The sequence below is a fragment of the Mesorhizobium sp. B2-8-1 genome (assembly GCF_006440955.1).
GTDB lineage: Bacteria > Pseudomonadota > Alphaproteobacteria > Rhizobiales > Rhizobiaceae > Mesorhizobium.
This window is the reverse complement of record NZ_VFTX01000007.1, coordinates 230,687-288,357: the sequence shown is the minus strand read 5'-3', so window position 1 is coordinate 288,357 and position 57,671 is coordinate 230,687. Positions and strand designations below refer to the sequence as shown.

Below are 57,671 nucleotides of genomic sequence, written 5' to 3'. Positions count from 1 at the left end.
CAGCGCGGCCAAAATTTCGGTTTCCTCAAGCAATCAAAGTGAAAAAGTCGTGGTTGCAGTATTATAGTTGGCTTCGAAGTCCATGCGCTTACCAATAGGGGGTAGCTACGGAAGTAGCGGTCATCCAGAATCGTTACGACAAAGAGCTGAACAGGGGTGGCTATGTGAGCCGTTGGTCAGACCTTCGCTCAAAACGCGCACACTTTCTCGGCAAAGCGTAAAATTACATTCAGGAGCCGGCATATTCCATATGGCGGACCTGCGGCATGAGACGTCGCAGCCTGCTCCCTTTCCTCGTCGATTGACCGCTTTGGCGAAGGTGGAGGCGAGCTTATTCGAGGCTTTGCCGCAAGTGCTGGCCCAGTCTGATAGCGAGCGCGACAATGGTGAGGGTGGGCATGTCGTTGCCTCCGGTCGGGAAGACCGAGCTGCCGGCGACGAACAGATTTGCGAGGCCGTGCACCTGGCACGAACTATCGACCACGCCGGTTCGCGGGTCGTCGCTCATCCTCGTCGTGCCCATGTGGTGTCGAACCCAGTGATATGGAATGTCTCGCTCCCCCGCCGGGTTTTTGTCCTGGCCTGGATGAATGGCGCTTCTATGCCCCAGCCGCTTCATCTCTTCAGTGATGATCGCCTGGACACGCTCAAGCGTCCGTCGGACGAGAGGCCCCACGTTCCATTGCAGCTTCACACGGGGCAGACTGAACTCGTCGAGCCTTGTATCGAGCGTGACGCGGCTTGCCGGATCCGGTTCTTGTTCCAGTATCGTGTCAAAATGAAAATGCCTTGCACGCCGACGTGAGTGCCAGATCCGTTCGAAACCTGCCGATATTGCTCCCGCCGGATGCATCAGGATAGTTCGGCCGCATTTGATAAGGTCGCGATGCAGCCGGCCTCTCCGCAGCCAGAAGGCAAGATACTGCAAAGCTTCGGAACCATCCATGTGATTGACGCAAGGCCCAGGCTTGATCCATGTGCGGGAATCGAGGAGGCGCTCGCTTGCACGTATTTCGGGCCGCAGCGCCAGTCCGAATGCATCATTGGTGCCGCGGTTTTCAGGCGACAATCCGGTCGTGCGGGTCCAGGGCACGTGGAGGTCTATCATGTTGTCGGGCTTGCTGACTTGCAGGCTTCCCCATTTTACCCGGGGATGCTCCATGAAATAGCGGCCAACCAGGTCATACTGGTTTCCTATGCCATTCGGCGCCTGTCGGTTTGAAACAAGGAGCAGGCGCGCGTTTTCGATACCGCCGCAGGCCAGCACGAAAAATCGCGCAGCAATCTGGAATCGTTTGTTCGGCGTACTCGCTACCTCGATGAAGCGAACCCGCCTTCCGCAGTCGTCGGTGTCGAGCCGCAGCGCCGTGGCATGCAGCACGACCTGGACGTTTTTTGCGTCCTTAAGCTTCTTGCGAAGCGTTGCTCCGAGATCCGGAGTGGGACTGAGAAAGCAGCGTTCCGAAAAGAGCGGCCCGTTTTCAGGCATGACCGCGGAAGTCGGCCAATCGGTCAGCAGGTCGTCGATTCCGAGCAGGCGGGCTGCGGTCTCATAATGGGGTAGTAATGATTTATGGGCGACGGGCCAACCACTCAGGGGTATCCAGGGCCGATGCTCGAAATCGCCATGATCCAACATCTTGCACCATCCGCCCCAACCAGCCTTGCCTGTGCTCCCGCCGAACTGACGAAGGCGGCAAAGATCAAGAGCTTCGTAAGGTTGACCCACGGACAGCCCGCGCGACAGCCGTTGGCGCCAGTGCTCGTACGTCATGCCACCGCTTTCGATGACGCATATGCGATGCCGCGTGCCTTCTAGTTGTGATGCTATCGCCAGGCCGGCGGCACCCGCTCCCACGATGCACACATCCGCCTCCAGGCGCATGCCTTGCGGAAACGCGTTGCAATCTTCAATCATGGCGTCGATCGGGCATGGTGTCGATCGGGACCAGCAATTGCACGCCTGTGAGAGCGTGGCCATTTGCGCCTTGCCCCCAGCCCCATTTGACTGTTGGTCCCGCTGGCATCGGGCGGGCACGTCAAATTTGTGATCCGAAGAAAACAAATGTCACGATACGAGCAACGGCGCGAGGACTGCCGGAGCCTCGCCCTGTGCTCCATTCGGTTAGCCTCTGGAAGTTCGGCCACTGGCATTCCGTTGTCCAAGCCTGATCCTCTTGGCTGCCTCCGAGCGCAACGCAGTTAAATTTGGCGCCACAATCGGATAATCCGGCGGCAAGCCCCATTTCTGGCGATATTGCGCTGGCGTCATGCCGATGGATGTAAGATACCGCTTCAAGGATTTCATGCGGCGCCCGTCCTCCAGGTTGACGATGAAGTCAGGGGTCACCGACTTGCGGATCGGCACGGCTGGAACAGGTTTCGGTTCGGGCTGGTGATCGCCCACGGCAAGCTTTTGCAAGGCACGGCCGACATTCTGGATCAGGTCAACCAGATCGGAAGGCGACGTCCGGTTTTTCCTGACATAGGCCGAAACAATATCAGCGGTTAGCTCAATGTGGTCGGCGGGGTCAGAGTCCATGAGTCCGCTCATTGCCTGAAGAAGGCTATCTTCCGTGGCCGAGGCGCGGAGCACGTTCTGCATCGCTCATTGAAGGATTGCCCACCGTCACAGGAGAATGCTCCTGATGCCCCGCTCCTTGCATGGCCCAATGCCATCCCCAGGTGCCGTTTGTGTCAATTGTCCCTTGGCGGCAGCCGATCCATCCAAAAGTGGTACCGCTTGGCAATCCCGATCCCGTGATGGCAGCGGCGAAACCGGCAACACCGGCGGCACAGCTAAGCCGGCAAGACCGCACTGATCCGATGCCGGCGCGCACATGTCGCGTACCGGTATCGACCGTCAAATCGATATCCAGCGCCGCCTCGCTGCGACGGCTCGACTTGTTCGCGACGGCTCGACTTGTTCAAGGCTGTCGTGTCTGGAGCTTCATGGCGCGCTTAAAGTCGCGATTGTCCACGCGGACAGCGCAAGACATCTCCAAGCCCGTAAGCCTTGAACAATGCTTGCGCCTTGCACTGCGCATGTGCGCTTGGACCTGAGCGGCGCGGCTTGACGAACCGCTCTTTCTACCACTCCGAGCCGGTATAGCCCGCAGCTTCCTTCCACAATGCGAGTGCGATGCTTGGCGAGCGGCCTTTCACTTCAATGTCTTTGCCGCGGTACTTTCCAGCCGCAATCCACACTGTCTTTGAACGCTGATAGATGTTGATGTCGAGGGCGCTGGCTAGAGCTTCCCAGTCCCTGCGTCTCGAAAAATCCATCCGACCCCCATCTCTCCATAATGTGGAGCAGTAACGAACATGGCGGATGAGAGTTCCCAGATCGTGAGGACTTCACCATTGGTTTGCGCAAATGGGTCGCACAGCGGTGAAAACTGCCTCCGCTGGCTACGCCAGCGGAGTATTGAATTGGGCGATATCCCCAGGCTGGAGCTATTTGGCCGCCTTTGCCGTCCTCTCCGCACCCACCAGACTTGCCAGCGGTTTTCACCAGATCCGCAGGTGCCATCCGATCGGGCCGGCCTCGGACGACCCGACCTTTGTCCGGAATCGGCAAAACGACGAGATGAAGAAGCCACTGAAGCACTCAGTGAGACTGTCAAAAGAATGTGTTCGATCATGATAAGCCTCCAAAAGAGGGCATTGCTTGTCCCGTGGAGATGGATAGTTTTTTCGAGAAAAATCGCGGATATCTCGATTAATTCTTTGAGCCCTTTAAATGAGATAGGACTCTGTGTGCACGTACCTACTATACAGAGAGAACCCTTACACACTGATCTTCGCCTTGGCCCCGAACTGCAGACTGGCGAGCAATGGATCGGCATGCGGGCAAGGGAAACGTGACGGCTGAAGCATGCAAAGCTTACTTGATACAAATTGTTGTGAACGCCCGTCCTCGTAAAAAGGGTCTACATTCTTGGATGCGCGCGCATAAGTGAGGTCTTTGGCATGGGGCCGTTATCGCGAAGGACGTTTGCACAGGGAACGGTTCTGGGCCTGTTACACTGGCTTGGCTTTACCAACCCTGGCAATGCGGCCACTCAATCTTCAGCTGGCGTAACGCTTATCGCCGGCGGCAGACCTGCGGCAACGCTCGTTATTTCGGATCAGCCGAGTGGCTCTGTTCACTACGCCGCCACGGAACTCGGCTGGCACATAGAAAAAGCGACCGGCATCCAACCTACCATCACAACTGAAAACCATGTCTCGCCGGCTGGCTTGCGTAACGCCGCCCATATTTTTCTGGGCGACACCCGGTTCGCCCGGGCAGCCGGAATCACATTCGGCGCATTGGCGCGTGAAACCTGTATCATCCGAACCGTCGGCAACCATCTGTGCATCGCCGGCCTCGATCATCCCGGCAGTGCACTCGACCAAAACACGTCCGCGGGCACCCTCTTCGGCGTGTACGAGCTCCTTGATCGCTATTTCGGTGTCCGATGGCTATGGCCAGGTGAACTGGGAACGTTTGTCCCAAAGGCACAGTCCTTGGTGATCCCCGCGCTTGATTACGTCGTTACGCCCCGGTTCATGCAGCGTCGCGTGCGCGCTGGGGCTGGCTTCACGAGCGAAGAACATCCCGAAATGGGTTTCACCGCAGCAGCGGCGAAAGAATATATGAAAGCCCAGGCCACGTTCCTGCGTCGCCACCGAATGGGCCGCAGAGTACCCACGAACTACGGTCACGCTTTCGTCGACTGGTGGCAGCGGTATGGCACCGAGCATCCCGAATGGTTTCAATTGGTCAGAGGCAAACGGGGCCCGGTGAGGCTGGGCGCTCGCTTCTCGATGTGCATTTCCAATCCGGGCTTGCGAGAAGAGATCGTCTCGCAATGGCGTGAGCATCGGAGCGCCTCTGCGGGACAGCCAACTTTCGTCAATGCGGTCGAGAACGACATCCCGGGGCAGTGCGAGTGCGAAATATGCAAAGCGCTGGATGGCCCAGAGCCGCCTGACTATCGAAAGTTCATTCCGTCGAAGTCGAAGATCGCCAGCAAGCCTTTCGTATCGGACCGCTATGCGCGTTCATGGCAAGCCATTCAGCGGATAGCCGCGAAAGACGACCCTAACGCGGTCGTGGTGGGATACGCCTATATGAATTACTTCGCGGCACCGACATCGGGAATCAAGTTGAACCCGAATATCCTGATCGGGTTTTGCCCATCGGCCTGGTACTATCCACGCAGCGGCGAAGAGCAGGACTGGATAAAAGACCAGTGGCGCGGATGGGCGGCAACGACTGCCCAGGTGTTCATGCGCACCAACTATTTCCTGGATGGCTACTGCATGCCGCACATATTCGCCGGCCAGTTCGCCGACGAGTTTCAGAACGCGGCGCGAAACGGGATGGTCGGAACCGATTTTGACTCGCTGACAGGCCATTGGGCGACGCAAGGTCCAAATCTCTATTTGTTGATGCGCCTGCAGACACATCCTGAGACTGCCGTGGAGTCATTGTTGTCGGAATATTATTCAGCCTTCGGACCTGCGGCCGACGACGTCAAAAGCTATTTTGATTATTGGCAGGCGTATACTTCGAACGCTCGCGCCCAGCTGCGGGAGGGGTTCGAGGCTCTTGGAGCATCTCGTTGGCGAAGCTGGGCGAAGGCGGCGCACGCTGTCTATCCAGAGGAGAGTTTCGCGCCGGCGGAAGCCTTGCTTGACAGGGCGGCAGCCTCCGCAATCCAAGATCCGGAAGCCTCGATGCGGGTGAAGTTTCTTGAGCTGGGATTGCAGCATGCGAAGCTGTGCTCGCGAGCGGCCAGCAAGCTCACGCTCGGCGATCCGCAATCCGCCTATGAGCGCGGAAAGCCGGAACTGGAAGCGTTGCTGCAATTTCGGCGATCATATGAGCATATGTGGATATCCAACATGAATCACTGCGCGTGGGTGGAGAGCCAGAGTTGGATCCTGCCGGGCTTTGCGATTCAATCTCCGGACCTTGATCCGGAATGATCCATCTATTTTGAAAGAAGATTTGCGGGAAGCTAGCTGGCCAAGCCGCGCGATATCGCGCCCTGGCCAGCTAGGGAGAGGTGGTCGGCGTTGTGCCAGGCACTGCCGACTGTGCTCGGTGCAGTTGCGGGAGCGCTTCTGTCCATGAACGGGGGGACTGCGTCAAGACAGGCGACAGACACGACAATCACCTCGCAATTTTTCCTCAATCGCCGGAGAGGACACGTCGTGCTGCGCGGAAGTCGGTGCCTGGCTCTGGTTTCCCGATGTGAGGCCGAGACTTGCCGGACTGCATTTTTCCTGTCGGCTTTGAGCTGTGTTACGTTGCCCTTGAACCGGTGGATCGGACCGAGGGGACTAGGGTCCGAAACCCGATTTTCATCCTGTTTGGCTGACACCTCCCATTGTTTTGGGAGCTGTGAACCACCTGGGCATTTCGCGATTCGAAGGCGAACCTTCAACCGCGCCCTAGAGTATTGTTAGGCCCAGGTACTTCCCACCTCCCTTTATAGAACACGGGAAGTCTGTAACCTATGACTGCAAATTGTAAGCTGACAGTTTGGGGCTACTCCGTTCGGATACCGTGTGTTGCCGACGGCAAGGGCCGCGGCACCGATGGCAGCGGCAATGGCCATGCTCAACCGGCGCGTTCATCGGATCCCCGGTACCCAAGGTCAACGTCACAAGAGTCCGCAAAGTGTAGCCAGGAACATGGAACAACCGCTCTCAGCAGCAGTTGTCCGGTTCAGGAGGCAATATGAGCGCGACGATCGAGTTCTTTCGAACCTGGCTGCAGGAGAATGTCGGAAACCTGGCGACCGACACGCAAGTCAGCGTCGCGGTGTTGGCCCAGCAATTCGAGCAGGATGCGGACGCCGCAGGATACGGGCGCGAGGTTCGCGAAGAAGATATCGGCAACATAGAGGACGCCATCCAGCAGGCCCTCGACAAGGCGAACGCAGCCAACGGCCGGCAACCAGTTCCGGAGGAAGATGGCTCGCTTACGCCGATTATCGAAGGTCTTGAGGCTGCGGAGCCTGAACACTCAGCGTCTGCCGCCGGTGACGGCCGTAAGGAAGGAAGCTGACGAGCGCGTACAGCCGAATACCGGATCGTTAGTCCGGCGTATCGGGCTGGGTCGATCAGCGAGGGAAGTCGCGCGCAGGATGATCTTCTTCACGAGCGATACTCATTTCAACGATCCACGCATCCTGCGAATTGATCGGCGGCCGTTCGGCTCGCTGGCAACGCATGACGCGGCGCTGATGAGCCTCTGGAACGAGACCGTCGGCTCGGACGACGAGATCTGGCATCTGGGTGATTTTGCCCGCCCGAAGGCCGGCATCGAAAACATCCTGTCGCAGCTCAATGGGCGCAAGCACCTGATCATCGGCAACAATGACGGAAGCGATGCAACGCTCGCATCTGGCTGGGCCAGCATCCAGCACTATGCGGAACTGGTGGTGGACGGTACCCTCCTCGTCCTGTGCCATTATCCGTTTCGGACCTGGAATCAGATGGGCAAGGGATCGGTGAATTTGCACGGCCATTCGCATGGCAAGCTGAAGCCGCTTACTCGCCAGCGTGATGTCGGCGTTGACGTGTGGAATTTCCGGCCGGTTTCCCTGCCGATCCTGCTCAGCAAGCACAACCGTCGATCAGGCTGAGCGTGGCCCGTCGCCACTGACCGCAGTCGTCCTTTATACAGTTCTGGATGTGCTTCGCTCAGCATCAAAGCCGGACAAGAATGAAGATCGATCACGATTTTCCGTTACAGGAACAACAAGGACGGCGCTCCGTTGGGAAAGTGATCGCAACAAGCGATTTAACCAATGGAGGCACTTATGATGAAAACGATCTTGGTCGCATCCGCCCTGTCCTTAGCGCTCGCCACATCCGCCCTGGCCCAAACGAGCGGCTCGGGCAATGCCGGCGGTACCGCAGGCGGCGGCATGAACAACAGCGGCACGAGCGTCAACGGCTCCGGCAGCACCACGGGGACCGTCACAACTGATCCGAATGCGACGAACTCGACCACGACAACACCAAACGGCATGAATGACCGTTGCAAGGACACTGCGGGCAATGACGTCGACACCAATACCGCCAGCGGCACTGCCACCTCGCCGTCCCAAAATTGCAACAAATAGTTCCGCCAGCAGAATTCAGCTCAGGCCCGGCGATGACCGGGCCTGAGACATCATGTCGAATCGCAAGGCTGGGGCTATCGAAAGACGGAGTGCATGACCGCTATAGCGTCTTGGAGCACAAAGTCTTGAGCCTCTCAGTCGCACGCGATCGGCAGCGGTTTCGTCTTGCCGGTCAATCTGGCTCCCAGCGTCAGGCTGTTCGGGAAACCGCTGACGAACGTGTTCATCGCGGCAGCGGACATGGGATGGGAGGCAAGGCGCGCCAACAAGGCAGCCACGCGAATGCGGGTTGCAAATTGGCTGTTCCAGCCCTTCGAATAGCGGCGTCCAACAGCAATCCTTGCCGCTCGGTCCCAACGGGCGAACCTAGCCAGTTCATTGGCCAACAACCAGCCTGACTGCAAGGCCATCGAGATGCCTTCAGCGATGATGGGATGGGACTCACCGGCGAGGTTGCCCACCCGAAATATGTCGTTGGCAAAACATGGGCGTATGCCAGGCCGTATGGGACCTGCGGCGAGCCATTCGCCATCGAGCGTGGCATTCACGATCGTGGAGGCGACACGGGGACACGAAGCAAGGATATGCGCATGAACAGCTTGGGCTGCCGACGAGGCGTTGCCTTTTTTGCGTAGCCTGATCAAGGCGTCGCGGCGTATGCAGCACGACAGCGACATCCTGTTCCGGTCGGCCCAGACCATGCCGCCATAGCCGCCCGGAAATGCCAGCAGGGGCATGAGGTCGCGGTCGAGCTCAGCGCCGGTGAAATGAGCCTTGAATCCGAAAAGATCGTGCGGCGCGTTGGTTTTCGGCAGGTTCGTCGGAAGCCTTCCTTGTTCCCACGAGCCATGCGCGGCAATAACGACCGGCGCAACGAGAACTCCCTGATCGTGCTTGCTTTCGATCCGAACCATAGCGTTGTCACCATCGGTGGTGATCTCCGCCGCCCGCCAAGGCTGGAACACGTCGGCTCCGGCATCGCGAGCCGCATCCAAAAGCATGCCATCCAGAACGTCGCGCCCGAGCGCGCGTCCAAATGCATCTCCCGCGGCCCGCGGCATGCCCGCATCCGTGCCGGGACCCGATGCAAAAAGTGCAACCCGCTTGACCTCCGGACCGGCTTTGGCGCGAACCGCGGCGCCTCCGCCCAATCTATCCAATAGATCCAGATTGACCGCGGACATGAATTCCCCGCAAACTTTGCGGCGCGGGAATTCACTTCGCTCGACGATAGCAACGGCGCGCCCCTGGCCGCTCAAAGCCAGGGCCACCGAAGAACCACTTGGCCCGGCGCCTATGACGATGGCGTCGTACATCATGGCAAACCTTCCGAAGCGCGGTCGACGGCAAGGAAGGCATGGGTAAACGGTCCAATTCTGCGTTCTGCACACTGGCGCCTGAAATCCGGGGGCCATAGGCTGGAAAGCTCATGACCCGCAAAACCGGCGCGGACGCTTGCCGGCGCATCGTGCAAAGTCACCTCGTTCGCGCCAATGATATGCAGAAGCGAGCAGGCTCTTAAGGCAATGGCGTTTCGGCTCGGCTCGGTGGCGAGAAACACTGGCGCCAGAGGGCGAAGCGCCAAAAACAGGCGTTTCAGGGCTGCGTCCGGAAAATGGTGCAGAAACAAGTTGGCCGATACCACATCGAAGGCGCCGGCTCGGGGGCTTTGGATCCATTCGAAGACATCATCGATGATGGTTTCGACCCGCCAACCAAGTGCGTAGAAATCAGCGAACCGCCTGTCTGAAATGAGGTTGAACTGGTCAAGCATGACCAGGTCGACATCTGTCCAGCGCCGGGCGAGGCGCTTTGCGACGGAAAGCATGAATGCTCCATCGCCGGAACCAATTTCCAAAAATCTGGTCGGGCTTTTGCGCACGCTTGCCTTCAACAGGCTGGCCATGATCGCGCTCTGAAACATCAGTGCGTTTATCCAGGCGAGATCACGCCGCGAACCGACGGCCCTTGGATCGTCGGGAGGCAAATTGTCGAGCAGTTCCCGCTCGATCCGACGATGGTCGAGATCATTGGCCATTCAGGTATCGCCGGCTGTGTGGAACATCATCGTCTCGGTCGTCAGGCCAGGTCCGAATGCCATGGCACAACCCACACGGTCTTCCTTTGTGGCCTCGCGCAGCATTCGCTCGAGTACGAACATGACGGTAGCAGAGGACATGTTTCCGTTTTCACGAAGGACCTCGCGGGAGGTCGACAACGCGTCGGAACGGAGATTCAGCGCGCGCTCCACTGCGTCGAGAACGGAGCGGCCGCCCGGGTGGACGGCCCAAAGGTCGACGTCTGAAACGCTCCTGTTTCCCAGAATGCTGCCTATGTCTGTGCCGAGTGCATGGTGGATTGCGGCGGGAACCTCTCCCGACAACACCATGTCGAAACCGTCGTCATGTATGTTCCAGGTCATGAGGTCGCGGCTGCCGCCATCGACGAGCGCGTGAAAACTATCCAGTCCTATGCCAAAAGGACTGGCGCTTACCGACGCAGCCGAGCAGCCATCGCCCCACAGGCAGAACGAGAGCAGCTTTTCAAGGTCGGAGGTCTCCTTGAGGTGAAGCGTACAGAGTTCGATGCTGACCACCAGAACCCGGGCCTCGGGTTCCGACCGGATGATGTGTCGTGCCTGCTTGAGTGCGTTGATCGCTGCATAGCAACCCATGAAGCCGAGGATTGTGCGCTCGATGGAGGTCGGCAGGTTGCACCGGGCAATTATTTCCAGATCCAGGCCGGGGGCGGAAAACCCCGTGCAGGTGGTGACGATCAAATGTGTGATACGGCTCCTGTCCTGACCATGAAGGAGCTTCTCCACGGCCTGTTCAGCCAGAGCGGGCGCTGTGGCCGCGAACATCTCCATGCGCTTTGCCGTGCCTGGAAACGCGCCGCGTTTGAAAACACCCTCCAAATCGACACTTGGGCCTTCAGGATCATCGGCGGGCGCAAAGCACGAATAACGATGCTCTATTCCGCATCTGTCCGCCATGCGATCAAAGATCGCCCGGCGACGGGGATTTGCCGTCAACTGGGAACCGGCAAATTGAAGAAAGAAGCGGTGAACGCCATTCTCCGGAACGGCTGCCGCAATCCGGTTGATGAAAGCTTGAGCGGGCATCTTTTCCTCGGCCTACAGCTTTAGGCTGGTGTACCGCGGGCGGTGACTACGAACCCGACCGGGTCGGGACCAGCCCCTGAGAGGTGGTAAACACCCTCATAAACGTTCGGGACAGATGAAAGCTTCCCTCGTCCTCGACGATTTCCAAGGTGCCGGCCAATGGCGGCACCAAGCGCAATTGGAGGCATCCTCGGCGGCGCAGGCGGGCGAGCGTCGAATGTGGCACCGTACGCAACGGATGCCGCATTCGCATCAGGATGGATGGCACCGCGGCCGCCATATAGCCAGACGAGTCATCCATTCCTTGACCGGCCAAGGCCTTGGCCAGTCGACCGCGATCTCGGTCGGACCGGCGGGTTCCCCGGACCACCAGGGATCGTCAAGGCGGCTTAGCTATCATGGCAGCGGGGACAAACCGCTGTCGAATGGCCGTGCGCGGAGATACCCTATTTGGCGTTTTTGGCCCCGCCGATCTCCTTGTCCCACTTCTCGAACATGGCAACCAGCGGTTTGGCGTCGAGCGGCGGTTCGATCGGGTTGTCGGCGATCATCGCGGCATATTCGGGCCGGCCGAAACGCTTGATCGTGTCCTGGCTGTCCTGCGGCGCCATCTCTATCGGCACGTCCCTGATCGACGGGCCGGGGTACATGTAGCCGTGATCGTACATGAATGCCTGCTGCTCGGGCTCAAGGATGAAGGCGATCAGTTGCAGGAGAACGCCGAGCTTTTCGTCGGAAACGCCCTTTGGGATAGCCACATAGTTGGCGTCGCTGACCCAGTGGAAGCCCTTCAGGGTCGCAATCTTGTAGTCTTCGGGAACGATGCCGAGATAGCGCGGATTGATGTCCCATCCGGTGGTCGTGGCGATGATGTCGCGCGTGCCGTCACCCAGTTCCTTCATGGTGACGGTCGTGCCGGAGGGATAATAGTCGATGCAGTCGTTCAGTTCCTTGAGATAGGCCCAGGTCTTCTCCCAGCCGTCGATAGGATCCAGCGGATCCTTGTCGCCGAGCAGGTAGGGAAGGCCCATGACGAAGGTTCGGCCGGGGCCGGAATTCGCCGGGCGCGCATACATGAACTTTCCCGGATGCGCCTTGCACCAGGCAAGCAACTCTTCAGCGGTCCCAGGAAGGTCCTTGACCCGATCCGGCGCATATTCCAGGAGCGGGCCTGACGGATACCAGCTATCGACGAAGGCTTGGCCCTTCGCCATCTGCTGCATGGCATAGGCGCCCGGTAGGTAGCGCTCGTCGAGCTTGGGGAACATATCGGCGTAGTCGGGCAGGATCTGGGTCCACAATCCCTGGTCGATGCCCGCGGCAAGGGCGTCGTTACCGGTGAGCACGAAATCGATGTCCAACCGGCCTGCCGCCTGCTGGGCCTTGAGCTTGGCGGCAAGTTCGGGCGCGGGCGCCTGCGTGTAAACGAACTTCGAAATCAGTTCCGGATGGGTCTCGGCGAACTTTTCAAGCGCCCGCTGGCTGAGTTGCAGGTCGCCGGCAACGTCGACCACATTGATGACCAGCGGTTCCTTCGGCTTCGGGAACTCCTTGGCAAGCACGAAAACCGGCCTTGCCGCCGCGGCAACGCCAGCACCCAGGATCGTTAGAAGGGCATTGCGTCGGGTTGTCATTGGTGTCTCCTCCCTTTCTAGGTTGCGTGGACGGTTATTCGCCCACGGTGTCCGGCACTTCGCGAAGCAGAGCAGCCGATTGCGGATCGAGAAACAGGTGGCAGTCGGCATGCCTGCGCAAGATACCGGCCGGCACCATCGGCGAGATCGGCGCTTCGACCGTATCGCGCACCGCCTCGGCCTTGCGGCGGTCCGGCACCGCCAGCACGATCAGACCGCTTTTCATGATCTGGTTGACGGTCATGGAGATCGCCCTGTGCGGAACGTCTTCCAGCGTCGGAAACCAGCCTTCGCCGAACTGCTGGCGGCGGCAGCGGTCGTCCAGCGTTACCAGGTGGAACGGTGCGGTCGTCTCGAAGTCCGCGGGCGGATCGTTGAAGGCGAGGTGGCCGTTCTCGCCAATGCCCGCGAATGTCACATCGATGGGGTGACGCTCAATCAACGCATTGATGCGCGCCACCTCGGCACCTGGATCCGGCACGTCCCCGTCGATGAAATGAAAGGCCCCGAGCGACGGCAGCAACGCGGTGAAGCGCTCCTTGAGATAGCGCCGAAAACTGGCCGGATGCGTATCCGGCATGGCGACATATTCATCGAGGTGAAAGCCGGTGACGCGCGACCAGTCGATGTCATCCCGCTTCACCAGCGCGGCAAGTACCTCGAACTGGCTGGCTCCGGTGGCGACGACGATATTGGCCGCCCCGCGCGCCTCGATCGCGGCGCGGATCGACTGCGCCCCCAGTTCAGCGGCAGCGGCGCCCAGCAGCTTTTTGTCCGGTTTCACGTAAATTCGCATGATCACTCCGTGGTTGTAAGTCGATCGAGCCCCGCCGTTTCTCGCTGCGAGCACGGGGCCTGGGTTGTCGCCCTGATGACGAATTCGGTGACGAGATTGATGCGCTTGTGCGCGAGCGGCTTGCCTTGCAGCATAGCGACGAGAAGCTCGACCGCCTGCCTGCCGGCCTCCGCGCAATGGGTTGCGATGGACGTCAGGGGCGGGAAAAGGGTCGGCGCCAGTATGCCGTCGCAGCCGATCACGCTGTAGTCGCCCGGCACCGACAGGCCGCGCGCGGCAAGCCCGGCCATGATGCCTTGCGCCATGACATCGTCGAATGCGAGTACGGCGGTCGCGCCCGTCAGGACGAGTTCATCGACGCAGGCCTGGCCGGCCTCGAAGCTTGGCCGCGAGGTCGGAACCCGTACGATCTCAACCCCAAGCTCGGCGGCCCTCCTGGTCACGGTGCCGTAGCGCTGGCTGTTCGACCAGGAGAATGCCGGCCCGGCAACATAGGCGATCGATCTATGGCCCAGCGAAACCAGATGCTCCAGCGCCTGCCCATAGCTTGGCCCGCTATCGACCAGAAGCCGTACCATGCCGGGAATGTCGCGGTTGACGAGGACGCAAGGCCGCCTCCGCGCATGTTCAAGGATCTGTTTCGTGTGCAGGCGCGAAGAGGCGATGATGAAACCTTCTACCTGCGCTGACAGCTTGGTCAGGAGAATGTCTTCCACTTCCGGCGTCTCGTCAGAATCGCCGATAAACGTCGCATAGCCACATTCGCGGGCCGTCGCCTGCCCCCCACGCATCATCGCCGCGAAGAACGGGTTGGTGATATCGGGCACGATTAGCGCGATGTTGCCCATCCGGCCGGTGCTTAGTGCGCGCGCGGCATGATTGGGGACATAGCCGAGCCGCGCGGCGACCGAGTGAACCCGCGCGACCGTCTCGCGACTGAGAAGTTCCGGCCGGCTGAAAGCACGCGAAACGGTAGCCGAAGAGACGTTGGCGGCGTCCGCCACCTCGCTCAGCGTCGGTGTTGAAGATGAATTGTTCCGCCTTCGGTCAGGCATGCGCGTCCCCATGCAAGCGCTTGCATGAAAGCGCTTGCACGAAGTCGTGTCAAGGATTGATTGGCCTAGAACAGGTCGGATAGTCGGGCTGTCCCCCGAGGCACTCCTCCACAGGCGGAAACCGACCTAATGCCGATCGACGTCAGACATAGGTCAGGATCGGCGCAGGCGGACCGAAGCCGCGCCGATCACGGTAGGCATTGCCGCGCCGTCAACCCTTCGACTGGAGCGCGTGGATCACGCCGCGCAGTTCCGCCAGACCGCGCAGGCGACCTATCGCCGGATAGCCCGGATTCACCGTTTTTGTGAGATCATCCAGCATGCGGTGGCCGTGGTCGGAGCGGAAGACGATGGTGTCGTGCGGTTCCCGTTTGCCGTCTTCGGCCAACAATTCGCGCAGTACCGCAACCATGTCCACGTCGCCGTCCAGATGCGCCGCTTCATGGAAGGTGCGGCCATCGCCTTCGCGCTTGGTCGCCCGCAAATGTGCGAAGGGGATGCGCGACGCGAAGTGCTTCGCCATCGCCGGAAGATCGTTGTCGGCGCGCACGCCAAGGCTTCCGGTGCAAAAGCACATGCCGACGGCCGGCGACGGAACTGCCTCGAAGAGCGCGTTGTAGTCGGCGGCGGTCGAGGCCACCCGCGGCAGACCAAAGAGCGAGCGGGGCGGATCGTCCGGATGCAGCGCAAGCCGGACGCCGCTGCTCTCTGCGGCGGGCGCGATCGCCGCCAGGAATTCGGTGAGATGGTGGCGCAGCCGGGCGGCATCGATGCCCGCATAACGCTCCAGCCGGTCGCGAAATTGCGGGACCGTCAACGGCTCCGTGGTCGAGCCCGGCAGCGCACTGGCGATGTTGGCGACGAGGGTCGCGGCCTCCTCTTCGCTCATCGCCTCGAAAACAGCTTTCGCCCGCTCGCGGTCCTCGTTCGAATAATCGGCTTCGGCTCCCCTGCGCTGCAGGATGTGCAGGTCGAAGGCTGCGAACCGGTCCTGGTCGAAACGCATCGCGGTCGCGCCGCTTGGCAGTTCGTAATCGAGATCGGTGCGGGTCCAGTCCACCAGGGGCATGAAATTGAAACAGATGATATGGATGCCGTTGGCCGCAACCGCTTCCATGCTGGCGATCCAGGCCTCGATCTCGACTTTCGCCTCGCCCCCGTGACGCTTGACAGCGTCGGGGACCGGTATGCTTTCAACGACCGACCAGACAAGCGGCGAGCGGTCGGACGGCGTATCCTCGATCGTCGCCTTGCGCGTCGCCACCTCCGCCTTCGTCCAGGCACGCCCGATCGGGACTTCGTGCAACGCCGATACGATATCGGTGGCGCCGGCCTGACGCACCGCATCGAGCGGAACCCCCGCGTCCGGCCCAAACCATCTCCATGCCTCGCGCATTCGTCATTTCTCCAACTATTTCAGGGCTGGTCGGCTCAAATAAACCAGTCGGGGTAGGCGTCGCGCAGTTGCTCGACATCGGGAATGACAGCGCCCAGGTGGATTCGCATGGCCTCGCAGGCAGCCTTCACGTCATGCGCCCCTATAGCGTTGCGGATGACCGTATGCTCGCCAATCACATGGTCCATGCGGCCGAGCGCGGGCAGCGTCATGCGTCGCGCCCGGTCGATCTGCACCTTGACCGGCTTCAGATAGTTCCAGATGCCGGAATAGCTGGCTATTCGGGCAATCGCCTCGTGAAAGGCCTCGTCGGCCTCGTGAAAGCCGTTCATGTCCTGTCGTTCGGCAAGGAACCGCTGCCGCGCCAATATGTCGTCGAGCTTTCCCACATCGTTGCCGTTTGCGCATTGCGCGGCCTTTTCGACCGTGGCGCCTTCCAGCGCCTTACGGATGACGACGGCTTCGGGAATGAGCGAGATCGGTATCGGCGCGACGAAGGTTCCCGACTGAGGATAGATATTGACCAGCCCGTCTTCGACCAGACGAATCAACGCCTCGCGCACCGGCGTGCGGCTGACACCGAAACGCTCGGTCAGCACCTTTTCATTCAAGGCGTTGCCGGGCTTAAGCTGCATGGATACGATCGCCTCGTGCAGTTCGCGGTATACTGCGGACGCAGCCGTCGTACGCACGATGCCCGGCCGACGCATCTTCGTTCGAACGGGGGCGGCGTCGCGGTCGGAGCCCGCAATGCCCGCATGCGCCTTTGCTGATGTCATTTCTCGATCCCCGATCTTCAATCAGTTGCATATTAATATATTATTCCTTACTGTTCGCCAATATCGGAACGCCGCTTCATCCCAAATTATGATCGCGCGCATTCAATCGCCCCTCCCTTCCGAACGCCGCTTTCGCGGCTCGACCGCAAGGATTTTGCAATGCCGCTCCATCCCGACAGGCTTTTTTCGCCTGACCCTACCGTCCGTTCCATCGCCAGGCGCCTCTATGAAGGCGTGCGTGCCTTGCCGATCATCTCCCCGCATGGCCATACCGAGCCGGATTGGTATGCGTATGACCTGCCATTCCCGGATCCGGCCACGCTGTTCGTCAAGCCCGACCACTACATTTTGCGCATGTTCTATTCCCAGGGAATGCGCATGGAAGATTTCGGCGTCCCACGACTGGATGGGGGCCCGATCGAAACCGATCCCCGCAAGATCTGGCGCCGCTTCGCCGAGAACTACGCCCTTTTCCGCGGCACGCCGACACGGCTGTGGTTCGAGCATTCGCTGGCAACGGTCTTCGGAATCGAAGAGCGGCTCGGCGCGAAGAATGCCGACCTTCTTTATGACCGCATCGCCGAACAGCTCGAGCGGCCGGAGATGCGCCCGCGCGCGCTCTACAAGCGTTTCAACATCGAAGCCATCTCAACGACGGACGCCGCCACCGATGCGCTTGCCGCGCATGATGCGATCAAGGCTTCCGGATGGGACGCCCGGGTTGTGCCAGCCTACCGGCCAGACGCCGTCGTCGACCCTTCGCGCAAGGGTTTCCATGCCGAGGTGGAGCGGTTCCTGGCGTTGGCCGGAACGCCGGCCAGCTATCCCGGCTATCTTGAGGCGCACCGAATCCGCCGTGCATATTTCAAGCAGCGCGGCGCGACGTCCACCGACCACGGCCATCCGAATGCCCGCACCGCCGACCTGTCGAAGGCGGAAGCAACGGCTCTGTTCGACCGGGTGTTGAAGGCCGATGTCTCGCCCGAGGATGCGGACCTGTTCCGCGCACAAATGCTGACCGAAATGGCGCGCATGAGCGTCGAGGACGGCCTGGTCATGCAAATCCATCCCGGCTCTTTCCGCAACCACAACCCGCAGATTTTCGCCGAGTTCGGCTTCGACAAGGGCGCAGACATTCCCACCGGCACCGATTATGTCCACGACCTCAAGCCGCTCCTCGACGCGTTCGGCAACGACACGCGCCTGACATTGATCCTGTTCACACTGGACGAGACGGCCTATGGGCGCGAGCTTGGGCCGCTTGCCGGGCATTATCCGGCGCTGCGCCTCGGCCCGCCCTGGTGGTTTTTCGACAGCCCCGAAGGCATGTACCGGTTTCGCAAGCTTACCACGGAGACAGCCGGCTTCTATAACACGGTGGGCTTCAACGACGACACCCGTGCCTTCTGTTCGATCCCCGCGCGGCACGACATGGCGCGCCGCGTCGACTGCAATTTTCTCGCGGAATTGGTGGCTGACCACCGGCTCGACGAGGACGAGGCGCAGGAAGTGGCGCACGATCTCGCCTACCGCCTGGCCAAGAAAGCCTATAGGCTCTGACCATGGCGCAGCGGCTTTCCAATCGGACCTGGGTGACCTGCCGGCCGGGATCGGGCGCGCGGACCGCAAAGATCGGCTTGGCTGCCCAACTGGCCGCCGTCTTCCTGCGGCTGAAGCAGGTCCTCGGCACCGATCTCCCGGCCGAGCCCATTTCGCAAGCCTGGGAACCGTATTGACCGATCTTTTGAACGACGGCGCCGCAGCCACCGTGGCATGATTGGCGCAGCGGTTCATGCACGGAGCAGAAAGCGGTTGTTTTTGATGACTGGTAGATTAATATATCAAAATTGAAATCCTGCCGGACAAGACAGGACCAGCGGAGGAGATGAAGATGATCAAGATCACTCGGCGACAGGCGGTCGGCGGATTAGCCGGCATGGCGGCGCTTCCGGTTGCGCGCGCGTTTGCCCAGACCGCCAAGCTGCCGACCGCGCCCGTCACCATCAATATCGTCGATGTCGCCGGCAATCTGGCGCTAACCCAGAAGGCGATCGAGAATTACAAGACGGCCAAGCCGGAACTGATCTCGAACATCGTCTTCACCAAGGCGCCCGCCCCCGAGCTTCCCGGCAAGATCAAGGCGCAGCAGGCGGCGAACCGCGTCGATATCGACCTCGTGCTTACCGGAACGGATGCGCTGTCGGCAGGCCTCGAGATGGACCTGTGGGTCAAGCTGCTTCCTGACGATTCGGGCGCCTTGCCGAAGCTGGCCGATATCTATCAGGAGCCGGCAGCGCGGATGCAGACGCTGGCCAAGGACCACGGCGTCGTCGTCACCTACTACCCGTCCGGGCCGCTGCTCGAATACATGCCCGACAAGGTCAAGACGGTGCCGACCACGGCGGAGGAGCTTCTGGCGTGGGCCAAGGAGAACCCGAACCGGTTCCTCTATGCGCGCCCGGCCAATTCCGGCCCCGGCCGCACCTTCCTGATGGGTCTTCCCTATCTGCTCGGCGACAGCGATCCGAAGGATCCGGTCAAGGGCTGGGACAAGACCTGGGCCTATCTTAAGGAACTGCACAAATACATCGAATATTATCCGACCGGCACCGGTGCGCTGATGAAGGAACTCGGCGAAGGCACGCGCGACATGACGGTGTCGACGACTGGCTGGGACATCAACCCGCGCGTTCTCGGCGTCGTGCCGAAGGAAGCCAAGGTTGGGGCGCTGAAAGGCTTCCATTGGGTCGCCGACGCCCATTACATGTGCGTGCCGAAAGGGGTCAGCGACGAAAAACTCGCCGTGCTCAAGGATCTGATGGCATTCCTGCTGACGCCTAAACAGCAGGCCTATACCTATGACGAGGGCTATTTCTATCCGGGCCCGGCGGCCAAGGATGTCACCCTCGACATGGCGCCGCAGGAAAGCCAGAATGCGATCGCCGAATTCGGCCGCACCGAATATGCCGACCTGATCGCCAACAACCCGATCGAACTGCCGCTGGAGCCCGCTTCGATGGTAACGGCATTCCGAACCTGGGACGAACAGGTCGCCGCCGCCGCGAAATGACAAACTTTTGAGTTTCAGCGCATAATAGGAACCGGGCATGCCGCCCGGTTCGCCTACAACAATGGGGCTACGAACGGATGCTGCTCGCCTCGTCGAAATTCGACGAACTCCGCCTCGATCATATGAGTCGAAAATTCGGCAGTATGAGCGCGCTGAGTGACGTTTCGCTGACCGTGCGCAAGGGGGAATTCATCGCCCTGCTCGGACCTTCGGGCTGCGGCAAGTCGACCGCACTGAACTGCATCGCCGGACTGCTTTCCACCACGGGCGGCAGCATCTATCTCGACGACAAGCGCATCGACCAGCTTAAGCCGGAAGACCGCGGCTTCGGCATGGTCTTCCAGAACTATGCGCTGTTCCCGCATATGACCGTCAAAGCCAATATCGGCTTCGGCCTGAAAATGCGCGGCACGCCCAAGGCCGAGATCACGCAGCGCGTCGACGAGGCGCTGGGGCTGGTGCGGCTGGAAACGCAGGGCCACAAGCTGCCGGGTCAACTGTCAGGCGGTCAGCAGCAGCGGGTCGCCATCGCCCGCGCCATCGTCATCGAGCCGCCGCTGGTGCTGATGGACGAGCCGCTCTCCAACCTCGACGCGAAGTTGCGCATCGAGATGCGTGCGGAAATCCGGCGCATCCACAACCAGCTCGGGGCCACCACCCTTTATGTGACGCATGACCAGGATGAGGCCTTGTCGCTTGCCGACCGCATAGTCGTGCTGCGCGATGGCCGAATCCGGCAGGTCGGCGCTCCGCGGGACCTCTATGAGAGCCCGGACCATCTCGACGTCGCCGAATTCATGGGCTACCGCAACCGGCTAACCGGCAAGGTCACCCGGCGCGACGGCGACATTGCCACGGTCGAGGTCGGCGGCGTCAGCCTTTCGGGCAGAGTGCGCGACGATCTCGCGGTTGGCGCGCAAGCCGTGATCGCCGCCAGGCCGGACGATGTCACCGTGAGCGACAAGGGCATCGGGACGCTTGATGCGAAGGTCGAAACCATCGAGTATCGCGGCCGGGAATTCGTCGGCACGGCACGCACCGAGGGCGGCCTCGAGCTGATCTTCCATGCCAGCCAGGCCGCGTCGGTCGGGAACACGGTTTCGCTCTTGATCGATTCTGCCCACGCCCTGATCTACGCGGCCTGAGGACGGCGATGTCGACGCTCGATCATACGCCCTCTCCTTCCCTGCGCCAGCGGCTGGCCTTGCACGGGATCGACGGCGTCACCCTTCTGGTGCTTCCGGCCGCCTTGTTTACGCTGGCGATCTTCGTCTATCCCTTTGTCTACGGCCTGCTCCTGTCCTTCCAGCCGAAGGAAGGGGGGCTCCTCGCCAACTACCAGCGTTTCTTCTCCGACCCGTTCCTTTACAACACCATTGCCACAACGCTGTGGCTGGCGGTGCCGGTCACCGTTATCAGCCTGGCGCTGGCGCTGCCCATCGCCTTTCGCGTTCGCCTGATGACGCACCAGCGTATGCTGACCACCATCCTCGTGCTGCCGGTAACGCTCGGCACGGTGCTGGTGGCGGAAGGCCTGCTCAACTATCTGGGACCGCAGGGTTGGTTCAGCCGCACGCTGATGTTGTTCGGCGTCATCAGCAGTCCCGTGAAACTCACCAACAATTACTGGGGTGTTTTCGCGTCGCTGATCATCACCGGTTTCCCGTTCACGTTCCTTTTGACGCTTTCCTATGTGACAGGCATCGATCCGGCACTGGAACAGGCAGCGGCGACCCACGGCGCGCGCTCCTGGCAGCGGTTCCGCTATGTGTTCCTGCCGCTGCTGATCCCCGGCCTGGCCATCGCCTTCCTGCTTTCATTCGTACAGGCCTTCGCCGTCTTTCCGTCGGCGGTTCTGCTCGGTGCGCCGGCCGGGCCGACCCGGGTCATCTCGATTGCAGCCTACCAGGCCGCCTTCGAGCAATATGACTACTCGATGGCCTCGGCAATCGCGATGATCATGGCCGGTGTGCAGTTGGTCATCGTCGTCGCCATCCTGATGCTGCGCAACCTGTTCTATCGTGGCAGCACCGCAGGCGGAAAGGGCTGACATGATCCGCGACACAACCATCGCTGCCAAGCTCTGGATCACCGCCATCTGGGTGGTGGTGGGTTTCTTCGTACTCAACCTCGCGGCGATGATTGCCACGGTCATCCTGTCGTCCTTCGGCACGCGCTGGCTGGGCACATGGATTCCTGCCGGCTTCACCACCCGCTGGTATTTCGCCGCCTGGGCGGAATTCCAGCTGCACGATATCCTGATCGTAACCTTCCAGATCGCCTTCACCGTGGTCGCGCTTTCAGGCCTGCTCGGCGTGACGGCGGCCTATGCGCTGGCGCGGCGCGATTTTCCCGGCAAGAAGCTGATCATGCTTCTGTTCCTGCTGCCGCTTCTGGTGCCGCCGATCACCTTCGGCATCCCGCTGGCCACCGTGCTCTATCAGTCGGGGGTCGGCGGCACATTCTGGGGCGTGGTGCTGGCCAATCTCGTGCCGACGGTTCCTTTCGTCATCCTGGTGATGATCCCCTTCATCGAGCAGATCGATCCCAAGATCGAGGCGGCCGCGCGCGTCTTCGGCGCCAACACGTTCCAGCTCTTTCTCCATGTTCTGCTGCCGATGCTGATGCCGGGCATCTTGGCGGCTCTGCTGCTGGTGCTGGTGCGTACCATCGGCATGTTCGAACTGACCTTCCTGACGGCCGGGCCGACCAGCCAGACGCTCGTCGTGGCGCTGTACTATTCTGTCTTCGCCTCGGGCGTGCGCGCGGTGCAGTCGATCGACGCGATGGCCGTGGTGTATATGATAACGACGCTGGTCTGGCTGCTGATCGCACTGCGCTTCGTCAATCCGACGCAGATTGTAGCGCGGGCAAAGCAGCAGCCCGCCTCCGCCTGAAACAGGCTTTCTTTCCGCCGCATGATGGCGGCGGAAAGCCACTCTCCAGGAATCCTGGAGCGTTCGAGGTTCGAAGGAAGCGCTCTTATACGGGTTGGTTGCTGGCCGGATCCGCACGGATGAGGGCTGCGATCAGGCGCTGTGTCTGGAGCGCCTCCTCACCCGTCACGACTGGATCGCGGTCTTGCGAAATCGCATCGGCGAAATCGTCAATCAGCGCACGGTGCGCGTCATGGGGGAAGTCCATGATGGCTGCGCCGCTGCCTGTCTTCCCCTCCGCCTCGACGCGCTCTTCGCGCCCGTCGAGCCAGTCGACGCTCAGCGCCCCGCCGGTCAGCGTGGCCGTGCCGAGCGAGCCGACAAGCTCCATGGTTTCAGGCGAGCCCGGATAGGCCGCCGTAGTGGCGAGCAGCGAGGCCGGCGAGCCGTTGCCGAGCCGCATCAAGGCGGTGACGTAATCCTCAGCCTCCATCCGGTGCAGACCGGTCGTCCGCACCTGCGAAGCCACCACCTCGATCTCTCCCAGCAGAGAGCGGAAAAGGTCGATGGCGTGGATGGCCTGCGACAACAGCACGCCGCCCCCGTCCCGCGCGAAGCTGCCGCGGCCGCCGGTGTCGTAGTAGGCCTGCGGACGCCACCACGGAACCCGAAGGCTGGCCGCCTCGACGGTGCCGATGGCGCCGGAAGCCAGCACCTGGCGCAGCCGCAGGCTGGCCGGCCGGAAACGGTGCTGCAGGACGACGCCGAGGCGCAGGCCGGCCCCGCGGGCCAGCGTGACCAGCTTCTCGGCGCGGGCCAGCGTCGTTTCGAGTGGCTTTTCGACGAGCACGTGCTTGCCGGCGGCAAGGGCCAGCTCGGCCACCGCCAGATGCGCGTTGGCCGGCGTCAGCACCATTACCGCCTGAACCTCGGGATCGGCAATCGCGGCCGCAATATCGGTCGTCACGGGAAAGGAAAACTGGTCGGCAAAGGCTTCTGCCGTCGCCTGGCTGCGGCTGGCCGCCCATTTCACCTCGATCCTGCCAGCAAGATCGACGAGGCTCTTCGCATGCGGCAACGCCGCCGGACCCAAGCCGATCATGGCGACGCGTAGCCTGCTCATCGCGCGTTCCTTTCCTGCCCCGTCACGACGACCGCCGCCGCCTGCGCCTCGAGCGCCAGCCGGCAGACCGTGAAGACATGCTCCTGCGTCATCGCCGTTTCGGTACGCTCGCACATGTCGGCAAGCAGGCGCTCGAAATAGGATATCTTTTCGCCCGACGCATCGAAATGGCGCGTGCCCTGGCCATCGACGAGGAATACGTGGTCCGTGCCAGGTTTGCCGGCTATGTCGACATATTTCCTAAGTTCGATCGTGCCCTTGGTGCCGAGCAGGATGAGCCGTCCATCCCCCCAGGTCGGCAGCCCGTCGGCGGTGAACCAGTCGACGCGGATATAGCCGCTCGCTTTGTCTCCCCGCAGGAGGATGTCGCCGAAATCCTGGAATGCCGGAATGTCAGAAGCGCCAAAATGGCCGACCGCACTTGAAACGACATTCGCGTCGGCGCAGCCAGTATAGAACAGGAACTGATCAATTTGGTGCGAGGCGATATCGACCAGGATGCCGCCGTAATTCACGGGATCGAAAAACCACGCCGGGCGTAGCGCACGGTTGAGCCGGTGCGGCCCCAGGCCCGTCACATGGATGACTTCGCCGATGGCGCCCTCCATCGCCAGCTGCGTCGCCAGCGTCGAGGCTCGGGTCAGGAGGCGCTCCGAAAAGCAGATCGAAAAGATGCGTCCCGTCTCACGCACGGTCTGCCGCACGGCGGCAAGCTGCTCGAACGTGGTCAGGCCGGGCTTGTCCGCAAGCACGTCCTTGCCATGCCGCATGGCCTCGACGGCAATGGCGGCCCGGTCGGAGGGGACAGCCGCGGTAACGACGAGGTCGATGGCGGGATCCTCGATCAGGCGCCGTCGTTCGACCGGCGCGATCCGTGGAAAACGCTCGGCGATGCCGGCGGCAACCTTGGGATCGGTCGTCGCGGGATCGTAGCCGGCGCACTCGGCGCCGGCATCCAGAAGCCCACCGATCAGGTCATAGACGTGACGATGATCGATGCCGATCACGGCAAATCGCATTGGTCCGCTATTTCATCTTGTTGGCACCGACCTCGCGGTCCCATTTCTCGAAGGCGGCGACCAGTGCTTCCGGCTTTAACGGCGCTTCGACCGGGAACTTCCTGATCAGCTCTTCATATTGTGGGCGGCCGAACTCTGCGATGGCGTCCTGGCTTTCCTGCGGCGCGGCGCTGAGCGGTACGCCCTTGACCGCCGGGCCGGGATAGAAATAGCCCTTGTCGTAGGTGTAGGCCTGCTGCGCGGGTTCGAGCATGAAGGCCATGAGCTTGACCAGAACCGCGACCTTTTCCTCCGCGACGCCCTTGGGAATGCACATGGACTGCGTATCGGGCACCCAATGCGTGCCTTCGAGCGCAAACGTCTCGATCTCCTTCGGCACGATGCCCAACACACGCGGGTTGATGTCCCAGCCGAAGGTGGAAACGATCATGTCGCGGGTGCCCTCGGCCAGCTCCTTCATCGTCACCGTGGTGCCGGAGGGATAGTAATCGATGCCTTCATCCAGCGCCTTCAGATAGGCCCAGGTCTTCTCCCAGCCATTGATGGGATCGGAAGGATTCTTGTCGCCGAGGATGTAGGGCATGGCCATCAGGAAGGTCCAGCCCGGTCCCGAATTGACCGGCCGCGCATAGCAGAATTTGCCGGGATTGGCCTTCACCCACGCCAGCAGTTCGTCGGTGTTCCTGGGGATGGTCTTGACCCTGTCCGGCGCATATTCGAAGAGTGGGCCCGACGGCGAATAGACGACGGCGACGCCTTCGTTCTGGCCGAAGTTCTTCTGCATCATCAAGGCGCTGTCGAGATAGACGTCCTCAGCCTTGGGCAGCACAGTGGGATATTTCGTCCACACGTCGATCCACAGGCCCTGGGTGATGCCGTCCGACATGGCACCCGGACCCGTCAGCACCAGGTCGATGTCGACCCGGTTGGCCGCCTGCTGCGCGGCGAGCTTGGCCGGCAGTTCGGGGGACGGCGCGCGCGAGAACGTGATCTTGGAGACGAGCCCCGGATTTTCCTTGCCGAATTTCTCGATTGCCGCCTGGGTAAGCTGCAGATTGCCCGCGACGTCAATGATGTTGAGCGCCACCGGCGAAGTGGGCAGGGCAAGCTCGTCGGCGAATGACCTGCCAAAGGGCAGCGCTGCAAACCCCGCCAATGCGCCGAGCGCCTGGCGGCGTGAAATCGTGAACATCGTCGTCGTCCTCCTCATTTATCTCCTTGAAAGAGCGGCATCTCCACACTTTCATCCCGGCTCTCCCAGACGAATGATATATTAGTCTATTAGTATCGAATGCAACGCAAATGACGCCCCGCTGCGCTGAAGGTCCCGTCGCGGACAGGCCGCGTCAGGCCGCGCCTGGCATGCTGCACTATCCTAGCGCCAGCCCCTCGACGCGGCCGGCCTTTGGCGAAGCATCAGGATTTCTTTGCGCCGACCAATTCGTCCCACTTTCGGAAGGCGGCGATCATCTTTTCCGGCGGCAGCGGCAGTTCGATCGGGTTGTCGGCGATGAGGCTGGCATACTCGTCCCTGCCGAAACGTTTGACGATGTCCTGGCTGTGCTGCGGCGCCATGGAGACAGGCACGTTCTTCACCGCCGGGCCGGGGTAGAGATAGCCCTCATCGTAGGAATAAGCCTGCGCTTCGGGCGTAAGCAAAAATGCCATCAGATCAAGCACCACGGCGAGCTTGTCGTCGGAAATGCCTTTCGGAACGCACATGAAAAAGGCGTCCGAAACCCAATGGAAGCCCTTGAGCGTGCCGATCCTTGCCGATTCCGGCACGATGCCGAGGGCACGTGGATTGATATCCCATCCCGTGGTCGAAATGATGATGTCGCGGCTGCCTTCCCCGAATTCCTTCATGGTGACGCCGGTGCCCGCGGGATAATAGTCGATATACTGGCCGATCTCTGCCAGATAACCCCACGTCTTCTCCCAGCCGTCGACGGGATCCTGCGGATCCTTGTCGCCGAGCAGGTAGGGGAGACCCATCATGAATGTGCGGCCAGGGCCGGAATTGGTGGGCCGCGCATACATGAAGCGGCCCGGATTGGCCTTGGCCCAGGCTAGCAGCTCCTCGACCGAGCCGGGAACCTCCTTCACCCGCTCAGGGGCGTATTCGATCAGCGGGCCGGAAGGATAGTAGTTGACGACAACGCCATATCCCGCGCCCTGCTTCTTGTGCAGGGCCAGTGCGGCCGGTTCGTAATTGTCCTCGATTTTGGGAAACTTGTCGTTGAAATCAGGCAGAATCTTGATCCATGTGCCGTTGGCTAGGCCTGCCGCCAGACCGTCGGAGCCGGTCAGCACCATGTCGATATCGACGCGGTTGGCTTCTTGCTGCGCGCGCAGCTTTCCGGCAAGCTCGGTCACCGGCGCCTTGGTGAAGACGATCCGTTCGGTGCGCTCGGGATATTTCTTGGCGTAGTTTTCGAAGGCCGGCTGCGAAAGCGCCAGCGCGCCGCCCACGTCCATCACCGAAATGACGACCGGCGATGCCGGCAATTTGGGTGACTGCGCCCAGGCCCGCGTCGTGCCGGCGAGGAATGTACCGCCAATGCCGCCAAGGATGGTGCGGCGATTCACCTTGAGTTCACGAGCAGTCATGGTTGTCTTCCTTCCCATTTTGTCGTTTGCCGGTCGTATTCGCGTTCTTCTTCTCCGACGCGCGCATGGGTGATGGTCATGTCGGGCGCCCACTCGATCTCGCTGGCGGGCACGCGAAGGCCATGCGCGTCCAGCACCGGCTGCAGCAGCGCCATCACATTTGCCGAGGCCATATCGACAGCCTGTGCGAAACCGGCGATGCCCCAGCGCACCAGGTTGCGCACGGCGTCGTCCAGTCGCAGCGCCGACCCGGCGAGCCCGATGCCGCCAGGAACGCGGACCGAGCCATCGGCGCGGCTCTCGACCCGCATTCCGGCAAATTCGTAAGACCCGTGCGGCGCACCGGCCGCCGAAACGGCATCGGTAACCAGGACCGACCGGTCCAGCCCTTTTGCCCGGACCAGCGATTTCAACGCGCCTGGCGGAACGTGAATCCCGTCGGCGATGAATGTCGCGGCGAGACGGTCTTCGGCCAGTTGGGCAAACAGGGTATTGTCCAGTTTCGGCAAGGTTTGCGGCAGCCCGTTGCCGAGATGGGTGGAAAGGACAGCGCCAGCCGCCGCGGCCTGCGCCACGAGCTCAAAACCGCAAGCCGAGTGGCCGATCGAAACAAGAATGTTGTGCCGGTTCATGGCCCGTATGAAAGCAATGCCACCTTCCACTTCGGGAGCCAGCGTCGTCAAAAGGATCGGGCGCTTGAGCAGCGACTGCAGACGCTCAATGAGCGCAGGATCCGCAGCGGTCATCGCCGAGGCGGGATGGCATCCGGAATAACCCGGGGCGGGATTGAGGAACGGACCTTCCAGATGATAGCCGGGGCACATGAGGGGACCGAGGCGGCTTTCGGAGACAGCCTTGTCGAGAGCGCTGAACCGCGCCGACAATTCGTCCGGCCTTGCCGTGATGATCGTCGGCAGGCACGCTGTCACGCCGCACGCCAGGAGGGCCTCCAGCGCTTCGTCGAGTTCCGCCGCCGTCAGGGTCCCCGAGTTGAAATCGACGCCGGCGAAGCCATTGACCTGCATGTCGACCAGACCGGGAGTAATCATGTTGCGGCCGATCGCCAAGATTCCTTACGCGGAGAGTACACGGCTTGATACCGCTTGCAAGCCATTTTTGAATAATGTTATCCAAAAATGCGAAAGGAAAGGAATCCGGGCATGTTGACGCTCTACACCGCGGATTTCGAGGACGCCCGCCAACGCGACTGCGCACGCGTCATCGCCAGCCTGCACGAAGGCGGCGGCAAATCCCGCGCCGCACTTGCCGCCGAGTTGGACATGACCTCGATGGCGATCTCGCGCGCCATCGCCGACCTCGTCGGCAGGGGCATCATCGAGCAAAGCGTCGGCCAGGTGAGCGGCCGTGGCCGCCCACCGGCGCAAATCGTTTTGAACCCCGGTTGCGCGGGCGCGACCGTCCTTCTTGTTTCCAGCCAGGAACTGGTTGGCGTCCTTGTCGATTTCCGCGGAAGTGTCCTCGCCCGGCAAACCGCCCATGTTCCGTCCGACGCCGATTCGGCCCGCATGACCGCGACGATGCGTGACCTTGTCGCCGGTCTGCTCGGCAGCTGCCCGTCTGGCATGCGTCATGTCGGAACGTCCGTTGCCGTTTCCGGCATCGTGGACGTGAAGACCCGGACGTGGATATTGACCTCGCGATGGCCGAACGTTCGCGATTTCGACGTCGGCAAGGCGCTCGATGGCATCACGCCGCGCGTGTTCCTGTTTCGCCAACTGGATGTCGAATTGAGCGCCCGATACGCCGTGCCGGGCATGGAACGACTGGAAGGCGCCTTCATTCTTCATTGGGGTTGGGGCATCGGCCTGGCCTATCGCGGCAGCGACGATGCGCCGATGCGCCAGGGCGGCCCCTTCGGCGAAATCGGCCATTGGCGTTTCAACGTGCTCAAGGATCGCCCCTGCGGATGCGGCAACCGGGGCTGTCTCGAAACAGCAGCTTCGCTGTCAGCCCTGTTGCCGGTCATACGGGAGATATATCCGTGGGCTTCAGGGGAGGAGGAACTCCTCTCCAGCCAAATCGAGACGATGGAGCTGACGGATATTCCCGAAATCCGGGTCGCCGTCGATCTTATGGCGCGCGCGCTGGGGAACGCCTGCAGGCTGCTTTTCCCCGAGAAGGTGTTCATCACCGGCCCGTTTACCTGCAATGCCGGACTCTACGAACTTCTACGCTCCCGCTTCGAGGCGGAAGGATTGATCGGCACCTTGCGCCTGCCGACCCTGATCTCCGATCGCTCCAGCCTGGACTACGTCGTCCAAGGCGCCGCGCAACCGCTTCATGAAATCGCCGTTCGCGTGCTGCTCGGCACACCGCAGGGGAAACCGAATGGCGCAGGGCGGACCCGGCGGAATGGAAAGCGGCAAAGGCCGATGCCCTGACACGAAGCATCTGAATGATTCACGCTGCGGGTTCAGAGATCCGGGAGCAATCTCGATGCCCCACACCTCTCACGTCCTGTGGAGAATGCTGCGACGCCGCTCGGGCGAAGCTCACTGCCTCGCGGAGGTTTTCGAGCCGGTTCTCACTAGCGAGCCGCACAGCGAACAGCCGCATTTAGCATGTCGCCAGCGTTTTCTTCTTTAGGCCAGGAGCGCATTCCGCGCCGTTCCATCTCTGCCGGATCGAGGTCCTCCCTCCACGACAGGAGCACCCAGACGTGGCCGAAGGGATCGCGCACGGTGGCGGAACTGGCGCCATAGAACATATTCGTGGGTGGCTGAATCTCTTCCGCGCCAGCCTTGACCGCGCGCCGCAGCAAGGTCGCGTTATCATCAGTGAAGATGTGAAGGCCAGCTGTGCAGCGACCAAGTGTCTGCGGCTCGCCGTATAGTCTCTCGTCCGGATCCCCGATCATGATCACGGCTCCGCAGATCAAAATCTCGGCGTGCATGATTTTGCCGCCTGGGTGGGCAATTCGGAACAATTCCATCGCTCCGAATGCCCGCTCGTAGAACGCGATCCCATCCGACGCCCCGTCGACGTAGATATGAGGGACAATCGCATTTCGATATCTCTCCGGTCGTTCAGTCATCTCGGTGTCCTCGCGCCAAATATCAGAGCGCTCGTTTGCGGTGCACAAGCCGGCGAAACACTCTTTACAAGACCCGGCGGAAGGCTCGCCTCAGGTCGCCCACCGCACCGCCGGAGACCATCAACCGTGCGTCGACACGATCCGTTCCGGGTTCCACGCGATCATCTGCTCGATTGCCGCCGAAGCCGGCGCCGGCTCGACTTGAAATTCCTCGAAAATCGAACGGTGCCTCTCTTTTCCAACACGGCAGGTCGGCAAAAATCCAGGCCGACTCCAACCTGGAGACTGTCCTGATATTTCCGGCGATCAGCGGCTGGCGCCAGAAGGCGATACGGTCCTGCAAGCGATGGCCTGGATAGTCGCCGGCATGAAGCACGGATGGCCGAAGGCGGTCGGAAGTCGAACGCCGTCCGCGGCTGCTCGCCCCTAGACGCCGAGATGATGCTGCAGCAGCCCCGGCTGTGTCTTGAGCTCGGCGGCCGGGCCCTCGTGGGCGATATGGCCGTTATTGATGATATAAACGCGGCTCGCGAGCGCCAGCGTCGCGGCGATGTTCTGTTCCACCAGCACGATTGTCTGCCCTGCCTGGGCCAGTTCGCGGCAGGCGCGCACCAGATCGTGCACAATGACTGGAGCAAGTCCTTCGAAGGGCTCATCAAGCAGAAGGATCTTCGGGTTGCGCACCAATGCACGGGCTATGGCCAGCATCTGCTGTTCGCCACCCGAGAGATCCGTGCCACGGCTGGTGCGCCGTTCCTTCAGCCGTGGGAACATCGTGTAGATGCGTTCCAGCGGCCAGCGGCCGTCGGCGGTCAATCCGGCCAGAATGATGTTTTCCTCGACGCTCAGGCTGCCGAAGATGCGCCGATTTTCGTGCACGAGCTGCATGCCTTCCCGAGCGATGCTGTGCGCCTTCCTGCCAACCAGCTCAACCCCGTCGAGCTCAACCGAGCCGGCTCGTGGCGTCACCACGCCCATCAGGCTCTTCAGCGTCGTCGACTTGCCCGCGCCGTTGCGCCCGAGCAGCGCCACGACCTCGTTTTTCTCGACCCTCAATGAGACGTCGAACAGAATGTGACTGTCGCCATAATAGCTGTTCAACGCCCTGACTTCGAGCAGGCTCATGCCACCTCTCCATGTACCCCGCCGAGGTAGGCTTCCTGCACCTTTGCGTTGGTCTTGATCTCAGCGGGCATGCCTTCGACCAGTACCCTGCCCTCCTGCAGGACGGTCACTTTCTCGACCAGCTCGAAGAGCGAATCCATGTCGTGGTCGATGATGATCATCGTGCGTCCACGCGCGATTGACTTGAGCAGCGCCACGGTCTCGACGCGCTCGCGCGGGCTCATGCCGGCAAGCGGCTCGTCAAGCAGGAGCAGGCTCGGCGACGTCGCCAGCGCAAGGCCGATTTCCAGCCGCCGCTTCTCGCCATAGGCCAGTTCCGAAACGGGCCGATCGAGCCGCGCCGTAAGGTTCACCAGCGCCGCCGTTCGCTCGACCTGCTCATTGAGACCGGGAACGCTGTGGATACTCTTGAACAGGTCAAGCCGGAACTTTCCACGCGCCTCGCCCAGCGCGGCAATCATCAGGTTCCGCCGCACCGTCAGGCGGTCGAACAGCTGGTTGATCTGGTAGCTCTTGGTGAGCCCGAGCTGGCACACCTCGGACACGCCCATGCCCGTAATGTCGCGGCCGGCCAGCATGATGCGGCCGGAGGTCGGCGCGATCTCGCAGGTGAGCATCTTGAAGAACGTGGTCTTGCCCGCGCCGTTGGGTCCAATGATGCCCCGTATCTCCCCATGATCGACACTGAAGTCGATGTTGCTGTTGGCTGTGATGCCGCCATAGCGTTTGGTTAGGCCCTGCACCTGCAGGATCGGTCCGGATGCTGGCGCAGTGCCATGCCGGCGCGCCGGCATCGGTTCGACGACCGTCACGACGTGCGGCGCACTCTCGACCGCGGTATTGGCCCGTTCGATGCGCTTGCGGCCGCCGGTCAACCCATAGAGATCGACGATCGCACCGACGATGCCGCGCCGCAGGAAACAGACCAGCAGCACGAAAACGATGCCGAGCACCAACTTCCATGTGGCGCCGAGATGCAATGTGTTCTGGAAAAAGTCGCTCAGATACAGCCACACCGTCGCGCCCACCAGCGGCCCGAACAGTGTGCCGGCACCGCCGATCGCCGTCTGCATCACGACCTGGCCGGACGTGTCGAACATGAAAGCGTCCGGCGGCATGAAGCCCTGCATGACGCCCAACAGGCCGCCGGCAAAGCCGGCATAGATCGCCGCAACCACGAAGGCCGTGAGCTTGTAGCCGTGTATGTCGTGGCCGAGCGCCGCGGCGCGGAGGGGATTGTCGCGGATCGCCGAAAGGATCGCGCCAACGGGCGAGCGTACGATGCGAAGTGCGACGACAATGCCGACGAAATACCAGAACGCCAGGAAGGTATACATCGTCCAGTCGGTGTTGAATTCGAGCACCGTGAAGCCGAGGTTGACGACCGGGGTTGGCACGCCAGGCAAGCCGTTCTCGCCGCCTGTGAATGCCGAGAGCGGATTGAACTCGACAAAGAAGAAGACTTCGGCGATGGCCACCGTGATCATGGCGAAATAGATGCCGGTGCGTCTCAGGGCGATCAGGCCGATCACATAGCCGACGACACCCGACACGACGGCGCCCATGACGATGGCAGCCATGACATAGGAGAAGCCGGTTTCAGTCAGGAGATAGGCGGCGAACATCCCGCCAGTACCGTAGAAGGCCGACTGGCCGAACGACAGCAATCCCGTGTAGCCGAACAGGATGTCGAAGCCGATCCCGAACAGGCCCCATATAAGGATACGATTGATCGTGCTGGGCGAAAAGCCGAGATGGGGCAGCACGAACGGCGCCAGGACGAGCGCCAGCGCCGTCAGAAGCTCGACAAGGAAGGGATGTTTGATGTTCATGGCGACCGCGTCTACTCGCGCCCTGCCGTGCCGAGCAGCCCGTGCGGGCGAAGCACCAGCACCAGAGTCATCGCCACGAACAGCATGACATAGGAATAACCGGGATTGAACATCGAGGTGATGCTGATGATTTCGCCGGCGATGAGGCCGCCGAGGATCGCGCCCGGAAAGGAACCGACGCCGCCGATCACCACGACCACGAAGGTCTGGACCAGTATGGCTTCCCCGACATCGGGCGCGATCGACACCACGGGTGCGTTGACAATGCCGGCGAAGCCGGCCGCCATGGCTCCGATGCCGAAGACGAGCATGAAGATCTTGTAGACGTCGATTCCAAGCGAATCGACCATCACCGAATCCTCGATGCCTGCTCGCACGATCATCCCGATGCGGGTGCGATAGAGCACGACATAGAGCATCAGCAGCGCCAGGGCGACGATGCCGAGCAGCGCCAATCGGTAGGTGGGATAGACCATGAAGCCCAGATGGGTGATGCCGACCAGCGAGGTGGGCGGCGGCACCGTGCGCGAGAGGCTGCCGAAGAAGAAGCGGACCGTCTCGACGAAGACGATGCCGAGCCCGAACGTGACGAGAAGCTGGTCCTCGAGCGGCCGCGCGTAAAAATGGCGAATGATCAGCCGCTCGATCAACACCCCGACGATCATCACGAACAGCGATCCGGCCGCGACCGCGGCGAGGAATGAACCTGTGTAGGTATAGGCGAGCCAGCCGGCATAGCCTCCGAGCATGAACATCGCGCCGTGGGCAAGGTTCAGGACGCCGAGCGTCCCGTAGATGATGGTCAGCCCGGAGGAGATCAGCGCCAGAAGCGCGCCGAGCACGAGCCCATTGAAGCACTGCGAGATGAAATTTGCCCAGTTGATCACTCTGCGCCCACCTTAATCATGAAAAATATGCCCTGCCCTCGCGCCAGCAAGGTTTGGCAGACAAGTCGCGAACAATCGACATCCCACCGCCGACCGCCGGGAGACGAACCGTCTGCGTCCAGCCAGAGCCAGTCCCGGCGCGAGCGCCTTCTCCACCCGTGGCGGGCGGAGAAGGCGCTGCGGGATATCAGGTGTAGCTGCCCAGGTTGCAGCCGAACTCGTCAGGCTTCTGCATCAGCGGCGCGCCATCGACCACCTCGACCACGTTCCAGTAGTCGTCGTCGCTCTTCATGTCCTTGGGGTCCTTACCCTGGACGAGTACGACCGGTCGCACGCACTGATGGTCTTCCGGCCGATAGTGAACGTCGCCGACGAGTGAAGGGATGGTCTCACCCTTCTCGTATTGCTTGATGACGTCCGGCGGATAGAAGCTACCGGCCTGCGACACCATGCGCGCCCAATGAGCGAAGCTGACATAGGCATTTTCGGCGCCCCATTCCGGCCGATAGCCGAACTTTTGCTGGAACGCGTCCACAAACTGCTTGGCGAGCGGATACTTGTCCTGCAGGGTCCACCAGAAATCGGTAGCGGCAAAAACCCCGGCTGTCAGTTCGGGGCCCACTTCCTTGGCAAGGAAGGGTATCTGGTAGGGGATGACCATCTTCATGCTCGGAGTCAGGCCGAACTGCTTGGCCTGCTGGATCGACAGCACTGCGTCGCGGCCCCAGTTGACGTTGACAATGAATTCGGCGCCTGAATTGGCGATGTTGGTGAGATACTGGCTGAAATCCTGGGTGCCCAACGGCGAGACCTGGTCCGTCACCATCTCCCATCCGCCCTGAGAGGTCAGGTAGTCGTTCACCGACTTGGTGACGGTGTGACCGTAAGTGTAGTCCGGCGTCATGAATGCCGCCTTCTTTCCCTTTCCGTAGGTCTTCAGAAGGATCGGGCCGATCGCGTTGGCTGCGGTCTGGCCGTAGAAGTTCTGGCGGAAGCCGTAGCGGACACAGTCCTTGCCTGTTGTGTCGTTTGAGCCGGAGATGCCCGCGACGTAGAGGATCTTCTCGCGCTGCGCGAATTTGTTGAGCGCAACCGCGACCGCTGATGAAGTCGAGCCGGTCATCAGGATGATGTTGTTTTGGTGGATGAAATTCTGCTCGAGCTCGACGGCCTGATTCGGCTTGGCCGCGCTGTCGGCGGACAACAGCTCGACCTTCTTGCCGAGCAACCCCTTGTCGACTTTCGGCGCCAACGCCTTCATCAACTCATGGCCGTTGTTGATGTGGTCGACCGCCAGCTGCCAGCCCTTAAGTTCATCAGCACCCTGCACGGCATAGGCACCGGTAAGGGGCACCGCGGCTCCGATGTAGACGGTGTCGCCCGCCGACCCGGCCGGCCAGGTGCCTATCGCGGGCTTGTCGTCGGCTGCAAAAGCCGCAAAGCTGGATAAGGGCAGAACGGCACTACTGAGAAGACCTGCGCCCGCGTGCAGCATGGTGCGGCGGGATATATTGGAAGTATTTTGATCGTCGAGCGGCATCAGCTGTTCCTCCTTAGCGTGGAGCCGTCGGACGGCTCTCATTTGTTGTTCCCGGAAACCGGTTTTTCCAGCGAAACGCTGAAAATGGCCTATTTGCATGGGCATTCGCAGTGGCGTAGGCCTACCAGTCAATACAACTTTCGTTTGATAATTCTGTTCATTGATCTGGATTAATAAGCATAGGAAAGTTTCGTTGAAGGTCATGAACATTTGGAGCATGGCATGCCGCTGACCGGCCACCCGATTGTGACCCGACTGACACGTGCAATGAAGCTGGATTCGCTAGACATCAAACGTCTTGAGGCAATCTTCGAGCACGATCTTACCATTCGGAAACGGGAGGAACTCGTCGTTCACGGCTCCGAGTTCCGAAACCTGTGCTTTGTTAAAGACGGCTACGCGATCCGCTACAGGTTGCTGCGCAGCGGCAGGCGGCAAATCCTGAAGCTCATCCTGCCCGGTGATGTCATTGGATTCCCGGTCAGCTTTTTCGATCGATCCACTTGTTCGGTCGTCGCCGTGAGCGAACTGACCTACGCCGTCTGCTCATTCGACGCGTACATTCGTCTCTGCTACGAGCAGCCCCAATTCGGTCTGGTGTTAAGTTGGCTCGCCGCCCAAGAGGCAGCGACTTATGCGGAACACATCGTCAATCTAGGTCGGCGCACTCCGATTGAAAGGTTGGCGCACCTTTTGCTGGAGATTCACGCGCGTCTCCTGGAAGTCGAACGCGCCGACGAAGCAAGTTTCGATCTGCCGTTTTCACAGGAAATCATGGCGGACGCGCTCGGGTTGAGCGTGCCCCATCTCAATCGCATCATTCAGCAATTGCGCGCCGAACAGCTTATCACCAGCAACGCGCGCTTCATCGACTTGACTGATCTTGCGGGCCTTCGAAGACTGGCTCAGTACCAGCCGATGTCCCTCGTTCCGATCCCGGTGCTGAAGCAGCGGGAATGAAAAGCGTCCCGTCGATCATATTAGCACCCTGCGTGAATTCCTTCACATACAAATCTCACCCGCGGCGTACAAGAGATGACAGAGCAGGCAATTTAGTCTCTCTTTCGGACAGATCATAAAGAAAATAGCAAAGATCAAGCCCGAAGAGGAAGTTGGTTTTTAAACTAAGCCAATTTCGTTCTCATCACGAATTTTGTGATGCCATCAACCAAAGGGAGAGAAACATGTATAAGATCATTACAGCTGCGTCTGCATTCTTCATCCTCACGGTGCCTTCGTTCGCGATCGACTCGACCTTCGTCCACAGTCTGCGAGCCGACAATGGTGACTTCGAAGCCCCAGGTGACTTGAAGGGTCAACATTCATTGGCTTCAGAAGAAGCGGTGTATGGCTTCCCGACCGGGTCGATCGGATTGCCTGGTGGCGCTTCGAACTCCAAGTGCATGGGGGTCAGCCCACACCAGTACGATCCTGTCAGCCCGGACTGCCGGAATTGATCCAGATAAGAGCGGTGGCTAGCGCCACCGCTCTGCCTCCTTGAGCGGGTACCGACTGACCGACGGACTATTAAGAAAAGCCCGACCATAGATCGCGCGACAGCGGTGGCAGGTCCAATCGCCTGGGACGGCGTCAGGATGCTGAACGGAGGTTCCCAGTTCGTCACCACGACAGGTGGAGGACTATCCCTTCATGCCGATCCGGTCTTCGTTGCGCAATCTGATTCGCGGCTCTGATGCGCGCGCCGATTGCGAATGGCGACATCAGTCATCGTCCTGTGACTCGGCAATGTGACGAAGCGCACCGGCATTCGTTATGCGCAGGCCACCACGCTTGATTGCGATAATCGAACGGTTGCGCCAATCGTTAAGCGTCTTGTTGACGGACTCGCGCGTGGCGCCCAGGAACTCCCCCAGTTCGGACTGGGAGATCGGTATCCAACCTGAGCCATCCGCCATAACGCCGGCCAAAAAGGCCAGTCGCTTTGCCAGCCTGGCCTCAATGCCGAAGAAAGCCTGATCGCCAAGTTCGCCGCTGACCCAACGCAGCCGTGCGCACAAAAGCTCAATCATGGCGCGTGCCAGAGGTGGAGTTTTTTCGATCCGATCGAAGAGCTGCTTCCGACCGAGCGAGGCCAGATCGCAAACGGTCAGGCAAGTAGCGGTTGCGGTGCGCGGGCGCCCGTCGAGCGCGCCGATCTCTCCGACCAAGCTGTGCGAAAGCTCGATATTGGCCACCAGCTTCCGGCCTCCCGGCGAATACATCGAGATCTCCACCGTCCCGCTCATAACCCCGTAAATACGATCGGATGGATCTTCCTGGACGAAGAGAATCTGGCCCGCCGCGTGGCGTTCAACCTTGCAGCCGCCGAAAAGAAGATCGAACAGGCGCGGATCGATCCGTGCAAGGCGCGGCAGATCATTTCTTTCGTTCGCGCCGCCAAAAGCCATGTCGCCCCCAAGTTGCCGATCGGATAACTCCAACGCAGGAGAGTATCTTAGGTCTTGTCTTGCCGGCGCCTCAGCTCGGCCGCAATGATCGACTGATCCCTGCGTAACGAGAGGCGCCGTGCAGCCGCGAGTGCTTGCCGCCAAGTAGAGACGGCGCGGTCACCGCGCCCGTCCAGCCAATGGGCCACGCCGACCCACAGCCCATACTGAGCGGTGCCGACAGGAAACGCGCGGCGGTAACGCTTGAGCTCATGCAGCGCTTGGCGCTCCCAATGGCGCCACTGGTCGTACTCGCGCGAGAGGCCTGCCTCCCTGCCGCGCAGAAGCACTTCGCACACGCCGGCAATGCCGGGCAGTGTGCTGTGCACAGTCGGGCGACGCATCTCGCGCAGCAGGCGTAGCGTCTCGACCACAGCCCGAAGGCTCTCAGCATGGAGCCCGACCCGTGCAAGCGCGAGCGCAAGCGACCCTTTGGCGGAGACCAAGTCGGCGAGATCGGCGGATCCGACCATAGCGGACGTGGTCAGCCGAAGGATGTCGACCGCTTCACGGGGGCTATCCGTGTGGAGCACACACAACGACTTGCATCGGAGCGCCCAAATCTCTTGCTGGAGGTTTCCGCTGTTCTGCGCGCGGGAGAGCAGCGCCTGGGCGGTGTACTCCAGCGCACCCGATTCACCGCGGTAGTACATTGACCAGAAGCGCATGGCCTGGGCGTTGCACCAACTTAGTTGATCGCCCGCCTTTAGACACAGCTCTTGAGACTGATCCAGACGACGATCTACCATCAGCCAGTCGCAGCGGCCGATGCGCCAGAGCGCATCGAGATTACACAGGTGGGCATGGACCGCTGGATCGGCGAGCGCAGTCACCACCCGTTCTGCCCTTGCCATGAAGTAGTTGCAAGCGCGCCGGCGCCCCAGAATTCCCAGCCCGCATGCCAGTTGGGCGGACGCGATCACCATCTCCATGGTGAGCCCCGTGCGCTCCGCATGGGCGACAGCCGCGACGGTGTGGGAAAACGCTCGCGAAAAGCGAAGCTCGAAATAGTCCACGACCGCCGCCTGGTTAAGGCAGCGAGCTAGTTCTCGCTCCCAGGAGTCCAGCACACCACCCTGAGTTGACCATAGCGAAGGAGGGAACACTTGTTGGAACGCGAGCCGCATTCCACCCCCAAGCAGCCGCATCAAAAGGGCTGCCGAGGAACGTGGAACCGGCGTGCCCGCCAAGGTGAGGGCGCGCCTCACCGAAATGCCCTGAGCATGGAGGTCGCCACGACTGTAATGGGCCTCGCCGAGCTGCCTGCGCCAACGCACCGACTGAAGTCTTTGCTCAGCACTCCAAGGCTGCTTCGACTCGTATCTCAAGCAGATTTCCAGAAACGCCTCGACCTCTCGAAACGCACCGACCTGCAGCGCCTTGATTGCTGCCAAATTGGCATATCCAACTGCCTTGAAATTGTTTCCGGCGGCCTCAAAATGCTGAACGAGGGCCGCGACATCCGCGCCCATGGCGGCCGACTGGCTCGACTCGATCCAAGCGGCCAGAGCTGCATGAAGTCGCTGTCGCACTTCACTGGGAATTGAGCCATAAACGACGTCTCGGATTTGATCATGACGGAACTCGTAGTTCCCTGATCCAGTGCCCTGACGCACGAGATGCGCCGCCACGAGCGACTCGACAGCTGCACCCACACCGTCGTGATCCAACTCGCCCTCGAGCAACGTCGCCAGGGCCTCGCCGGTAAATGAACGCCCGATCACGGCCGCAGCCCTGAGAACGTGCTGGACTGAGGTCTCCAATCGATCAACGCGCTCCCGAATGACCCGATCGACACCTTCGAAATATCGAAGGCTCTCGAGCGGGCGGATCGGACACCACAAACCATCGCGTATGGCGATGAGCCCCTGGCTCTTTAATGTCAGCGCTATCTCCTCGGCGAAAAACGGATTGCCACCGGCTAAGGCCGAGACCCGGCGCGCCAGTTCGCCATGTGGGGGCACATCCCCGAGCGTGCGGGCGACCAGTTCGCAAATCGACGCCTCGCTGAGTTCCTCAAGATCCAGGATACGACACAGGCGCGCGGGATCGTCAGGTTCCGTTCCGGATGTATTCCTTCTTGTGGCCTCGGCTCGCCTTCGTAGGTTTTTTAACTCCTCCGGAACTTCGTCCGAGCGTACGCACAGGACCAGAAGCAACGAGGACAGAGATGAGAGAACCCACTCGACGAGGCGCCACGATGCCGAATCCAGCCACTGACTGTCCTCCAGGACCAATGCCAACGGGCGCGGTGCCAAGTTATCCATGAGATCACCCAAAAGACGCATGGTGGCATCAGCGCGATGAGGTCCCTCCAGATGTCGCGTCCCGTCGTTTTGGGGAATTTCGATGCTCAGAACATCACCTAGCAAGGGCAGTCGCCCAACGAGCGACGAGTTGCCTTGAACCCGTTGTGTGACGACATCAAGCACCGCAAATCCATCGCTGTCGGACGGTAGGCCGAGAAGGGACACAAGCACCCGCCGCCATGGCAGGAGCGATGTCCGGCGATCGTCACGTTCGGCGCGCGCGGTCAAAACCTCGATTGCGGTTGAGCGCAGTTCGTCCGTGAAAGCTCTGATCAAAGCGGTTTTTCCAATGCCCGACTCACCCAAGACAACGAGCAAACGCCTGCCTCCACGGCGGGTCTCCTCGAACGTACGTTTCAGGAACTCCAGCTCGCTCTGCCGACCAATCAGCGGACTAAGAGGTTGGACCGGGGCGCGCGGATCCATGGGACAAAATACCGTTGCCATGTCCCCAAGTCCGTCCAGTTGCAACGTGCCGTGTTCTTCGAACCAAAACGCCGTCCGGCTGGCTCGCTCTGTTGGTGCATCGCAGAGAACGTTTGCCGATGCCGCCGTCATAAGCCGCGCCGCCCGATTCACGGGCGCGCCGATCACCATCAGCTGGCGCCGGCGTGCGCTTCCGACAACACTAAAAAGCGCATCGCCGGTAGCCACGCCCATCGACGCGGAGAGGCCCAAGCGTTGGGCCGTCAGACGGATCGCGCGAGCAGCATCGACGGCACGGCAAGGATCGTCGCGGTGGAAACTGCCTCGCGCTCCGAACGTCGCAAAGAAAATCAGACCTTTGTCGTCGAAGAGCAACTCGCCGGCCGGCCCACCGCGCGAACGCAGATCCTCCTGGAGGGTCGCGCATAGCAATTGATAGCGCGCAAGCGCCTGAGGTTGACGATGGTCAAGTCCGGCAATTCGCGCGAAAAGGGCGGTGATCGGCCTAATCTCCGCCAGGGCGTCTAAGCGGGCGGTCGTTGGACGATCTTCTTCGGAACGGATGGCAACGGCGCTGTCCGCGGCAACTGAGCGCAAGTCGGCTTCGGACAGCAGGTCCCTGAGCTGCAAAGGCAAAAACCTTGCCAGCCAGCCCGGAGGCGGAGAAGCCAGCGTAGGCCGACTGCGCCGCGATTGAGACGGCTGCGCAAGGGCCAAGTTGGCTTTGTCGGAAAGTACATATTCCCATCGGCGCGCAGCCGCTTGGGACTGAGCGGCCTGCATGATGGCATCTCCGCCTGCAAAGAGAGTCCAGACCGGCTGACCGCCTAAAGCCGCCGCCCAGAGGGCCCCCGCCCCTACTCCAACATGCAGCGCGGGTGCGATTTCAGCTGTTCCGTCCTCCAAACGCTCGTTCTGGCCGCCGCAGATTGCCTTGGCACAGGCTGTCGCCGCTCGCACCGCGCTTTCAAGTCCGCGGACATCCGCCGACCAGTAGGCTAGCAGTTCGTCGCCGGCGAGGTACAAAATCTCGCCTCCACGATTGTATACTTGCTCTACGCATCGCGCGTAGGAGTGACTAAGCAGGCTCGGGATTCTTTCAAGTCCTTCTTGCCCCCGTCGTGCTAGTTGCTCGACCAAGGCCGTGTATCTGGACACATCGACAAACACCACTGCAGCCTGGAATTCGACGGCTACTGGGCCATCCGCTCGAAGTGCGTGAATTCTACCGAGTAATTCCAGCGGCAGAAAACTCTCAAGTAGCTCGCAAGTACCCTCCATGGGTTCCTTCCCGCAGCCGTGCCCATGGTTTCAGGGCAGAGAAAGGCACCGCCGACCGCGCACTTCCTAAAGGGAATGAATATCGCCCCGATAGATTGCGTGACTTCCTGACGTTACACCAAATTTCGTATATGATTGATATCTAAATTAGGGAGGACGCATTGCCTGTACACATCAAGGCAGCGCCGGAGCCGCCACGTGCGACGGCTTGGCTCTCGCACCGACTCGAGACATTGGTCCACGATTTTCCGCAGATCGCCGATACGGAAAGGGCAACTGTCAAGGGCGGATATGACTTTGATGTTGTCATCGTTGGCAGCGGCTATGGCGGCTCGGTGGCTGCCGCCGAATTGAGCGCCTGCAAGGATGTGCAAGGCCAATCTTTAAAAATCTGCGTACTGGAACGCGGCAAGGAGTACCTGGCCGGAATGTTCCCTTCGCGATTGGCCGATCTGGGCGGCCACGTCCGCTTTGCCACCCCCTTTGCGAAACGCCAACGCGGCGTGTTCGATGGTCTTTACGACTTGCGCTGCAGCGACGACGCGGTAGCTCTCGTCGCGTGTGGCTTGGGTGGAGGCTCATTAATCAACGCCGGCGTGATGGAGATGCCGCTGCTGGAGATTTTCCGGGAAGCACGCTGGCCCACCAAAATCCGCAGAGATACGACGCTCACAGAGACGGCTAAACGGCTGGGCGATTGGCTGGGAGCCAAGCCGATACGTGTCACCAAGCCTTTCCTGGCCAAGTCCGAAGCAATTAGAAATTTGGCTGGTGGCAAAGCACGACCCGCTCACATAACCGTCGCTTCCGATTGCCACACCAACCACGCCGGGGTCGCGATGAGCGAATGTCGCCGTTGCGGCGACTGCGCCACTGGTTGCAACTACAATGCCAAAGAATCCCTCGACCTGAATTTGTTGCGGCTGGCTCGACAAAGCGGAGTACGAATCGTCACTGGCGCCACCGTCTTGCGCGTTTTGCGCGCGGGCGAAGGATGGCAGTTGGACGTCAATCACACCGATGGCCATCTACGCGACAACCAGCGGAACCCGTTCGCGCTGCTGGCGAGGCGCGTGATCCTTGCAGCAGGCACATTCGGCTCGACGGAAATTTTGATGCGCTCGCAAATCCGCGGGATAAAGTTCTCCGATCAGCTGGGAGGCAAGTTCTCCGCCAATGGTGACATGCTCGTCGTTGCCCATGATTTGGCGGCACGGGTGAATGGCGTCGCTGATGAAACCGAGGATCCGGCCCCAAACACCAAAAGCGAGGATTGCGGTCGCGCGGTCGGCCCGACAATAACCGCAATGGTCGATCTGCGCGACGGCAACGCGGCTACTGACCTCGTGATCCAGGATCTTGCCGTACCGGGACCGCTGCGCCGCTTATTTGAGGAAAGCGCCACCACATTCGATGTGCTCAATCGCGTCGCCGATGGCGACTGGGCGAAGCATGAGCCGGATCCTTCACGGGCAGACGATGCAGCCGTCAATCCAGCCGCCATCACCAACTCCCTTGTGTTGGCTATGATCGGCCGCGACGACGCGGAGGGAGCACTGGCGCTAGGGCCCTCGATGCAAAACAGCGCCGATGAGAAGCAAGACGATCCTGAAAAAATGCTCGCCGACGGGATGCTCACGGTGCGCTGGCCGGAGTTGCGACTGGACCCCCGGCTGGAGAACCATCATGCGCGCCTTGGCAAGTTGCTTCGAGAGTCTGGATTGGGCGGACGGCTGGTGAACAACCTGTTGTGGCGACCTTTGTCCGACAGGCTCGAAGCCGTGTTCGGTCGCCAACGCGGGCCGCTGCTGACGGTGCATCCCCTTGGGGGCTGCGCCATGGGTGACGACGTTCGCCAAGGCGTGACCGATCATTGCGGCCGCGTGTTCGATGCCGCCGCGGTCGGCCTCAGACGCACTCACGAAGGGTTGATCGTGCTCGATGGCTCGGTCGTGCCCACGTCGCTGGGCATCAATCCCGCCTTGACCATAGCCGTTCTGGCATTGCGAGCGATCACCGAGCTCAAGGAGGAATGGCAACTCAGTGGCGGCCGTTTGATCAATGCACCCTTGCCTGGGAACTCTCGTGGCGAAACGCGGCCGATATATTCCACGCCGCGGACGAACCCTGCGCCTACGCCTACCAGCATCGAACTGACCGAACAGGTGCGCGGCAAGGTCCCTCTGGCTATGCGCGGCAACGGTGTGAAACCACACATGGTCGAACTGACGCTAACCACCAAGCCGGTGGTGCTCACCGATCTCTACGCGCTGCAAACGCCCCGTGGACGGTGTTTGCCGATTGCCCATGGTCGGCTGCGCATTCTGCGTGCAGGAAAGGAGTTCGACCCCATTGCAGATCAGGCCTATGAAAGCCATGTTGCGCTCGAGGCGGAGATCTCGGGATCGCTCCACCTGTTCGATCTGGAAAAATCGCGCCCCGTGCCCCGAATGCTGCGCGCTATCCTTGCGTGGGCGCTCAACCGCGGGATGCGCGACTTTGCTTACCGCTTGGTCCGCCAGGGCCAGGAATGGTTGCGTTTCACGCCGCCTAGCGGAGGGGCATCCCATCTCAGACTGCTCGACATTCTGCACCTGTGCTCGCGTGCGGGCGGGGTCCGCCTGATCGAATACGATTTGCACATCGACAAGGTTGTCGAGCCGGAAGATCTCGGCACGGGCGCGAGGTTCGACAGCTCTCTGTTCACGCAGAAGAAAATCAGAGCGGTGAAGCGGCTCACCTATGCGCGCGGCGCCAGCCCTTGGCAGCAATTGATGGAGATGTCGGTCGAAGTTTTCCCGCAGATGAGCAAGACCGTCATTGGCAAGAAGCTACCGTCGCTAGAGCTAAACAAACGATACCTGGCGCGGCAATCGGTGCCTCTGCTGCGGATAGTGGGGCAGCAAGACCGTGTCGCGGCACTGGCAGATCTGGCCTCTTTCATACTCTACGGTTTTCGCGTCGTGCTTCAGATACATGCACTGAGTTTTCGCCGCCCCGACCCGCCATCTGCGCGTGAACCACAACGGTTGCCCGGGGCGGTGCCGGGCTTACCTGCGCCCCAAATCGACTGGTTGACCTTGAAAGGTCAGCTCAGCCCGCCGATCCGCATTCGCCTGGCCCGCTATGACGGCAGTTCCGCAAAGGTGATCGAGAAGGGCGTCCCGAAACGTCCCGTCTTACTCATCCATGGTTACAGTGCGAGCGGCACCACATTTGCTCATGCTGCCGTACCCGGCAACCTCGCTCAATCGCTGTGTGATGCTGGGCGCGATGTCTGGGTGCTCGATATGCGATCGAGTTCAGGCCTGACTACCGCCACAGGCGGTTGGTCTTTTGAGGAGATGGCGGAGAATGACATTCCGATCGCCGTCCAACACGTGCTGGCTGCGACAGGGCAGGAAAGGCTCGATGTCGTCTGCCATTGCATGGGCGCGGCAATGTTCAGCATGGCAGTGCTTGGCGAGCATGATCGAAGGAATTTGCACAATAAGATCGGGCGCGTGGTGTTTTCGCAAGTCGGCCCGGCAATGCTGTTGAGTTCGGCAAATGTGCTCGCCGCATATGTGATGCGATATGTACGTTATTTTCTTCAACTTGAAGACTATGTGTTTAGTCCGCATGGCGATATCTCGCTCGCCGGTCAATTGCTCGACAGAGCGCTCTCGGCAATGTGGCTGCCGTCCGACGAGTATCGGCGCGAGAATCCCCTCTGGCCCCCAGGCAAAGCGACGCCTTGGGTCGGCACAAGACATCGGATGGACGCGCTCTATGCACGCACCTTCTCGCTCAACAATCTCTCTGACCTCGTACTCGACCACATCGACGATTTCTTCGGCCCGCTCAGCGTCGAGACAGTCTCGCAGGTCATACATTTTGCTGGCTTCAACACCGTGACCGATCGCGCCGGCATAAATCGCTATGTGCTGCCGGACCGGGTGAGGGATCGACTGAGATTCCCGATGATGTCGATCCATGGAGCGGAAAACGGTTTGGTCGCCCCCTCAACGCTAAGACTGATGCGAAATATGCTCAAAGGGGCCGGCGTGCCGCATTTGAACTCATCTCTGCATGCGGTCGAGGCGGTGCAATCGGAGGAAGAAATCAGGGATCTTATTGACAAAAGCGGCCAGTTCCTGGCGCTCGGCCAACCGTCCTACCTGACCTGGTGCATTGCCGGCCACGGTCATCAGGATTGCCTGATCGGCAAAGACGCCTCGTCGATCTGCGGCGTTATAGCGAAATACCTAGGAATGCCGGATATCTCCGATATGCCGGGGCCCTTGGAGGAAAAGCCATGACGCATTCTCTCCCCTCTGAAGCCAGGGCGCCCGCCTTCGGGGTGCGCGTAGAGGTCGAGGCGGGCAAGATCCTGGTGCAAGCGGCCGATAGCGGAGGGCGGGGCTTGCCTCATGCAGCTTTCATTGTTCCCGTCTACGCAAAGGGCGACCGCCTGCACATGATCGGTCCGCAGGTTACGAGCCGCGGCGACGAGAAAGGACAGAGCGACGATAGCCTCTATAATAGTCTTCCGCATTACTATATTAAGCAACCCGCATCTCCTTACGTATTTGAAGTTCCGCTCCATGAGTGGCCTGAAGCGCAGCAGGTACTGGTCTTGCTGCTGTACGTTCAGGCGCAGGGTATTGGCGGCTTGGCTCGGTTACCGAAACTGCCCGACGCGGCGGGATCACCACCTGAAATCCTCGACACAGGTTCGCATGCCAAGAACGCGGTGAAGAGGGCCGCCGAGGCTATTCGGTATGCGCTCGAGACTGACACATTGGATGATTTGCGAGGTGGCCTGATCGTCGGCAGGCCTGGAAGGTCGCACAGAAGCCATCGGCACAAGAGCGATGCCCGCGCGGTATCGAACCTTTCATTCGCTCTCGCAAGTTGCCAATACCCCAGTGATTTCCTCGACCACATGCCCGACGGTCAGCATGCGACACGAGGGCCCGCGGATGCATCTCTGCTCGCGCTCGGCGATCTACTGGGCAAACCCGGCGCCCCAACGTTGCTGCTGCTGGCCGGCGATCAGGTATATATCGACGCTACGGCAGGGCTTTTCGACCCTAAGGTAGTCAACGACCGATTCCGAATACCCTACGAACGCCGGGGCCAGAGCCGCGGTGTGAAGGCGGTGATGCAGCGCTTTGACATGGCGGTTGAAATGATGCTGGACGATCATGAGATTCGCGACAATTGGGCAAAAGACCCCGACCCGGCGATGCGCAAGAATGATATCGTCATAAAGCCTGGGAAGCTGGCTTACTTCAGGTACGAACGTGGCAAGACCGAGGTGCTGGAAAAGCGCCTGCCGGCACACATCTGGCGAGACGATTTAACCCACAACGGTATGCCATTCTTCCTTTGCGACACGCGCACCGAACGTCAAGGACGGACGGTTTCGAACTGGTGCGAAGCGCGGATCATGGGTTCAACGCAATTCGCCAAACTTTGTGAATGGCTTACCAAGCCTGAACACACCGAAATGCCCAAATTTGTTCTCACATCCTCGGCAGTGCTGCCGCGGCGGCGGGAGGTGGCCGAGGCCCCCACTTGTGCCTTGCGTTCGGACGCGTGGGATGGATACCCGTTTTCCTTACATAAACTGCTCAGGTTCGTGTGCAACAAGGAAATAAAGGGACTGGTATTCCTGTCGGGTGACGAGCACGTGAGCAGCCTGGTCACCGCTCGTGTAACAAACAGCAAAACCGGCAAGCAGAGCATCCTGCATTGTATCCACAGTTCGGCGCTGTACGCGCCATATCCGTTTGCGAACGGAACTGCCGACAATTTCCAGGCCAATGAGACTTTTTGCTTTCCCGATCCCGATCCTGAGCAGGGGCCGTATTGTTGCGAGGTGCAGACAAGTTTCGCCCCTGGCGACGGTTTCGCGCTTGTAACGACATGCCGCCGCCGTTCGCATTGGCGTCTGGATGTCAAGTTCCACGACAGCGGGGGGCTCAAGGAGAACGGAACCTTCACGCGCGACCTAGAGTAATAGCTGCGCGTGAAATAAGGCTTCACTCAGTTTTTCTCACTATACCAAGCGGCCCGCGCTCGATCAGGCGCGGCGGCAGCTATTTATCCCGAGATAATCGTCTCTGAGGCCGCATGTCCAAACGATCGCCTGCCCTTTGCATGAGCCTGTGTAGCCGCTCCCCATAAGGAAACGTCGCCATGAAGCGAAAACGCTTGGCCGGCAATCGGTCTCCTCAATCGACAATGGTGGCGGACAGGGTCCGCCACCATTGTGATAACAGGCCACGATAGAGGCCTGCCCGGATTATTTCCCGGCGGCAGCCGCATTCTTTACCCAGCCATCGAACTCCGACTGATTTGCGGCAATCCAGTCGTTGGCGATCTTCTTGATCTCGGCGTCGGTCTTGTTGCCGGCCCCCAGATCGCCTTCCCACTGGCTCCAGATGTCCAGCGACCATTTCGCTTGTTCGATGAATTTCTTGGCCGCCGGATTGTCAGCCAGGAACTTCTTGTTGGCGAGCGTGCGCCAGTTCCATGGGCCAACCGCCATGCGGCATGGGTTCTGCCCCCCCGCACAGCCAACCACGTCCTTGACCTCGTGCGTCTTCGGTTTCGATACGCCCTCGGGAAGAGCGTCATACGGGATCGGCAGCCACACCACGTCCTTGCCGGGCTTCAGCCGATAGACGATCCAGGATGGGCTCCAGGTGTAAAGAAGGATCGGCTCTCCTCGGTCGGCCCGTGCAAAGACCTCGCCGATCAGCGGCTCGTATTTGGCGCGGATGGAGCGCACCGTATCGCTCAAGCCGAACTCCTTGACCTGGAAATCGACGACGTCACCGCACTTCCAAGCGGGATCGCAATTCACCAGATTGGCTTTTCCGTCACCGTCGGTGTCGAACAAGGCGGCGATCTTCGGGTCCTTCAGTTGCGAGACATTGGTGATGTTGTTGGCTTCGGCTGTCTTCTTGTCGATCATGTAGCCGTTGATGCCGCCGCCCGCGATCGTGCCTTCATTGATCAGTTCGACCGTATCCGAGATCTGTGCGATGGCGGGCTCGGCCTGCGGCCAGTTGATGTCGCCGGTCATGTCGAGGTCGTCCTGCGAAATGGCCTGCAGGATCGCCGACATGTTCATGGTCGACAACTTTACGTCGTAACCGAGTTTCTCGAGGCCCGCTATCAGGACCTGGTCCTGAATATAGTTGGCGCCCAGGCTGTCGGAGGACGTGAAACGAATGGTCTTGCCTTCGCCAGGCTTATCCTGCGCAAAACTCTGCCCACCCATCATGGTTGCTGCAACAGCCATGGCGCAGGCCAGTCTCAGCCCTTTGCGGTATCGATAATTCGCCGACATGTATTCTCCCCTTGTTGTGATATTTGTTGCGTCGTTCCGCCTGATCGAGACGGTGTTCAAACCTGCTGGTGGTTCGTTTCGAAACTCCCCGCTTCCTCATTTCTGGGACGCAGCAACTGAGCCAGGGCGGCCCGGATGCCCCGGGTTGGTCCGGCCTTGTCCTGGTTGGCCAGGCCCTGCGTGATGCGATCGAGGATCATGGCTAGCAGGACGATGGCGATGCCGCCGACGGCAGCCATGCCGACATCGAGACGTCCCAGCCCCTGCAGGACCACAAGTCCGAGCCCTTCGGCCCCGATCATGGATACGATCACCGACATGACCATAGCCATCAGCACCGTCTGATTGAGGCCGCCCAGAATGGTTGGCAAGGCCAATGGAAGTTGGACTTCCCAGAGAAGTTGGCGATCGGTGGCACCGAAGGCCCGCCCCGCCTCGACCATCTCCTTGTCGACAAGACGAATCCCGAGATTGGTGAAGCGGATCAGCGGCGATATCGCCGCCACGATGACCGCGACTGCCCCAGGCACCGTTCCGACGCCGAACAGCATGACCACCGGGACCAGGTAGACGAAGCTGGGCGTCGTCTGCATGACATCGAGCACCGGCCGCACGATGGTCCAGGCGCGATCGTGGCGCGCGCACAGGATTCCGATTGGAATGCCAAGAATGACGCACACCACGATTGCCGTGGCGATGAGCGACAGGGTGGTAATCGCTTCCGCCCACAGGCCCATGAAGGCAATCAGGGTCAGCGAAAGCAGCGTGAATATGGCCACGCCACGCGATGCGGAGCGCCATGCGATGAGGGCAAAGATCCCGATCAGGATCGGAAACGGAATGGCATGGAGTCCATGGTCGATCGCGGTCAGAAGGGTCTCGACGGGCCACTTGATGGTCTGGAACAGCGGCCGGAAATGCATTGCCAGCCAGCGGACGCCGACCTGGATCCACTGGTCCAGCGGGATGACATAGAGATTATCGACATCCAGCATGATCAGGCCTCCGCTCCCCGGGATTGCGAGGAAGCCGCCGCCGGAGCGCCAATGCGGGATAAGATTTGGAGTGGATCGACACGCCCCAAATATCGGCCGCCCTCGTCAACAACGGCTATCGGCCGGTCTCGATGGCACAGGCTGGCCACCACCGACAGCTTTTCCGTGCCGCATACCGTCTCATAGTCCTTGCTCATCAATGATTGGATCGCCGAACCATCAGCGAGGCGTGGCAACTGGCGTGGTCCGACGACACCCACGACCTGCATCGAATCGTCGACGATGAACACCGGTTCGCCCTCGGCATCGCGGCCGCCAAACGCACGTCCGTCTAGCCGGAGCGGACTGCTTTCCACCATCACGGAACTCGCATCGAACAGATGGGCCCGGTTGACGTCGCGGGTGAAGGCGGCGACGTAGTCATTCCCGGGCTTGGTCACGATGTCCTGCGGAACGCCTTCGCGCATCACCATTCCATCCGCCATGATGGCGACCCGGCTTCCGAGCTTCAGCGCCTCCTGGAAATCATGCGTGATGAACAGGATGGTCTTGTGGAAAGTCCTGTGCAGGCGCAGCAGTTCGTCCTGCATTTCGCTGCGGATGAGTGGGTCCAGCGCGCTGAAAGCCTCGTCCATGATCAGGACATCGGCATCCGTGGCGAGTGCGCGGGCCAATCCGACGCGCTGACGCATGCCGCCACTCAGCGTACCGGGAAGATGATTTGCCCACGAAGCCAGCCCGACGACCTCCAGCACCTCCATCACCTTCTTCCTGCGCGCGGCGGCTGGCACACCGCGCAGTTTCAGGCCGAACTCGGCATTCTCCAACACCGTTCTGTTCGGCAACAGGCCGAAGTGCTGGAACACCATGGAGATACGCGTCCGACGGATTTCGCGCAGCCGCGCTTCGCTGGCGCCGGTGATCTCCTCGCCATCGATAAGGATGCGCCCTGCATTCGGCTCGATGAGGCGATTGATGCATCGCGCAAGCGTCGACTTACCGGAGCCGGACAAGCCCATGATCATGTAAATCGAACCGACGGGAACGGACAGCGACACGTCGCTCAAGCCGACGACTTGCCCGGTCTTCTGGAGCACAGCTTCCTTTGTCTCGCCAGACTTCAGCATGGCCAAAGCCGATTCCGGCGATTTGCCGAAAATCTTGTACACGCCCTCGACCGTTATGCGATCCGTCACACCTGTCCTCCACTCCTGGCCTGGCGGACGATAGTCAGCACATTCCAGAGCCACGATCCCGATTAATGAAGATAGAACTGCACCCGCCGTCTTCCCCCGTTCGGCAGGATACCCGCCTAGCCCAATGCTACGAAGGAAAGCATACGGCTCGCGGGTTCGATGATATAGGCTCTCCGCTACCCGGATAGGTATAATCCGGGACGCCTGTATGGAGGAACGGCGTGCTGGCTTCGCTTAAAAACCCTGCCCTCATGGTCGTGGACATGCAGAACGATTTCGTGCGCAGGCATGCGCCGATGGAGGTTGCATCCGCGCGCGAAACCATACCTTCGATCAGCAGACTCATTGCGGCGTTTCGCGGCAACGGCAAGGCGGTGGTATTCACGCGATACGTTGCCGACCCCCTGTATCAGGCCTTGGCCGGCAAGCTGACCTGGATCAAGCTGACCGATGCGCCGACCCATGCGTGCGTGCCGGGCTTCATGCGATCCTACGGCGATGTCGAGGGCCTGCGGGATGCCGCGGAGGTGATCGACGAGCTTGCGCCACAGGACGACGACATCGTGCTGGACAAGGTCTATTTCAGCGCCTTTCATGCCACGGATCTTGCCAAGACGCTCAAGCTGCTTGCGGTAGACGGTCTGGTATTCGTCGGCACGGTAGCGGAGATGTGCGTCGAAGATAGCTGCCGTCACGCCGTGCATTTCGGTTATCCCACGATTGTGGTGGAGGATGCTGTTTCTTCCAACCATCCGCCCAGCCGGCAGGCCATGCTCGATGCTTTCGCACGCAACTACGGCTGGGTGATGACCACGGACCGGCTCCTGGATTCTTTCGCGGTCGGGCAAGCGGGATGCGAGGTCTTGAACCTACCGCAGCGGTGAAAAATCGGTCGGGATCAGGATTCGGTTTTCCATCGTTTCGATATTCTCGGTGAGCTTGACCGTAAACGCCCGCCACGCGGGATCTTCGGCCAGCCGCTGACGCCGCTCGGCGCGGTCGTTCAGGTCGCTATAGCCCCATAGATGCACGACATGGTTGAGAGGTCCGATCTCGGTGCGGAAATAGCCGATCAGGTTGCCCAAGATCGGCTGCTGGATGGCAAGGCCTTCCTCGCTGATAAGTTGCATGTATCTGGCGAGACGGCCGGCCCTTATCTTGTAGATGCGTTCCTCGACAATCATGGCGCGACAGCTCCCATCAGGCGATCACCCGCGACTTTTCCCTGCCCGCTTCCTTCTCGCGCATCGCAAATACGGGCATCACTTCCTTGATGAACAACGCCAGCGATTTCTTCTGCACTTCAAACGGCAGGTCGAAGGCGAGGCCGAGGCAGAACTGGTCTACGCCCGCCGCTTCATAGACCATCAGCTTTTCGACCACCTCGTCCGGCGTGCCGAACAGGAGATTGTCGCGGATCGACCGCGGATCGTAGTCGCCGCTGTTGCCAACGGTGTCGTAAGAAACCGCTTCAGGAAAGCCGTTCTTCACCGTGCCGATGTTCTGGAACAGGTTCTCGAAGCTGCGCCCATATTGATAGCTGTAGCGAACCGGCAGTTCCCAGTCCTCGGGACGTTCATACACGCAAGTGCGGCGCAGCATCATGAACCGCGGCCTCGGCACTTCGGGATGATCCTGGACCGCCCTCTTGAACTTGTCGCCGAGAATGCCGATTTCCGCGACCGGCCGCGACAACGGCGTGGAGAGGATGTTGTGGCCATTGCGCACCGCCCAATCGAATGTGCCGGGGTCACGCGCCGCCACCCAGATGGGCGGGTTGGGTTGCTGCAAGGGCTTCGGCACCGAGGTTGCCAGCGGGAAGTGGTAATACTTACCCTCGTGGGCGTAGTCGCCTGCCCATAATTTCTGGACTGCCGGCAGCAGTTCCTGCATGTAGGCGCCGCCTTCCTGTTGCGGGATGCCTCCCGCCATACGGTCAAATTCATACTGATAGGCGCCGCGGGCGATGCCGAATTCCAGCCGCCCTCCCGTCAGGTGATCGCAAAGTGCGGCCTCTCCCGCGAGACGGATCGGGGTCCAGTACGGCGCGACGATGGTGGCGGTGCCAAGCCGGATCTGTTCGGTATGAGCTCCCCACCAGACCAGCAACTGGAACGGGCCGGGCGCGATCGTGAATTCAATCGTGTGATGCTCGGGCGACCAGGCGGTCTCGAAGCCGCCGGCATCGGCCATACGGACCAGTTCCAGCGTCTCAGCCGCCACCTGGCGCATATCCTTGTCGGGACTGAACCTCTCCATGTTCAGGGAAACGGAAAATTTCATGGCAATGACCTTTTCGAATATTAGGGAACCGTCGGATGAGCGTCAGCGCAAACGGATTACGAACGGGTCCTGCGTGGCGCCGGAGTAGTCGATGACGACATTCTTCAGGCGGGAGAACTCGCGCATGACCTCGAAGCCCCCGCGCTTGCCGTAACCGCTCTCCTTGAACCCGCCGGAGGGTGACATGTAAGCAGCCGAGCGATACGTATTGACCCAGACCGTGCCGGCATCGACGTTGCGCGCAAAGCGAAGCGCCCGGTCGATGTCGCGGGTCCAGACACCCGCCGCCAGCCCATAATGGGTGTCGTTGGCAAGCCCAATCAATTCGCTTTCATTGTCGAACGGCACGACGCCCACGACCGGGCCGAAAATTTCGTCGCGCATGAAGCGCATGTCGTTGCGCGCATCCGCCAGAACCGTGGGCTCGTAATACCAGCCGCCGGAGAGGTCGTCCCGCCGCGGCCGGTGGCCTCCGGCAACCAGCCGCGCGCCATCGGCGACGCCGTAGTCCACATACTGCTCGACCTTGTCGAGTTGGGCAGCCAGCGCCAGCGGACCGATTTCCGTGTCCTCATCGGTCGGATGGCCGATACGCACGCGCCTGGTACGATCCGCCAGCTTTTCGACGAATGCGGCATAGATGGATTTTTCGACGAAACAGCGCGAGCCTGCGATACAGGTCTGCCCGGCAGCGGCGAACACGCCGGCAACCACGCCGTTCACCGCGCGCTCGATGTCGGTATCGGCGAATACGACATGAGGCGACTTGCCGCCCAGTTCCATCTGACACGAAACAAGTCGGCTGGCAGCGTTGGCGGCGATGCGGCGGCCGGTTGCCGTACTGCCCGTGAAGGCGATCTTGGCGACATCGGGATGCAAGGTCAGCGCTTCGCCCGCCGTAGCGCCCTTGCCGGTAACGACATTGAAAACGCCAGCCGGGAAGCCCGCTTTTGCAATCAGTTCGGCGAGGGCAAGGGTGGACGCGGAAGTATGCTCTGATGGCTTGACCACGACCGTATTGCCAATTGCCAGGCAGGGTGCGAGCGTGCCGGTCAGCAGCATCAGCGGTGAATTCCACGGCGAGATCATGCCCACCACGCCGATCGGCTCGCGCAGCGTGAAGTTCAGCATATCGAGCTTATTGACCGGTATGGTCTCGCCATGCAGCTTGTCGGCCATTCCGGCGAAATAGAGGTAGCTGTCCGGCGCCGCGCGCAGTTGCACACGCATCTCTTTCAGAAGCTTGCCGTTGTCACGCGTCTCGATGGCCGCGAGTTCATCGGCGTGTTCCGCGATGAGATCGGCCAACCGGCGCAGCAGCTTGCCGCGATCCGTCTGCGTCAGCCTGCGCCAGGCCGGATCGTGAAACGCTCTTTTGGCTGCCTGCACGGCGGCGTCGACATCATCCGCCCCGGCGTCGGCAACCTCATACCAAGGCGCCGCGTTCGTCGGATCGTAGCTCGGCATGTAGCGGCCGGACCGCGGCGCGAGGCGCTCCCCGGCAATGAAAAGATCCTGGCGCGATCCTTCGATCACCTTCAGCGTCAGGTCCATCATCTCATCCCTTCGCGGTTTCTCGGTCGCCGGCCAAGCCGTTAAGCGACCGCCACGGACGCGGGGCGCCGTCTATCATCGCCACCCGGCCGCCATCGCTGGAATCGACGTAGATCCCGAAGCGAGAGTCCGCGCGCTCATGCAGGTAACGGCGCAGCGTTGCGCGTATCTGCCTGATCGGAATGCTGTCCCAAGGCAGCTCTTCATGGGCAAAGAACCTCAGCGACGGCGACAAGTCCGGAATTTCGCCAGGCGGGCCCGCGAGCGCGCCACGGTAAACGACATAACCGGGCTGCTGGTCGGCCACATCGAAGACCGAATAGAGAAACGCATCGCTGGTGAGCGGCGCAACCACGCCGCCGCCTTCGAAGCTGAGCATGTCGCCCGGCTTACGGTGCGTTGCCGTCGGCAGTTCCCAGCCTCCGGCGCCATCGTCGCGCAGCAGGATGCGGCCGTCATGCTCGACCAGGTAGCCGATGATCATGCGATGGGAAGGCGTCCAGCCAGGCGGCATCGGGTCTTCCACGCAGACATAGCGCCCCCGGCAAAACCCTAGCGGAGCGGCAGGGCTGGTGCCGAAAGCACGCACCCGGCCGATCAGGATCACATGGTCTCCCGCCTCGATACGGTCATGCACCGTGCAGTCGAACCAGGTAAGGCTGTCGGTGAGCACCGGCGAGCCCGTATGCACGGTAGTATGGGCTATCGTCTCGAACTTGGAGAGTGACTTCGAGGCGAAGAGGCTCGCCACCTCCTTCTGGCGCTCGTGCAGTACGTTGACGGCGAAGCCTTCGGCCGTGTTGAACGCCGGAAAGCTGCTGGCGCTCTTTCCTATGCAGACGAGCAGCAGCGGCGGCTCAAGGGAGACTGAGGTGAAGGAATTCGCAGTCATGCCGCGCGGCGAACCATCTTCGTCCCGCGTCGTCACCACCGTGATGCCCGTGACGAAGGTGCCGAACGTTCGCCGCAGTTCCACTGGATCGATCGTGCTCAGCTCTTTTTCCCTCTTGTCCGTCATGCGTCCTGCCTCTCCAGGAGGGTGGAAGGATAAAGGGACGTGAGAGAGGGTCTTCCTGCTCTACGCAGGAGAGGCGGCAGTCAGACTCCTAGGACACGAAGCAGAGACCGCATCAGACAGGTTGCTCCCGGGCAATGGTCTCGTTGAGGCGTATTGCCAGTTCAAGCGCGAACCGACGTTCGGGTGAATCGATCTCGATGCCAAACAGTTCCTGGATACGGTTCAGGCGGTAGCGAAGCGTTGTAACATGCAATTCCATCGCGTCCGCGCAGGCCTGGCTGCGGCAACCGTGCTCCAGAAAGACGGTCAGGGTCCTGATATAGTCCGTTGCATGCGCCTCGTCGTGACGCACGACCGCGCCAATGGCGATATCCACGAACGACCTCACTTCCTTGCTGTCGGCCGCCGAAAGCAGCAGCGGAAAAGGACCGAAGTCCTGGGGCGCAAGCAACCCGGTACGGTTGAAGCGGACGGCAAGACGGATCATGCGCTCGCATTCAAGCCATGCCTGGGGATAGTCGTGAATGCTCGAACAGGTCTTACCCGCCACGATGATCGGCTTGGTGCCGATCAGCCACTGCGTTTCCTCGATCAGCTTGCGCACAAACGTCTTGACCACCGTGTCCGCGTCGCGGGGCGCGTCGGGAATGCGGCACAGAATGATCTCGCCCAATGCGGCGGCGGTCGCCTGCGGCGCCAATTGGCCGGCGAGCCGCATGATGGAGCGGTGCAGTTCGGGTATGGTCTTGCCCTTTTCCGGCACAGTT

At 60.9% G+C, this 57,671-nt stretch carries 48 protein-coding genes (1 of these 48 cut by a window edge); 16 read left to right on the top strand and 32 right to left on the bottom strand.

Annotated features, from left to right (window positions below; all coding sequences use genetic code 11):
- Positions 1–331 precede the first annotated feature (331 nt).
- From FJ428_RS19990 to FJ428_RS19980, 3 genes are all read right to left on the bottom strand, one after another.
- Positions 332–1,918, bottom strand: a complete 1,587-nt coding sequence (locus FJ428_RS19990) for a GMC family oxidoreductase (RefSeq protein WP_181167350.1) — start codon at positions 1,916–1,918, stop codon at positions 332–334.
- Between the two features lie 207 nt (positions 1,919–2,125).
- Complete coding sequence (locus FJ428_RS19985; protein ID WP_318012505.1) at positions 2,126–2,605, bottom strand: MucR family transcriptional regulator; 480 nt, start codon at positions 2,603–2,605, stop codon at positions 2,126–2,128.
- 485 nt (positions 2,606–3,090) lie between these two features.
- Complete coding sequence (locus FJ428_RS19980) at positions 3,091–3,285, bottom strand: hypothetical protein (protein ID WP_140498455.1); 195 nt, start codon at positions 3,283–3,285, stop codon at positions 3,091–3,093.
- Between the two features lie 687 nt (positions 3,286–3,972).
- Here FJ428_RS19980 and FJ428_RS19975 point away from each other — a divergent pair.
- From FJ428_RS19975 to FJ428_RS19960, 4 genes are all read left to right on the top strand, one after another.
- Positions 3,973–5,979 carry a DUF4838 domain-containing protein gene (locus FJ428_RS19975; protein WP_140498456.1) on the top strand — a complete coding sequence of 669 codons (2,007 nt, stop codon included), beginning with the start codon at positions 3,973–3,975 and terminating at the stop codon, positions 5,977–5,979.
- Between the two features lie 757 nt (positions 5,980–6,736).
- Positions 6,737–7,066, top strand: a complete 330-nt coding sequence (locus FJ428_RS19970) for a DUF768 domain-containing protein (RefSeq protein ID WP_140498457.1) — start codon at positions 6,737–6,739, stop codon at positions 7,064–7,066.
- A gap of 79 nt (positions 7,067–7,145) precedes the next feature.
- A complete protein-coding gene (locus FJ428_RS19965; RefSeq protein WP_140498549.1) occupies positions 7,146–7,646 on the top strand; it encodes a metallophosphoesterase family protein in 501 nt (166 codons plus the stop codon).
- A 177-nt stretch (positions 7,647–7,823) separates the two neighbouring features.
- Complete coding sequence (locus tag FJ428_RS19960) at positions 7,824–8,129, top strand: hypothetical protein (RefSeq protein ID WP_140498458.1); 306 nt, start codon at positions 7,824–7,826, stop codon at positions 8,127–8,129.
- A gap of 134 nt (positions 8,130–8,263) precedes the next feature.
- Here the strand turns inward: FJ428_RS19960 and FJ428_RS19955 are convergent, their stop codons facing one another.
- The 8 genes from FJ428_RS19955 to FJ428_RS19920 all read right to left on the bottom strand — a co-directional run bounded on the left by FJ428_RS19955 (position 8,264) and on the right by FJ428_RS19920 (position 16,844).
- Positions 8,264–9,448, bottom strand: coding sequence for an FAD-dependent monooxygenase (locus FJ428_RS19955; RefSeq protein ID WP_140561295.1), 1,185 nt, complete (start codon positions 9,446–9,448; stop codon positions 8,264–8,266).
- Complete coding sequence (locus tag FJ428_RS19950) at positions 9,445–10,167, bottom strand: class I SAM-dependent methyltransferase (RefSeq protein WP_140525311.1); 723 nt, start codon at positions 10,165–10,167, stop codon at positions 9,445–9,447. Before FJ428_RS19950 ends, FJ428_RS19955 begins: the two co-directional genes overlap by 4 nt.
- Positions 10,168–11,253, bottom strand: a complete 1,086-nt coding sequence (locus FJ428_RS19945) for a type III polyketide synthase (protein WP_140513489.1) — start codon at positions 11,251–11,253, stop codon at positions 10,168–10,170.
- 446 nt (positions 11,254–11,699) lie between these two features.
- Positions 11,700–12,887 (bottom strand): extracellular solute-binding protein, encoded by a 1,188-nt coding sequence (locus FJ428_RS19940; protein WP_140525310.1) that lies wholly within the window; start codon positions 12,885–12,887, stop codon positions 11,700–11,702.
- A gap of 34 nt (positions 12,888–12,921) precedes the next feature.
- Positions 12,922–13,683 (bottom strand): glucosamine-6-phosphate deaminase, encoded by a 762-nt coding sequence (locus FJ428_RS19935; protein WP_140525309.1) that lies wholly within the window; start codon positions 13,681–13,683, stop codon positions 12,922–12,924.
- Positions 13,684–13,685: 2 nt separating this feature from the next.
- A complete protein-coding gene (locus FJ428_RS19930; RefSeq protein WP_224519138.1) occupies positions 13,686–14,738 on the bottom strand; it encodes a LacI family DNA-binding transcriptional regulator in 1,053 nt (350 codons plus the stop codon).
- A gap of 211 nt (positions 14,739–14,949) precedes the next feature.
- Positions 14,950–16,134: a mannonate dehydratase gene (gene uxuA, locus FJ428_RS19925; protein WP_140525307.1), complete on the bottom strand. Its 1,185-nt coding sequence runs from the start codon at positions 16,132–16,134 to the stop codon at positions 14,950–14,952.
- A 35-nt stretch (positions 16,135–16,169) separates the two neighbouring features.
- Entirely contained in the window at positions 16,170–16,844 is a 675-nt protein-coding gene (locus FJ428_RS19920) for a GntR family transcriptional regulator (protein WP_140525328.1), read from the bottom strand.
- 228 nt (positions 16,845–17,072) lie between these two features.
- On the opposite strand from FJ428_RS19920, the gene uxaC reads away from it, so the two are divergent.
- The 6 genes from uxaC to FJ428_RS19895 all read left to right on the top strand — a co-directional run bounded on the left by uxaC (position 17,073) and on the right by FJ428_RS19895 (position 22,880).
- Positions 17,073–18,473, top strand: a complete 1,401-nt coding sequence (gene uxaC, locus FJ428_RS19915; RefSeq protein ID WP_140525306.1) for a glucuronate isomerase — start codon at positions 17,073–17,075, stop codon at positions 18,471–18,473.
- Between the two features lie 2 nt (positions 18,474–18,475).
- The gene (locus FJ428_RS30330; protein WP_181167349.1) at positions 18,476–18,649 is read left to right on the top strand and encodes a hypothetical protein; all 174 of its coding nucleotides are present in this window, start codon (positions 18,476–18,478) and stop codon (positions 18,647–18,649) included.
- A gap of 158 nt (positions 18,650–18,807) precedes the next feature.
- The gene (locus tag FJ428_RS19910; RefSeq protein ID WP_140525327.1) at positions 18,808–19,983 is read left to right on the top strand and encodes an extracellular solute-binding protein; all 1,176 of its coding nucleotides are present in this window, start codon (positions 18,808–18,810) and stop codon (positions 19,981–19,983) included.
- Positions 19,984–20,060: 77 nt separating this feature from the next.
- Positions 20,061–21,128, top strand: a complete 1,068-nt coding sequence (locus tag FJ428_RS19905) for an ABC transporter ATP-binding protein (RefSeq protein WP_140879994.1) — start codon at positions 20,061–20,063, stop codon at positions 21,126–21,128.
- An 8-nt stretch (positions 21,129–21,136) separates the two neighbouring features.
- Positions 21,137–22,033: a sugar ABC transporter permease gene (locus FJ428_RS19900; protein WP_140525304.1), complete on the top strand. Its 897-nt coding sequence runs from the start codon at positions 21,137–21,139 to the stop codon at positions 22,031–22,033.
- A 1-nt stretch (position 22,034) separates the two neighbouring features.
- Positions 22,035–22,880: an ABC transporter permease subunit gene (locus FJ428_RS19895; RefSeq protein ID WP_140513473.1), complete on the top strand. Its 846-nt coding sequence runs from the start codon at positions 22,035–22,037 to the stop codon at positions 22,878–22,880.
- Between the two features lie 85 nt (positions 22,881–22,965).
- Here the strand turns inward: FJ428_RS19895 and FJ428_RS19890 are convergent, their stop codons facing one another.
- From FJ428_RS19890 to FJ428_RS19870, 5 genes are all read right to left on the bottom strand, one after another.
- A complete protein-coding gene (locus FJ428_RS19890; protein WP_140558025.1) occupies positions 22,966–23,982 on the bottom strand; it encodes a Gfo/Idh/MocA family oxidoreductase in 1,017 nt (338 codons plus the stop codon).
- On the bottom strand, positions 23,979–25,001 hold the full coding sequence (locus tag FJ428_RS19885; RefSeq protein WP_140879993.1) for a Gfo/Idh/MocA family oxidoreductase: 1,023 nt from the start codon (positions 24,999–25,001) through the stop codon (positions 23,979–23,981). Before FJ428_RS19885 ends, FJ428_RS19890 begins: the two co-directional genes overlap by 4 nt.
- A 7-nt stretch (positions 25,002–25,008) precedes the next feature.
- On the bottom strand, positions 25,009–26,193 hold the full coding sequence (locus FJ428_RS19880) for an extracellular solute-binding protein (protein WP_140879992.1): 1,185 nt from the start codon (positions 26,191–26,193) through the stop codon (positions 25,009–25,011).
- A gap of 224 nt (positions 26,194–26,417) precedes the next feature.
- A complete protein-coding gene (locus tag FJ428_RS19875) occupies positions 26,418–27,611 on the bottom strand; it encodes an extracellular solute-binding protein (protein ID WP_140513465.1) in 1,194 nt (397 codons plus the stop codon).
- A complete protein-coding gene (locus FJ428_RS19870) occupies positions 27,608–28,660 on the bottom strand; it encodes an N-acetylglucosamine-6-phosphate deacetylase (RefSeq protein WP_140513463.1) in 1,053 nt (350 codons plus the stop codon). Before FJ428_RS19870 ends, FJ428_RS19875 begins: the two co-directional genes overlap by 4 nt.
- 111 nt (positions 28,661–28,771) lie before the next feature.
- Between FJ428_RS19870 and FJ428_RS19865 the strand changes: the two genes are divergently transcribed.
- The gene (locus tag FJ428_RS19865; RefSeq protein ID WP_181167348.1) at positions 28,772–30,013 is read left to right on the top strand and encodes an ROK family transcriptional regulator; all 1,242 of its coding nucleotides are present in this window, start codon (positions 28,772–28,774) and stop codon (positions 30,011–30,013) included.
- Between the two features lie 146 nt (positions 30,014–30,159).
- Here FJ428_RS19865 and FJ428_RS19860 read toward each other — a convergent pair whose 3' ends face one another.
- From FJ428_RS19860 to FJ428_RS19835, 6 genes are all read right to left on the bottom strand, one after another.
- A complete protein-coding gene (locus FJ428_RS19860; protein ID WP_140879990.1) occupies positions 30,160–30,666 on the bottom strand; it encodes a VOC family protein in 507 nt (168 codons plus the stop codon).
- 64 nt (positions 30,667–30,730) lie between these two features.
- A complete protein-coding gene (locus tag FJ428_RS19855) occupies positions 30,731–31,009 on the bottom strand; it encodes a hypothetical protein (RefSeq protein ID WP_140625458.1) in 279 nt (92 codons plus the stop codon).
- Between the two features lie 83 nt (positions 31,010–31,092).
- Positions 31,093–31,791 (bottom strand): ABC transporter ATP-binding protein, encoded by a 699-nt coding sequence (locus FJ428_RS19850; RefSeq protein WP_140561318.1) that lies wholly within the window; start codon positions 31,789–31,791, stop codon positions 31,093–31,095.
- Positions 31,788–33,623 (bottom strand): branched-chain amino acid ABC transporter ATP-binding protein/permease, encoded by a 1,836-nt coding sequence (locus FJ428_RS19845; protein WP_140513457.1) that lies wholly within the window; start codon positions 33,621–33,623, stop codon positions 31,788–31,790. The genes FJ428_RS19850 and FJ428_RS19845 overlap by 4 nt, the downstream gene beginning before the upstream one ends.
- Positions 33,624–33,634: 11 nt before the next feature.
- On the bottom strand, positions 33,635–34,510 hold the full coding sequence (locus tag FJ428_RS19840; protein WP_140513455.1) for a branched-chain amino acid ABC transporter permease: 876 nt from the start codon (positions 34,508–34,510) through the stop codon (positions 33,635–33,637).
- Positions 34,511–34,697: 187 nt separating this feature from the next.
- Positions 34,698–36,050, bottom strand: coding sequence for a substrate-binding protein (locus FJ428_RS19835; RefSeq protein ID WP_140658161.1), 1,353 nt, complete (start codon positions 36,048–36,050; stop codon positions 34,698–34,700).
- A gap of 222 nt (positions 36,051–36,272) precedes the next feature.
- Here FJ428_RS19835 and FJ428_RS19830 point away from each other — a divergent pair, with 222 nt between their 5' ends.
- Together FJ428_RS19830 and FJ428_RS19825 are read left to right on the top strand one after the other, a co-directional pair.
- A complete protein-coding gene (locus FJ428_RS19830) occupies positions 36,273–37,010 on the top strand; it encodes a Crp/Fnr family transcriptional regulator (protein ID WP_140567246.1) in 738 nt (245 codons plus the stop codon).
- Between the two features lie 224 nt (positions 37,011–37,234).
- A complete protein-coding gene (locus FJ428_RS19825) occupies positions 37,235–37,507 on the top strand; it encodes a hypothetical protein (protein WP_140498482.1) in 273 nt (90 codons plus the stop codon).
- 264 nt (positions 37,508–37,771) lie between these two features.
- Here the strand turns inward: FJ428_RS19825 and FJ428_RS19820 are convergent, their stop codons facing one another.
- Both FJ428_RS19820 and FJ428_RS19815 read right to left on the bottom strand, forming a co-directional pair.
- The gene (locus tag FJ428_RS19820; RefSeq protein WP_140558039.1) at positions 37,772–38,458 is read right to left on the bottom strand and encodes a Crp/Fnr family transcriptional regulator; all 687 of its coding nucleotides are present in this window, start codon (positions 38,456–38,458) and stop codon (positions 37,772–37,774) included.
- 47 nt (positions 38,459–38,505) lie between these two features.
- Positions 38,506–42,258: an adenylate/guanylate cyclase domain-containing protein gene (locus tag FJ428_RS19815; protein ID WP_181167347.1), complete on the bottom strand. Its 3,753-nt coding sequence runs from the start codon at positions 42,256–42,258 to the stop codon at positions 38,506–38,508.
- Between the two features lie 416 nt (positions 42,259–42,674).
- Here FJ428_RS19815 and FJ428_RS19810 point away from each other — a divergent pair, with 416 nt between their 5' ends.
- Both FJ428_RS19810 and FJ428_RS19805 read left to right on the top strand, forming a co-directional pair.
- Entirely contained in the window at positions 42,675–46,814 is a 4,140-nt protein-coding gene (locus FJ428_RS19810) for a GMC oxidoreductase (protein ID WP_140879989.1), read from the top strand.
- The gene (locus tag FJ428_RS19805) at positions 46,811–48,520 is read left to right on the top strand and encodes an alkaline phosphatase D family protein (RefSeq protein WP_140879988.1); all 1,710 of its coding nucleotides are present in this window, start codon (positions 46,811–46,813) and stop codon (positions 48,518–48,520) included. Before FJ428_RS19810 ends, FJ428_RS19805 begins: the two co-directional genes overlap by 4 nt.
- Positions 48,521–48,805: 285 nt before the next feature.
- On the opposite strand, the gene proX is transcribed toward FJ428_RS19805, so the two are convergent.
- The 3 genes from proX to FJ428_RS19790 are packed head-to-tail and all read right to left on the bottom strand — an operon-like array spanning position 48,806 to position 52,049.
- A complete protein-coding gene (proX, locus tag FJ428_RS19800; protein ID WP_224519139.1) occupies positions 48,806–49,858 on the bottom strand; it encodes a glycine betaine/L-proline ABC transporter substrate-binding protein ProX in 1,053 nt (350 codons plus the stop codon).
- A gap of 56 nt (positions 49,859–49,914) precedes the next feature.
- Positions 49,915–50,853, bottom strand: coding sequence for a proline/glycine betaine ABC transporter permease (locus FJ428_RS19795; RefSeq protein ID WP_140498487.1), 939 nt, complete (start codon positions 50,851–50,853; stop codon positions 49,915–49,917).
- Positions 50,854–50,855: 2 nt separating this feature from the next.
- The gene (locus FJ428_RS19790; protein WP_140879987.1) at positions 50,856–52,049 is read right to left on the bottom strand and encodes a glycine betaine/L-proline ABC transporter ATP-binding protein; all 1,194 of its coding nucleotides are present in this window, start codon (positions 52,047–52,049) and stop codon (positions 50,856–50,858) included.
- A gap of 221 nt (positions 52,050–52,270) precedes the next feature.
- Between FJ428_RS19790 and FJ428_RS19785 the strand changes: the two genes are divergently transcribed.
- Positions 52,271–52,933: a cysteine hydrolase gene (locus FJ428_RS19785; RefSeq protein WP_140498489.1), complete on the top strand. Its 663-nt coding sequence runs from the start codon at positions 52,271–52,273 to the stop codon at positions 52,931–52,933.
- On the opposite strand, the gene FJ428_RS19780 is transcribed toward FJ428_RS19785, so the two are convergent.
- The 5 genes from FJ428_RS19780 to FJ428_RS19760 all read right to left on the bottom strand — a co-directional run.
- On the bottom strand, positions 52,919–53,233 hold the full coding sequence (locus FJ428_RS19780; RefSeq protein ID WP_140498490.1) for an NIPSNAP family protein: 315 nt from the start codon (positions 53,231–53,233) through the stop codon (positions 52,919–52,921). The two genes, FJ428_RS19785 and FJ428_RS19780, sit on opposite strands and share 15 nt — an antisense overlap.
- Positions 53,234–53,249: 16 nt before the next feature.
- Positions 53,250–54,332, bottom strand: a complete 1,083-nt coding sequence (locus FJ428_RS19775) for an LLM class flavin-dependent oxidoreductase (RefSeq protein ID WP_140879986.1) — start codon at positions 54,330–54,332, stop codon at positions 53,250–53,252.
- A 42-nt stretch (positions 54,333–54,374) separates the two neighbouring features.
- A complete protein-coding gene (locus tag FJ428_RS19770; protein WP_140558075.1) occupies positions 54,375–55,886 on the bottom strand; it encodes an aldehyde dehydrogenase in 1,512 nt (503 codons plus the stop codon).
- Positions 55,887–55,890: 4 nt separating this feature from the next.
- On the bottom strand, positions 55,891–56,904 hold the full coding sequence (locus FJ428_RS19765; protein ID WP_140498492.1) for a flavin reductase: 1,014 nt from the start codon (positions 56,902–56,904) through the stop codon (positions 55,891–55,893).
- Positions 56,905–57,016: 112 nt separating this feature from the next.
- Positions 57,017–57,671, bottom strand: partial view of a helix-turn-helix domain-containing protein gene (locus FJ428_RS19760; RefSeq protein WP_140498493.1) — the 3' end only. Its footprint extends 1,220 nt past the window's final position; 655 of the gene's 1,875 nt are visible here — the last part of the coding sequence; its start codon lies off the right edge, out of view; the stop codon is at positions 57,017–57,019.

Excerpts from the sequence above, each read along its gene's own strand:
- FJ428_RS19990 (WP_181167350.1), bottom strand. The coding sequence starts at position 1,918 with ATGATTGAAGATTGCAACGCGTTTCCGCAAGGCATGCGCCTGGAGGCG.
- FJ428_RS19985 (WP_318012505.1), bottom strand. The coding sequence starts at position 2,605 with ATGCAGAACGTGCTCCGCGCCTCGGCCACGGAAGATAGCCTTCTTCAG.
- FJ428_RS19980 (WP_140498455.1), bottom strand. The coding sequence starts at position 3,285 with ATGGATTTTTCGAGACGCAGGGACTGGGAAGCTCTAGCCAGCGCCCTC.
- FJ428_RS19975 (WP_140498456.1), top strand. The coding sequence starts at position 3,973 with ATGGGGCCGTTATCGCGAAGGACGTTTGCACAGGGAACGGTTCTGGGC.
- FJ428_RS19970 (WP_140498457.1), top strand. The coding sequence starts at position 6,737 with ATGAGCGCGACGATCGAGTTCTTTCGAACCTGGCTGCAGGAGAATGTC.
- FJ428_RS19965 (WP_140498549.1), top strand. The coding sequence starts at position 7,146 with ATGATCTTCTTCACGAGCGATACTCATTTCAACGATCCACGCATCCTG.
- FJ428_RS19960 (WP_140498458.1), top strand. The coding sequence starts at position 7,824 with ATGATGAAAACGATCTTGGTCGCATCCGCCCTGTCCTTAGCGCTCGCC.
- FJ428_RS19955 (WP_140561295.1), bottom strand. The coding sequence starts at position 9,448 with ATGATGTACGACGCCATCGTCATAGGCGCCGGGCCAAGTGGTTCTTCG.
- FJ428_RS19950 (WP_140525311.1), bottom strand. The coding sequence starts at position 10,167 with ATGGCCAATGATCTCGACCATCGTCGGATCGAGCGGGAACTGCTCGAC.
- FJ428_RS19945 (WP_140513489.1), bottom strand. The coding sequence starts at position 11,253 with ATGCCCGCTCAAGCTTTCATCAACCGGATTGCGGCAGCCGTTCCGGAG.
- FJ428_RS19940 (WP_140525310.1), bottom strand. The coding sequence starts at position 12,887 with ATGACAACCCGACGCAATGCCCTTCTAACGATCCTGGGTGCTGGCGTT.
- FJ428_RS19935 (WP_140525309.1), bottom strand. The coding sequence starts at position 13,683 with ATGCGAATTTACGTGAAACCGGACAAAAAGCTGCTGGGCGCCGCTGCC.
- FJ428_RS19930 (WP_224519138.1), bottom strand. The coding sequence starts at position 14,738 with ATGCCTGACCGAAGGCGGAACAATTCATCTTCAACACCGACGCTGAGC.
- uxuA (WP_140525307.1), bottom strand. The coding sequence starts at position 16,134 with ATGCGCGAGGCATGGAGATGGTTTGGGCCGGACGCGGGGGTTCCGCTC.
- FJ428_RS19920 (WP_140525328.1), bottom strand. The coding sequence starts at position 16,844 with ATGCGTCGGCCGGGCATCGTGCGTACGACGGCTGCGTCCGCAGTATAC.
- uxaC (WP_140525306.1), top strand. The coding sequence starts at position 17,073 with ATGCCGCTCCATCCCGACAGGCTTTTTTCGCCTGACCCTACCGTCCGT.
- FJ428_RS30330 (WP_181167349.1), top strand. The coding sequence starts at position 18,476 with ATGGCGCAGCGGCTTTCCAATCGGACCTGGGTGACCTGCCGGCCGGGA.
- FJ428_RS19905 (WP_140879994.1), top strand. The coding sequence starts at position 20,061 with ATGCTGCTCGCCTCGTCGAAATTCGACGAACTCCGCCTCGATCATATG.
- FJ428_RS19900 (WP_140525304.1), top strand. The coding sequence starts at position 21,137 with ATGTCGACGCTCGATCATACGCCCTCTCCTTCCCTGCGCCAGCGGCTG.
- FJ428_RS19895 (WP_140513473.1), top strand. The coding sequence starts at position 22,035 with ATGATCCGCGACACAACCATCGCTGCCAAGCTCTGGATCACCGCCATC.
- FJ428_RS19890 (WP_140558025.1), bottom strand. The coding sequence starts at position 23,982 with ATGAGCAGGCTACGCGTCGCCATGATCGGCTTGGGTCCGGCGGCGTTG.
- FJ428_RS19885 (WP_140879993.1), bottom strand. The coding sequence starts at position 25,001 with ATGCGATTTGCCGTGATCGGCATCGATCATCGTCACGTCTATGACCTG.
- FJ428_RS19880 (WP_140879992.1), bottom strand. The coding sequence starts at position 26,193 with ATGTTCACGATTTCACGCCGCCAGGCGCTCGGCGCATTGGCGGGGTTT.
- FJ428_RS19875 (WP_140513465.1), bottom strand. The coding sequence starts at position 27,611 with ATGACTGCTCGTGAACTCAAGGTGAATCGCCGCACCATCCTTGGCGGC.
- FJ428_RS19870 (WP_140513463.1), bottom strand. The coding sequence starts at position 28,660 with ATGATTACTCCCGGTCTGGTCGACATGCAGGTCAATGGCTTCGCCGGC.
- FJ428_RS19865 (WP_181167348.1), top strand. The coding sequence starts at position 28,772 with ATGTTGACGCTCTACACCGCGGATTTCGAGGACGCCCGCCAACGCGAC.
- FJ428_RS19860 (WP_140879990.1), bottom strand. The coding sequence starts at position 30,666 with ATGACTGAACGACCGGAGAGATATCGAAATGCGATTGTCCCTCATATC.
- FJ428_RS19850 (WP_140561318.1), bottom strand. The coding sequence starts at position 31,791 with ATGAGCCTGCTCGAAGTCAGGGCGTTGAACAGCTATTATGGCGACAGT.
- FJ428_RS19845 (WP_140513457.1), bottom strand. The coding sequence starts at position 33,623 with ATGAACATCAAACATCCCTTCCTTGTCGAGCTTCTGACGGCGCTGGCG.
- FJ428_RS19835 (WP_140658161.1), bottom strand. The coding sequence starts at position 36,050 with ATGCCGCTCGACGATCAAAATACTTCCAATATATCCCGCCGCACCATG.
- FJ428_RS19830 (WP_140567246.1), top strand. The coding sequence starts at position 36,273 with ATGCCGCTGACCGGCCACCCGATTGTGACCCGACTGACACGTGCAATG.
- FJ428_RS19825 (WP_140498482.1), top strand. The coding sequence starts at position 37,235 with ATGTATAAGATCATTACAGCTGCGTCTGCATTCTTCATCCTCACGGTG.
- FJ428_RS19820 (WP_140558039.1), bottom strand. The coding sequence starts at position 38,458 with ATGGCTTTTGGCGGCGCGAACGAAAGAAATGATCTGCCGCGCCTTGCA.
- FJ428_RS19805 (WP_140879988.1), top strand. The coding sequence starts at position 46,811 with ATGACGCATTCTCTCCCCTCTGAAGCCAGGGCGCCCGCCTTCGGGGTG.
- proX (WP_224519139.1), bottom strand. The coding sequence starts at position 49,858 with ATGTCGGCGAATTATCGATACCGCAAAGGGCTGAGACTGGCCTGCGCC.
- FJ428_RS19795 (WP_140498487.1), bottom strand. The coding sequence starts at position 50,853 with ATGCTGGATGTCGATAATCTCTATGTCATCCCGCTGGACCAGTGGATC.
- FJ428_RS19780 (WP_140498490.1), bottom strand. The coding sequence starts at position 53,233 with ATGATTGTCGAGGAACGCATCTACAAGATAAGGGCCGGCCGTCTCGCC.
- FJ428_RS19775 (WP_140879986.1), bottom strand. The coding sequence starts at position 54,332 with ATGAAATTTTCCGTTTCCCTGAACATGGAGAGGTTCAGTCCCGACAAG.
- FJ428_RS19770 (WP_140558075.1), bottom strand. The coding sequence starts at position 55,886 with ATGGACCTGACGCTGAAGGTGATCGAAGGATCGCGCCAGGATCTTTTC.
- FJ428_RS19765 (WP_140498492.1), bottom strand. The coding sequence starts at position 56,904 with ATGACGGACAAGAGGGAAAAAGAGCTGAGCACGATCGATCCAGTGGAA.